The organism is Klebsiella michiganensis (assembly GCF_002925905.1).
Lineage (GTDB): Bacteria > Pseudomonadota > Gammaproteobacteria > Enterobacterales > Enterobacteriaceae > Klebsiella > Klebsiella michiganensis.
On record NZ_PRDB01000026.1, the window covers coordinates 1 to 49922 of the forward strand.

General features: G+C 54.5%; 46 protein-coding genes and 1 pseudogene. 17 read left to right on the forward strand and 30 right to left on the reverse strand.

Going from position 1 to position 49922, the window contains the following annotated elements:
• Positions 1-344 precede the first annotated feature (344 nt).
• The 11 genes from CDA56_RS28600 to CDA56_RS28650 all read right to left on the reverse strand — a co-directional run bounded on the left by CDA56_RS28600 (position 345) and on the right by CDA56_RS28650 (position 10977).
• Entirely contained in the window at positions 345-1637 is a 1293-nt protein-coding gene (locus CDA56_RS28600) for an HAD family hydrolase (protein WP_102803828.1), read from the reverse strand.
• A gap of 441 nt (positions 1638-2078) precedes the next feature.
• On the reverse strand, positions 2079-3491 hold the full coding sequence (locus CDA56_RS28605; protein ID WP_049083500.1) for an OprD family outer membrane porin: 1413 nt from the start codon (positions 3489-3491) through the stop codon (positions 2079-2081).
• Positions 3492-3541: 50 nt separating this feature from the next.
• Complete coding sequence (locus tag CDA56_RS28610) at positions 3542-4318, reverse strand: SIS domain-containing protein (protein WP_306010948.1); 777 nt, start codon at positions 4316-4318, stop codon at positions 3542-3544.
• Entirely contained in the window at positions 4297-5463 is a 1167-nt protein-coding gene (locus tag CDA56_RS28615; RefSeq protein ID WP_064405583.1) for a glycoside hydrolase family 88 protein, read from the reverse strand. Before CDA56_RS28615 ends, CDA56_RS28610 begins: the two co-directional genes overlap by 22 nt.
• A 9-nt stretch (positions 5464-5472) precedes the next feature.
• A complete protein-coding gene (locus tag CDA56_RS28620) occupies positions 5473-6177 on the reverse strand; it encodes a sugar isomerase domain-containing protein (RefSeq protein WP_014837994.1) in 705 nt (234 codons plus the stop codon).
• Between the two features lie 24 nt (positions 6178-6201).
• Positions 6202-6693, reverse strand: a complete 492-nt coding sequence (locus tag CDA56_RS28625; protein WP_014837995.1) for a PTS sugar transporter subunit IIB — start codon at positions 6691-6693, stop codon at positions 6202-6204.
• Between the two features lie 27 nt (positions 6694-6720).
• Positions 6721-7500: a PTS system mannose/fructose/sorbose family transporter subunit IID gene (locus CDA56_RS28630; protein WP_103815013.1), complete on the reverse strand. Its 780-nt coding sequence runs from the start codon at positions 7498-7500 to the stop codon at positions 6721-6723.
• Positions 7493-8275, reverse strand: coding sequence for a PTS mannose/fructose/sorbose/N-acetylgalactosamine transporter subunit IIC (locus CDA56_RS28635; protein WP_080528665.1), 783 nt, complete (start codon positions 8273-8275; stop codon positions 7493-7495). Before CDA56_RS28635 ends, CDA56_RS28630 begins: the two co-directional genes overlap by 8 nt.
• Positions 8276-8278: 3 nt before the next feature.
• On the reverse strand, positions 8279-8716 hold the full coding sequence (locus CDA56_RS28640) for a PTS sugar transporter subunit IIA (RefSeq protein WP_014228688.1): 438 nt from the start codon (positions 8714-8716) through the stop codon (positions 8279-8281).
• Positions 8713-9444, reverse strand: a complete 732-nt coding sequence (locus tag CDA56_RS28645; protein ID WP_014837997.1) for a GntR family transcriptional regulator — start codon at positions 9442-9444, stop codon at positions 8713-8715. The genes CDA56_RS28640 and CDA56_RS28645 overlap by 4 nt, the downstream gene beginning before the upstream one ends.
• 324 nt (positions 9445-9768) lie before the next feature.
• Positions 9769-10977, reverse strand: a complete 1209-nt coding sequence (locus CDA56_RS28650) for a pyridoxal phosphate-dependent aminotransferase (protein WP_014837999.1) — start codon at positions 10975-10977, stop codon at positions 9769-9771.
• 68 nt (positions 10978-11045) lie between these two features.
• Here CDA56_RS28650 and CDA56_RS28655 point away from each other — a divergent pair, with 68 nt between their 5' ends.
• On the forward strand, positions 11046-12143 hold the full coding sequence (locus CDA56_RS28655; RefSeq protein WP_103815015.1) for a glutamine amidotransferase-related protein: 1098 nt from the start codon (positions 11046-11048) through the stop codon (positions 12141-12143).
• Here CDA56_RS28655 and CDA56_RS28660 read toward each other — a convergent pair.
• The 7 genes from CDA56_RS28660 to CDA56_RS28690 are packed head-to-tail and all read right to left on the reverse strand — an operon-like array spanning position 12127 to position 18806.
• Positions 12127-13050, reverse strand: coding sequence for a dihydrodipicolinate synthase family protein (locus CDA56_RS28660; RefSeq protein ID WP_103815017.1), 924 nt, complete (start codon positions 13048-13050; stop codon positions 12127-12129). The genes CDA56_RS28655 and CDA56_RS28660 overlap by 17 nt on opposite strands.
• 10 nt (positions 13051-13060) lie before the next feature.
• Positions 13061-14230 carry a M24 family metallopeptidase gene (locus tag CDA56_RS28665; protein WP_014228693.1) on the reverse strand — a complete coding sequence of 390 codons (1170 nt, stop codon included), beginning with the start codon at positions 14228-14230 and terminating at the stop codon, positions 13061-13063.
• Positions 14217-15317, reverse strand: coding sequence for a mandelate racemase/muconate lactonizing enzyme family protein (locus CDA56_RS28670; protein ID WP_103815019.1), 1101 nt, complete (start codon positions 15315-15317; stop codon positions 14217-14219). Before CDA56_RS28670 ends, CDA56_RS28665 begins: the two co-directional genes overlap by 14 nt.
• Entirely contained in the window at positions 15314-16489 is a 1176-nt protein-coding gene (locus CDA56_RS28675) for a M20 family metallopeptidase (RefSeq protein ID WP_102803831.1), read from the reverse strand. The genes CDA56_RS28670 and CDA56_RS28675 overlap by 4 nt, the downstream gene beginning before the upstream one ends.
• Positions 16490-16502: 13 nt before the next feature.
• Positions 16503-17243, reverse strand: a complete 741-nt coding sequence (locus CDA56_RS28680; protein ID WP_004849580.1) for an amino acid ABC transporter ATP-binding protein — start codon at positions 17241-17243, stop codon at positions 16503-16505.
• Positions 17240-17965, reverse strand: coding sequence for an amino acid ABC transporter permease (locus CDA56_RS28685; protein WP_025106181.1), 726 nt, complete (start codon positions 17963-17965; stop codon positions 17240-17242). Before CDA56_RS28685 ends, CDA56_RS28680 begins: the two co-directional genes overlap by 4 nt.
• A gap of 28 nt (positions 17966-17993) precedes the next feature.
• Positions 17994-18806 carry an ABC transporter substrate-binding protein gene (locus CDA56_RS28690; RefSeq protein WP_025106182.1) on the reverse strand — a complete coding sequence of 271 codons (813 nt, stop codon included), beginning with the start codon at positions 18804-18806 and terminating at the stop codon, positions 17994-17996.
• 190 nt (positions 18807-18996) lie between these two features.
• On the opposite strand from CDA56_RS28690, the gene CDA56_RS28695 reads away from it, so the two are divergent.
• Entirely contained in the window at positions 18997-19893 is an 897-nt protein-coding gene (locus CDA56_RS28695; protein ID WP_014838004.1) for a GntR family transcriptional regulator, read from the forward strand.
• 51 nt (positions 19894-19944) lie between these two features.
• A complete protein-coding gene (locus CDA56_RS28700; RefSeq protein ID WP_025106183.1) occupies positions 19945-20730 on the forward strand; it encodes an SDR family oxidoreductase in 786 nt (261 codons plus the stop codon).
• 164 nt (positions 20731-20894) lie between these two features.
• On the opposite strand, the gene CDA56_RS28705 is transcribed toward CDA56_RS28700, so the two are convergent.
• Complete coding sequence (locus tag CDA56_RS28705; protein ID WP_103815022.1) at positions 20895-22331, reverse strand: DHA2 family efflux MFS transporter permease subunit; 1437 nt, start codon at positions 22329-22331, stop codon at positions 20895-20897.
• Positions 22332-22495: 164 nt separating this feature from the next.
• On the opposite strand from CDA56_RS28705, the gene CDA56_RS28710 reads away from it, so the two are divergent.
• A complete protein-coding gene (locus CDA56_RS28710) occupies positions 22496-23086 on the forward strand; it encodes a TetR/AcrR family transcriptional regulator C-terminal domain-containing protein (RefSeq protein ID WP_064358342.1) in 591 nt (196 codons plus the stop codon).
• A gap of 90 nt (positions 23087-23176) precedes the next feature.
• Positions 23177-23539, forward strand: coding sequence for a RamA family antibiotic efflux transcriptional regulator (locus tag CDA56_RS28715; RefSeq protein ID WP_014838008.1), 363 nt, complete (start codon positions 23177-23179; stop codon positions 23537-23539).
• 184 nt (positions 23540-23723) lie between these two features.
• Here CDA56_RS28715 and melA read toward each other — a convergent pair whose 3' ends face one another.
• The gene (melA, locus tag CDA56_RS28720) at positions 23724-25031 is read right to left on the reverse strand and encodes an alpha-glucosidase/alpha-galactosidase (protein ID WP_032749714.1); all 1308 of its coding nucleotides are present in this window, start codon (positions 25029-25031) and stop codon (positions 23724-23726) included.
• A 200-nt stretch (positions 25032-25231) separates the two neighbouring features.
• On the opposite strand from melA, the gene CDA56_RS28725 reads away from it, so the two are divergent.
• Positions 25232-26071, forward strand: coding sequence for an AraC family transcriptional regulator (locus tag CDA56_RS28725; RefSeq protein ID WP_103815050.1), 840 nt, complete (start codon positions 25232-25234; stop codon positions 26069-26071).
• A gap of 42 nt (positions 26072-26113) precedes the next feature.
• Here the strand turns inward: CDA56_RS28725 and CDA56_RS28730 are convergent, their stop codons facing one another.
• Positions 26114-26674, reverse strand: coding sequence for a TetR/AcrR family transcriptional regulator (locus CDA56_RS28730; protein ID WP_014228707.1), 561 nt, complete (start codon positions 26672-26674; stop codon positions 26114-26116).
• A 215-nt stretch (positions 26675-26889) separates the two neighbouring features.
• Between CDA56_RS28730 and CDA56_RS28735 the strand changes: the two genes are divergently transcribed.
• From CDA56_RS28735 to CDA56_RS28755, 5 genes are all read left to right on the forward strand, one after another.
• Positions 26890-27714, forward strand: coding sequence for an oxidoreductase (locus CDA56_RS28735; protein WP_014228708.1), 825 nt, complete (start codon positions 26890-26892; stop codon positions 27712-27714).
• Between the two features lie 166 nt (positions 27715-27880).
• Positions 27881-28888, forward strand: coding sequence for an NADP-dependent oxidoreductase (locus CDA56_RS28740; protein ID WP_014228709.1), 1008 nt, complete (start codon positions 27881-27883; stop codon positions 28886-28888).
• A gap of 378 nt (positions 28889-29266) precedes the next feature.
• Entirely contained in the window at positions 29267-29881 is a 615-nt protein-coding gene (locus tag CDA56_RS28745; protein WP_025106190.1) for a TetR/AcrR family transcriptional regulator, read from the forward strand.
• A 75-nt stretch (positions 29882-29956) separates the two neighbouring features.
• A complete protein-coding gene (locus tag CDA56_RS28750; RefSeq protein ID WP_025106191.1) occupies positions 29957-31066 on the forward strand; it encodes an efflux RND transporter periplasmic adaptor subunit in 1110 nt (369 codons plus the stop codon).
• Positions 31063-34143 carry an efflux RND transporter permease subunit gene (locus CDA56_RS28755; protein ID WP_103815024.1) on the forward strand — a complete coding sequence of 1027 codons (3081 nt, stop codon included), beginning with the start codon at positions 31063-31065 and terminating at the stop codon, positions 34141-34143. The genes CDA56_RS28750 and CDA56_RS28755 overlap by 4 nt, the downstream gene beginning before the upstream one ends.
• A 191-nt stretch (positions 34144-34334) precedes the next feature.
• On the opposite strand, the gene CDA56_RS28760 is transcribed toward CDA56_RS28755, so the two are convergent.
• Genes CDA56_RS28760 through CDA56_RS28775 form a run of 4 tightly spaced genes read right to left on the reverse strand, consistent with a single transcriptional unit; the run spans position 34335 to position 38033 of the window.
• Entirely contained in the window at positions 34335-34706 is a 372-nt protein-coding gene (locus CDA56_RS28760) for an aromatic amino acid transport family protein (RefSeq protein WP_227632979.1), read from the reverse strand.
• Positions 34707-34744: 38 nt separating this feature from the next.
• The gene (locus CDA56_RS28765; protein WP_103815026.1) at positions 34745-35974 is read right to left on the reverse strand and encodes an 8-amino-7-oxononanoate synthase family protein; all 1230 of its coding nucleotides are present in this window, start codon (positions 35972-35974) and stop codon (positions 34745-34747) included.
• A complete protein-coding gene (locus tag CDA56_RS28770) occupies positions 35947-37086 on the reverse strand; it encodes an MFS transporter (protein WP_064375160.1) in 1140 nt (379 codons plus the stop codon). The genes CDA56_RS28765 and CDA56_RS28770 overlap by 28 nt, the downstream gene beginning before the upstream one ends.
• A 44-nt stretch (positions 37087-37130) precedes the next feature.
• The gene (locus CDA56_RS28775) at positions 37131-38033 is read right to left on the reverse strand and encodes a DMT family transporter (protein ID WP_103815028.1); all 903 of its coding nucleotides are present in this window, start codon (positions 38031-38033) and stop codon (positions 37131-37133) included.
• A gap of 213 nt (positions 38034-38246) precedes the next feature.
• Between CDA56_RS28775 and CDA56_RS28780 the strand changes: the two genes are divergently transcribed.
• Positions 38247-39338 (forward strand): iron-containing redox enzyme family protein, encoded by a 1092-nt coding sequence (locus CDA56_RS28780; RefSeq protein ID WP_014228717.1) that lies wholly within the window; start codon positions 38247-38249, stop codon positions 39336-39338.
• Here the strand turns inward: CDA56_RS28780 and CDA56_RS28785 are convergent.
• The 3 genes from CDA56_RS28785 to CDA56_RS28795 form a co-directional block, all read right to left on the reverse strand.
• Positions 39318-39896, reverse strand: a complete 579-nt coding sequence (locus CDA56_RS28785; RefSeq protein ID WP_004849617.1) for a TetR/AcrR family transcriptional regulator — start codon at positions 39894-39896, stop codon at positions 39318-39320. The two genes, CDA56_RS28780 and CDA56_RS28785, sit on opposite strands and share 21 nt — an antisense overlap.
• A gap of 262 nt (positions 39897-40158) precedes the next feature.
• Positions 40159-40962, reverse strand: coding sequence for an amino acid ABC transporter permease (locus CDA56_RS31730; RefSeq protein WP_371858646.1), 804 nt, complete (start codon positions 40960-40962; stop codon positions 40159-40161).
• 13 nt (positions 40963-40975) lie between these two features.
• Positions 40976-41647, reverse strand: a complete 672-nt coding sequence (locus CDA56_RS28795; RefSeq protein WP_025106197.1) for an amino acid ABC transporter permease — start codon at positions 41645-41647, stop codon at positions 40976-40978.
• A 142-nt stretch (positions 41648-41789) separates the two neighbouring features.
• Between CDA56_RS28795 and CDA56_RS28800 the strand changes: the two are divergent.
• Positions 41790-43201, forward strand: a pseudogene (locus CDA56_RS28800) (MmgE/PrpD family protein).
• Positions 43202-43205: 4 nt separating this feature from the next.
• On the opposite strand, the gene CDA56_RS28805 reads toward CDA56_RS28800, so the two are convergent.
• On the reverse strand, positions 43206-44030 hold the full coding sequence (locus CDA56_RS28805) for a transporter substrate-binding domain-containing protein (RefSeq protein ID WP_024359628.1): 825 nt from the start codon (positions 44028-44030) through the stop codon (positions 43206-43208).
• Positions 44031-44430: 400 nt separating this feature from the next.
• Positions 44431-45357 (reverse strand): LysR family transcriptional regulator, encoded by a 927-nt coding sequence (locus CDA56_RS28810; RefSeq protein ID WP_004131117.1) that lies wholly within the window; start codon positions 45355-45357, stop codon positions 44431-44433.
• 158 nt (positions 45358-45515) lie between these two features.
• Between CDA56_RS28810 and CDA56_RS28815 the strand changes: the two genes are divergently transcribed.
• From CDA56_RS28815 to citC, 4 genes are all read left to right on the forward strand, one after another.
• Positions 45516-46604 carry a 4-oxalomesaconate tautomerase gene (locus CDA56_RS28815; protein WP_032749701.1) on the forward strand — a complete coding sequence of 363 codons (1089 nt, stop codon included), beginning with the start codon at positions 45516-45518 and terminating at the stop codon, positions 46602-46604.
• Positions 46605-46698: 94 nt separating this feature from the next.
• Positions 46699-47937 (forward strand): MFS transporter, encoded by a 1239-nt coding sequence (locus tag CDA56_RS28820; RefSeq protein WP_064377351.1) that lies wholly within the window; start codon positions 46699-46701, stop codon positions 47935-47937.
• A 79-nt stretch (positions 47938-48016) separates the two neighbouring features.
• Entirely contained in the window at positions 48017-48919 is a 903-nt protein-coding gene (locus tag CDA56_RS28825; protein ID WP_032749698.1) for a fumarylacetoacetate hydrolase family protein, read from the forward strand.
• Between the two features lie 21 nt (positions 48920-48940).
• Positions 48941-49922, forward strand: a 982-nt coding sequence (gene citC, locus CDA56_RS28830) for a [citrate (pro-3S)-lyase] ligase (protein WP_104011500.1), incomplete at its 3' end; no start/stop codon positions are given.

The window sequence follows — 49922 nt, forward strand, 5'->3', positions numbered from 1 at the left end:
TATACAACTAACGGAATTTTGGATGTGTTTAATAATCTGGATGAAAATGGTTATTCTTTGACATCAGGTTTTGATGGCAAAACAATGGATGTTGTATAGAGGACTTATGTCATAAATTGAATTTTGTTATTAAAGTTGCTGGATTTAATATGTTCATGCTTAAAAAGGAATGTTTGATTATACTGCGCAGTATTATGGTTTTTAATCCTTTAAAAATATCAACGTAAGGCGTTATTGTAAATAATGTACTATGACAAGGTCATGATGTTATATTTAAAGTAATTAATATCATTTCACTAGCAATGCCCCCGTTTCAAGTAAGAGGCATTGCTGTAAGTTGATAACTATGGTAAAGATACTTCGTTATTAGTGCCCATCAATATGCTACTTTGTGATGGTAAAAATTCCCCTTTATTTTCATCTCTTCCTTGTAATAATATTTTTGCATCATCTTTATTATAGTCACGAACGGCTTTAGCTGATAGCTCACCGATAATGGTGTCAGATGAGCGTAGCCGGTTAATAATAAGAACACACTTTGTGTCATTAAAGTCGGACATCATGTTTTGATCTCCTTCGCTATCGCCAGCAACTAATATTGGTCCTGTATTTTTGTAATGTTGTTGTATAAATTTCTTTATAGTTTCGGTTTTACCTTTACCTTGCGTCTGGGGATAGTATGGATCGAGGCTGTGAGTCAATCTACCTTCTTTATCATATAAGGGATGCATTGCATAGACATGAGACTCAGGAACAGAAAAACCATATTTTCCTGTAGTAACGATGCTTTTTATCACATCTAAAGCTGAAGCGGAAATGACATAAACATCAACACCTGCCTGCTGTAGGTTTTTATATAATGTCTGCATTTCTGGGATCAGCCTGAATCCGTTTTTCCATGTTACTGATACGATACCAGCTCGGCCTGCCATATCTGCCGGGCTTACCCATGTCACCTTTCCGATAGGCTGGTTATTTTGCCACTCAATAGTATCGTGCACTAAATCAGCTACTTCTTTTTTGGACATGCCAGAAAAAAGATACGTCACCCATGGATAAGATACCTCATGGTCGAATGACCCACCTATTGCATCATATAAATATCTCATTTTCACTATAAAATTCATATAATTGGAATTTTTTTTAATTTCATCAAGCGTTTTATTACCCGCAAATCCGCTGTAATTATTGTATAGCCATGTGTAGCTATCAATAATGTCTTGACCAATGAGGTTTATATTAACCGGTTGATGATTTTTATTATTATAATCCGAGTTAAAGTTTGAAGGCGGTATATCTTTGTAAATTATCTGTTTCAATATCTCAGGTTTCATCGAAAATTTAAGGTTTTCTAGTTGATAGATAAGCGTTGCCTCTTCGATATCCAGAAAAGCTGTTGTGTTGTCAAAATCAAAAACAGCATATAAAGAATGCGCAGGCTTCTGCTTTGCTTCTTGAATGAGCCTGTCAATTTTTCTTGAGTTGAACTCGTCCCAATTGCCGGTAACTATTTGCTTTTGTTGGGGAATTGTAGTTTCTAAATTTTGTGACACTTGATTTGTGTTACTGGCACTGGCCGTTGTTCCATATACTCCAAAAAATACGGATAGTAGTGCATATATTATTGTCATTTTCATGATTAATTCCTTTTTTAGGGTGCATTACCATCTGTAGCAAAAAGTAAAAGCTAGCTATATCAAAAATTGGCATCCTGATCATGAATGTGATGGTTATCATATTTTATGAATATATGAAAATGGTGAGGGAGTAAGCCAGAATTATCTACAGAGAAATGTTTAGTATGACAAGGTAGCAGGTCAAAAACAGTTCGAACTATCTCCGAGTGTTATTTTAATGTCACTTATCTATCTACGGCTAGTCCTGATGGTTCTTTTGCTTTCTTCGGCATCGTGCAATCCTGTCATACAAACCCCGAGCTATTTAATCGCTCGGGGTTTTTTCTTATGTGCCGCTATTCAGTATGCCATTCGGTTGAGTAACCCGCTCTGGCCGTTTGAAGCTGACAGGTGCGGTTCCCTTCGCAAAGTCCCCCTCATGCGCTGTTGAGGGGGGCGGGCTCAGAAGATATTGATGCTGTAGCCGACGATAAACTTCACGTCGTTACGATCGGTTTTATAGTTGCTGTCTGTCGCCCGGAAGAGCGCCGGGAGCAGGGTAAAGGAGAGGCCTTTCGCCATGCCGTCCGCCACCTGATAGCGAGCGGAAAGATCGAACGACACCATGCTCCCGTCGTACTTTCTCGTCGAACCGGTTTTACTGACATCGCTAACCACGTGCCAGCCGTAGGTTCCGGCACCGCCCAGGGTTAACTCCGGTAGATTAAGATCGGCAAAGTTATAACTCACGCCAAAACGAACCGCGCGGGCGCCGGAAACGTTAAAGTCTTCCAGCTGCGACAGCGTCGGCTGATAATCACGCTTATCGGAGTTCGCCCACGGGGTTAAGCGGAAGTTGTAATCTCCGGTGTTCGGGGCGTAGTTCTGACTATAGCCAAGGGACCACACGGTGTTGTCGTGGCTCAGGTTAAAACCAACCCCCACATAATATTCCGTTGCAGGATCTTTAATTTTCGACAGATCTTCAATGTAGCGCGCACCCTGGTAGAAGAGCTTACTCTGCAGGGAGACATCCTTTGTCAACGTATCGTGACGCTCTACCTGTGCCTGCCAGTTGCGACGGTAGCCTTTACCTTCGCCATAGCCCACGTCAAGCACGGTACTGCCAAAGTTATAGACTGCGCCCACCGTGTGAATGTAATCGATGATTGCACCGGCTTTAATGGTTTTGCCGTTGTCATCGAGTCCGGCGGCGTTGTTCTGGTGCCAGGCCGTGGTCATCGGTTTAAAATCACGGCTCCAGTCGTTCTTGAAGCGGTCGGCCCAGGCGTAGGTCAGCCTCAGTTTGTCAAGGGTCAGGGCACTGTCAAACCCGCGAAAAGCGTGAGGGTTGAGGCCCCAGCTGCTTTTTACGGTACCGGAGTTAATGGGGGTATAGCCCGCGGCCAGCTTGAAGTTGGTGCCTGCATCGCCAAGGTTGAGCTTGAGTGCGGCAACCGACACGCTCATGTAGGACTTCTCGCACGGGCTGAACTTGCCCGGCTCGCCGCAATCGTAGTCGTAGTAAAGGATCTCCGACTGACCGACGGTATGCCCGAGCTTAATGTTGGCGTTGCCCCAGAAATCAAAGCCAATAACGTCCTGGTAATAGCCTGAAATATAGCTAATTGCCACGTTACCGGTCTGGTTCTGGATCCCGGCTGGACCCAGTCCATATTTACCGGTCGCGGGGTCTTTTACAGCACGATGACGAATATATAGTGAGGTATTGAGATTTAATTTTCCTTCATCATAAAACGCTTTCTCAAACTGAGAAGGCGCTTCATAATCCGTTTCTTCTTCCGCAAAGGCATCTGCAGCAATAAAAAGAAACAGCGGTGTACACAGAGAAACTCTGAGTCTATGACTTGTCATTATTATATACCTTATAAAACCATGTATTATAGGGCGAGGGGATGTACTGCTTATTTAAAACTCGTGTTATTTATGAGCTCCGGGATTTGCGCACCGTATTTTTCGAGAAGATATTCATTATGTTTTGAGGAATTCGCAATGTTACCGCTCAAAAATACCGGCAGAGATTTATTTTCACTCCCCAGGTTCGCTATGATTTCCGCGAACAGGGTGTGCATAATAAATAGCCCGGTCATTGAGGAAACCGGCGCGAACGGCGTTGCATGCTCCGTAAGGGAAAGCACCGCATCACCGATGGGCACCTGGTTATCAATGGCGACATCCACGCAGTCCCGCAGCTTAAGGCCAGCCTTGTGCTTCGACGGTTGGGTCTCGGCATACAGAAAGCTGGTCAGCGCCAGGGTAAATGCCCCGTGCTGTTTTGCCCAGAGCGCTGCATCGACCGGAGCGGGGTTAATCCCGGAAGTTGAGATAACAATCAGCGCATCTTTACTGGTGATCGAGAATCTCTCCAGGTGCTCAGCAATATAGTCATTCTGTTTTTCATAATATGATGAGGCCGCCGCCCCCTGATGTAACATTAAAGGTTCGATAAATATTGGCCGAACCGGGGCGATTCCTCCGGCACGATAAAATACATCTTCAGCGAAAATATGTGAGTGGCCGCAGCCGAAAATATAAATTACACCTCCCTGGTTAATGATTTTTGCCAGTTCCACGGCGGTGGAAGTGATTTTATGGCTTTGCTGTTGAGTAATGTCGTTAAGTTTTTTCTGGACGATATCTAAATAGCTCTGAATCATTGTCATAACCAGTATCCTGACCATTGTGGTTGGTAGACTCGGTATAACGCTTCCATATAGAAGTAATCTCCCCAGAGATTACATTCATCGATGCCTTTACCGAGGGCATAGGCGTAAACACCATGTTTAAGTAAGCCTTCGCAGACATCATCATCGCGGGCAGACGCGCCGCGCATTAATGCCAGCAGACACTGACGCGCCAGTTTCTGGTAACCGGCATCCGGAAAGTGCTTATGCGCTTCCAGCAGGCCGCAGACCGCAATCGCCAGCGCGGAGCTGTCTTTCGGGGCGTCCGGATCTGCAGCCAGCAGCAGATCCCAGGCGGGAACGCCGTCCTCCGGCAGGTAGCGGAAGAAATACTCGCAGGCCTGCTGCCACCGTTCGTAGTGGTCGGTTTCGCCGGTAGCCGACCAGTGAAGCGGGATGCCGAGAATGGCCCACGCCTGGCCGCGGGCCCAGCAGGAGTTATCGCTGTAGCCCTGAAAGGTTTTCCCGTGCGAAGGCGCACCGCTTGTCTGGTCAAAATAGAAGGTATGGAAAGTGGAGCCGTCTTCGCGAAAAATGTTGTTGATGACCGCCGCATAGTGGCGTTCAGCCACTTCCCGATAACGTGATTCACCGCTGATCTTTGCCGCCACGTGGAGCAGGGGAAGGTTAATCAATGAATCGATAATAAGCCGGTACTCCTGCGGGTCGTTAAGCGTCCCCCAGGCCTGGATAAAACCGGCGCTGGGGTGAAAACGGTTTACCAGCAGATCGGCCGCCGCCAGAATAAGCGGGGTTAGCGCTTCGCGCTCCGTCAGTTTCCAGTACGCGACTGCCGACAGGCTATAAAGGAAGCCGATATCGTGGTGATCGAGGACGTGGTGCGCCGCCAGGCGGGCTTTAAAACTCGCCACGTTGCGTTCAACGCCGTCCAGGTAGGCGCGATCGCCGCTGAACTCCCAGGCCATTGCCTGCATCCCGGTCCAGAATCCGTTGGTCCAGTCGTTATTCTCTTTCAGAACGTAGCGATTATGGATCGTGCAGGCTGAGGGGAATTTCTCGCCGTACAGACCCATGTTACGCGCGATGCGTCGCGCGCACGCCGTCAGCTCATCCCGACAGGCGTCGGGCGTGAGGGCAGGAAAGGGCAGCGGTGTGAGGCGATTCGACAGACTCTCTTTCATGATTTTTCCCTACAGCGTGAATACGCGCTCTTTGTACTGACTCATCAGCATGTCGTTGTATTCTTTACCGCCGGGCAGATTGATGCTGCGCATCACCGGCGGCGCGATACCTTGTTCCAGCAGCATCTCGATGCAGCGGATCACCACGTTATTGATGATGAAGGCCGCAGACAGCGAGGACACCGGACCGGTCATGATGTTGCCGTTATCCATACTTAGCGTGCAGTCACCGGACGGGCAGCCGTTATCGAGAATGACATCGGCATAGTCGCGAATGCTCTCGCTCGTTGGCGTCGACTCACCGGCGTAGCGGGTGATAACCACCAGCTTCAGCCCCCTCTCTTTGACATTGCGTGCCAGCTCAACGTGCAGCGGTTTAGTGCCGGAGTTGGAGATAATCACAAAGCAGTCTGACTCGCGCAGATCGAGCAGCCCGGAGAAGATGTCGCCAATCCCTTTCAGCGAATCAAACCAGCCGGTTGGCCCATAGAACTGGTCAATGGCTTTGGTATTGACCAGGCCGCCCGCACGACCGGCCAGCTCAACCGCCGCGGCAAACGAGTGGCCGGAGCCAAAGCCGTGAATAATGCCGTTGGCTTTGACGCACTCGGCAAACAGCGCCGCCGCCTGCTCAACTTCAGCGCTCTGAGTAAGAAACACCTGATTCAGCGTCGCTAAAACATGCTGATAATACTGCTGCTGATGTGGTGACATCCCTTATCCCTTATCCCTTATCCCTTATCCCTTATCGGCTTTTAAAAACGTGGTGATACAGGCGTTCGGCTCTTCCGGCGTCATCTGCGCCGTCACCGCCACACCTTTTTCCAGCAGCGCGTTGATGGCCGCGATCTCAGCATCGTTGACGCTGACCGAGCGTTTGATCTGGCGGCGATCGTCTTTGTTGGACATATTGCCGATATTGAGCTGGGGGAGGGCAATTCCGGCGTTCATCAGCTTCAGCGCCAGCTCCGGGGTCTTCAGCAGGATCAGTACGCGCTGACCGTCGTAGTTGCCGGCGAGGATATTGGCGCTGGCTTTCTCAAAAGAGAGAATAGAGGTGTTGCAGCCTTCCGGGGCTGCACTGCGCAGCAGCATTTTCTCTACATCGTTTGCAGCTACGGCGTCGTCAATCACCATAATACGGTTGGCGTTGAAGTGGCTTACCCAGCGGGTGGCCACCTGGCCGTGGATCAGCCGGTCATCGACACGAATATGCACAATACCTTTCATGATAAGTTCCTTAAATCAATGTGTTACTTAACCGAGAATATTCAGGTTGTAGCCGATAATACCTAAAGCAATCAGGACAAAAATGACCCGAGTCGAGTTCATCTTTTTGAGCCCCAGCAGCCACCAGGTGAACCCCACAACCAGCAGCGGAATAAGCCCGGGCATAATCTGGTCGGCAATGCTCTGCAGCTTGAGCGACACCTCGCCGTAGCTGAATTCGAAATTAAGATTCGCCTTCACCACCGAGGGGATAAGCGCCCCGATAACCGTCAGCCCGAGAATATTGGCTGCGCGGGTAATTTTGTTGAGGTTATTGGTCAAAGACCCCAGCAGGTTGACCCCTTCCTGATACCCTTTGCTGATGCTAAAGCGCATAAACAGCATGCGAACCAGGGCGAACAGTAGCCAGAGAACAAGCCCCACCGGGTTGCCCTGCAGCGCGAGGTACGAAGCGACAGAACCGATAATGGTGGTCGGAATAACAAAGAACAGCGTATCTCCGATGCCCGCCAGCGGCCCCATCAGACCGGTTTTTATCCCGGCAACCGCATCTTTGCCCGCAAGCCCGGTCTGCTCTTCCAGGGCGATGTTCACCCCGAGGATCCCCGGCGCCATGGTGTTGTTGGTGTTAAAGAACTGGCTGTGTACCTTCGCCGCGTCCTTCTGCTCTTCGGGTTTTGCGTACTTTTTCTCAAGGAACGGATAGATGCTGTACAGATAGCCCAGACCCTGCATTTTTTCGTAGTTCCAGCCTGACTGACCGAACAGGAACCAGCGCCAGAACACGCGTTTTAGTACTTTATTCATCGCCCATTGCTCCATTTGCCGGGGATTTGGTAGTTTGCGTTACCTGTTTTTCTGAGTTGAAGACGTAAAGCGCAATTGCCAGACCCAGCAGCGCGGCGCCCAGCACCGGCACTTTCAGATAGGCCGCCAGGAAAAAGCCCAGAATCAGAAACGAGATGTTCTTCTTAATCGGTAAATAGCGCAGCAGGATGGAGATACCCAGCGCAGGCAGTAGGCCACCGGCGACTTTAAGACCGTTCATGATGGACGCGGGGATCCAGGTCACGACGTCATTAACAAAGGTTGCCCCGAGGATCAGCGCCAACAGCACCGGCAGCATACGCGAGAGCGAAATAGGCACCTGGCCCAGCAGGTTCATCCTGGCCGCCGCCTTCACCTGACCCTCTTCAATCAGCCTGTCGGCCTTATGATGGATAAAGGTGTTGCTGAAGCGGGCGAGGATATCCAGCTGTACCATTAAGAGACCAATCGGCACCGCAATGGTGGCGCCAAACGCCGCGCCCTGGCCGCTGATGATCGCGAAAGTGGTACCCAGCACCGCACCGGTCATGTAGTCCGGGATCGACGCGCCGCCGAAGTTGCCCACGCCCAGTACCAGCAGGTTCAGGGTGCCGCCGACGATAAGCCCGGTGGTCATATCGCCCATAATGAGACCGGCAAAGAAGCCCGCCATGCTCGGTTTCACTAACCCAAGCGTCGTGTTGTTGCCGTCGTATATCGCCAGCCCTGAATAAAGCGTCAGTAACGCTATCTGCCAGACCGCAATGTGCTCCATTTTTTACTCGTCTCCGTCGTCTGTGTGGGCGGCAAGCGCCGCCTGCTGTAAATGGTAAATACCGTCACGCGCCGTAGTTATTATTTCATTCAGCGAGGCTGGCGAGTGACTTTCATCAATTGCCATGGCCATTTCCAGAATTAAGTTTAAATTCATCCCAGAGAGCAGGGTGATATTATTCCATAGGTTGTTAGTGACAATAATCTCCATTGCGGAGTTATACGGCGAACCACTTTTTAAATCAGAGAGGATAATAATTTTGGATTTTGCTGCGCTAAGGATGGTGATTTTATCGAGAAGTTCCTGTTTAAATACTGCTATCCCTTTCTCACCATCCAGTTCAACTACATGAAGGTTTGGCTGCGCTCCGAGTATTAATTCTGTGGCCTGTCTGGCACCGCTGGCGAAACCCCCATGAGAGATTAATAATAATTGGTTCATCCTGCCCCCTTATCTGGCGTTCTTATTTCAATATAAAATGATTCTAACCGTTTCCAGGTCTCAATATATTCAATCACCTGACCTTGCTCGTCGTGGGTGTAGCGTTTCATCATGATAACGGGCTGGTGAGCCGTGAGCTCAAGGTGCTGCAGGACTTCTGGCGCAGCATCGGTCAGGGCGCAGATGGTCTGCCGATAGGGCATGGTGTACATATCAAGACCATTGTTAACCTTAAAAGCCTCATAAATAGAGCTGAGTGCCGAATTCTTAATCGTCAATTGACTGGCGAAGTAGCGGGCCGGAATATGCGAAATCTGTAATGCATAAGGTTTGTTATTATCAAACTTTAAGCGCGCAATACGATAATATCTTTCATCATCATTTAACCCGAGTTTTTCTTTAATACACGGATCGTTTTCCAGTTCACAGGCGATAACTTTAACCGACTGCATACCTTTTAAATCGTTATCTGATTCTGAGAAAATAATGTTCTCATTACGTTTGGCTTTCGAAACAAAAGTGCCTTTACCCTGATAGCGAATCAGGTAGCCTTCATTGACCATTTCGTGAATAGCGCGAATAACCGTGGCGGAACTGACGGAGTAACGCTCTTTTAATTCCGACTCACTGTAGAATTTTTCCCCGGGTTTAAAAGTACCGTTTCTTATTTCATCTAACAGTGCTGCCTTTATCACCTGGTATTTCGTTGACTGTGCCGTTGCTTTCATTGTTTCGCCAGTTTCTGTTTACATTTATTTTATTTCGTAGGCTTACGATACCCGTACCCGATTGTCCGATCAACCTCTCAACTCAACTTAACCGGTTAACCTGTTAAGTTATTTCCTGGACTGTGATGCATTTCGCAATTTCGCCCCGACGGAGGGGGCAGGGGCGAGGAATTTTTGCCGCAGCGGCCGGGCGTGAACGCAAACTGATTGCCGCGCTATTGCGCTGGCGAACTGAGAAAACGGAGCGCCCGCATTCAACAACCCCGGCCAGTACATCGCGCGGGGTTTTCTTTTTACAGGGCGCCATTGTGGTGCTTGCGTGCCCTAACGCAGCTGCGCGCAGGCTTCGGCAATCCGCTGACAGGCCTGCGTCAGCAGCCCATCTTCCACCGCGTAGGCAATACGTAAATACCCCGGCATGCCGAACGCGGACCCGTGTAACACGGCCACCTGAGTGTGTTCTAACAGCCAGTTCGCCAGTCCGCTGTCGTCGCGGAGAGTTTCGCCGGTGGGCGTCACTCGCCCAATGAGCCGCTGGCAGTTGGCAAACACATAGAATGCGCCCTGGGGAATGCCAGCGCTCAGGCCCTCGGTGGCGGCAATCATCCCCAGCACCTGCTGACGGCGCTTATCCAGCGTGTGCAGCCAGCCGTCTAAGAAGTCCGCCGAATGGTTAAGGGCAGCGACCGCCGCAGCCTGCGAAATCGCGCTGGGGTTGGAGGTGCTTTGTGATTGCAGGATCTGCATGGCGGCAATGAGCCACTGCGGCCCGCCCGCATAGCCCAGACGCCAGCCGGTCATGGCGTGGCTTTTGGACACGCCGTTCACCGTCAGCGTACGCGAAACCAGCTGCGGCGCGGCCTGAGCAAACGTGGTGAACGGGGTATTGTCGTAACGCAGCGGCTCGTAAATGTCGTCGGCCATCACCAGCACCTGCGGGTAGTCCGCCAGCACGTCTGCCAGCGCGCGCAGCTCCCGTTCGCTGTAAATCGCCCCGGTCGGGTTGCCCGGCGAATTGAGGATCAACCAGCGCGTTGACGGGGTGAGGGCGGCGGCCAGTTGTTCCGGCGTCAGCTTCCAGCCGTGTTGTTCATCGCAGGGCACAATCACCGGTTCGCCGTCGGCCAGAGAGACCATATCCGGGTAAGAGACCCAGTAGGGCGCGGGAATAATCACCTGCTGCCCGGCGTCCAGGGTTGCCAGAAAGGCGTTGAAAATAAGCTGTTTGGCGCCGCTCCCGGCGATGATCTCTTCCGGACGGTAGCGCAGCTGATTGTCGCGAGCGAACTTGGCGGCAATGGCCGCCTTGAGCGCTGCGGTGCCGGAAACGGCGGTATACTTAGTCTGGTGATGCACGATAGCTTCAATGCCCGCATAGCTAATATGGGGTGGGGTAGCAAAATCCAGTTCCCCTTCGCCCAGGTTGATAACCTGCTTGCCTGCGGCTTCCAGTACCCGTACCTGGTCAGAAATGGCCGCGGTCGGAGAAGGCCGTACGGATTGCATACGACGGGCGATTTGACTGTTATTCATAAATCCTCTTTTGTATCTAATGATTCAATTAATACAATTAGGTACCCAACATCAGCAGGAAACTCGCCGTGTCACCGATCTTTATTCTCGATAACAGCTCCGCGCCCGCCCGCTACGGTATCACCGCCAGCCTGTGGGCCAATCGTCTTGGGTTGCCCCTCTGGAGCCTTCGCCCCGACTTCGCCGGGGATGTACCCGATAGCCACCAGCACGTCATTCGTGCAGGGTACTGCGTGACCAGCGGCCTCTGGCGCAGCGATACGCTGCGTGAAGAGGTGCGCGATATCGCCCGCCTGCCGTCATCAGACGCCGTCATTGTGCTGGCGTCCTCGCAGGCGCCGCTTATCGCCGACCTGCAGGGCCAGCGGCTTTACAGCGACGACAGCCGCCACCGCCTGACGCTCAGCGATGGGCAACACACGCTGTTAGATCTCACCGCCGACCGCTATGGCCGCTGGGATAGCGGCGTGTCGTCGTCTGCCGGCGGGTCCTTGCGCATCGCGCTGATTGGCCGCGAGGCGGACCACCGTCTGGTCTATCCCGCCACGCTCGGCTCGCTGGGCGATGCCGCGGCGTCGCTGGGGCTGAACCTGGAGGTCCATTTCTTTGCGCCGGTCAGCCTGTCCACGGGATTACACGAGCTTCAGGCCTTCCAGGGCGTGGTGCTGCCTGGCGGTTCCTCGATGGCGGCGGTCAACGGACAAATCCGCGTGGCGGAAGAGACCCTGGCCCGCGGGCAGCCAACGCTGGGGCTGTGCCTGGGAATGCAGAGCATGATGACCGCAGCCGTGCGCCGTAGCCCGGGTTTCGAATCGGCCATACCCGCGGAAGTCGCCCCCGATGAAGCCCTGCACAGCTTTGTTCCCTTTGCCGATGGCCGTCATCGCTGCGGCGTATTCCCTTTTTCCTCCGGGCTTATCCCCGGCGATATCCGCGAAATGCACTACAACCATCGCTACTGCTTTAACCCCGAGTTATTGCCGGCGCTGTCTCCCGGCGGGGTCAGCGTGAGCGCGCAAAGCGACGGTATCGTGGAAGCCGTTTCCCAGCCTGAGCTGCCGTTCTGGCACGGGGTTCAGGGGCATCCGGAACTGATGTCCCGCCCGGATGCGCCCCATCCGCTGTTCGTCGCGTTCCTACAGGCGGCGCTTAACGCGCCAGCGTAACCCCGCTGCGAGGGTCGCTGGCAAGCTCCTGCATTACGCGGGTCAGCTCTGCCAGCGCCGCGTCGCCGATCGGTTTTAACGGTGCGCGTACGGTGCCGCCGTTAAAGCCGCGCAGCGCCATCGCCGCTTTCACCAACTGCGGCTGACCGTGTTTGCGCGCCAGCGCTCGATACGCGTACCACAGCTGATGCAAATCGCGGGCGGTGGCGGCGTCGCCCCGTTCTACGGCGCGGAAGGTATTGACGATCAGCTCCGGCAGCGCGCCGCTGTTGGTCGTGCTGATGCCGTCAAACCCGGCCATCATCGGCCCGAGGAAAGCCAGATCGGAGGCACAGAACAAACGCAGCCGCCCGCGCAGGCGGTTGGCAATCTGATCGATGGCGGTTGGGTTGAGATCGCCCTGTTTGATGCCGACCACGTTCGGGATCTCTGCCAGCCGTTCCAGCAGCGCCGGGGAGAGGGTGATGCCGATGCCCGGCGCGTTGTACACCAGAATGCCGGTTTTGGATAACGGCGCCATCTCATTGAAGTAGCTGACGATCTGTTCGTCAGTGATTTCGCTAACAAAGGGGGCGGTGACCATCGGCAGCCCGCCCAGCTCGCTTGCCAGCCGGGTCAGCTCGCGGGCGTCGCGCGGGTCGGAACTGGCGCTGCACAGCATCACCGCCACGCGGTCGTCCACGCAGCCCATCACCTCATGAAACAGCTCTCGGCGTTCTTCGACGGTCATTACCGGAAACTCACCGTAGGTGCCGCCAATCAGCAGGCCGTCATAGCCCAGATCAATCACGCGTTCGATATTTTCACGCAGCGCCGGGAAGTCGATCGCGCCGCTGGCGGTGAACGGGGTGACGGTGATGTTGAAAATGCCGCGCAGACGTTCACGGCACTCGTTGATATCTTTCATCTTTCTTTCCTTACAGCAGCGTTAATGGGCGGGCCAGGGAACCCAGCTGGCGATATCCGGTTTCAGTCACCACCACGGTTTCGCTGACGCCGACGGTGAATTGACCGTAGATACGCAGGGCCGGCGGGATGTGGAAGGTCATGCCAGGCTGCAGCTCGGTGGTGACGCCGCTGTACAGGCTGAGAATGCCGCCTTCGCCCCAGTCCGGCGCGAAGGCGATACCGATGGAGTAACCTGTGCGTTTTTTGAAGTTTTCGGTGAATCCCGCGCGGTCGATCACCTTCTGGCAGGCCAGGTGCGGCGCTTCGCAGGTGGCGCCCGGACGAATGGCGTCGAGGGCGGCCTGCAGGGCTTCCTGACAAACTTTTTCCATTTCGATGGCGATAGCGGGCGGACGGCCCAGCCAGGCGGAGCGCATCATCGCGGCGTGGTAGCGATCGTGGGCGGCGGACATCTCCAGAAAGACCGGATCGTTATCCTGCATCACCCGACGTCGCCAGGTGCCGTGCGGCACGCCGCTGCGTGGGCCGGTAGAAACCAGCGGTTCCATGCCGACATACTCGGAACCGGCGGCAATAGCGGCCCCCATCATCGCGGAGACCAGCGCGTTTTCGTCCGCGCCGCTGCCAATCGCCGCCATCCCGGCGCGCATGCCCGCATCCACATAGCGCGCCGCGAGGGCGATTTTTTCCACCTCCGCCGCCGATTTCACCGCGCGCAGCGGTTCGATGACGCCCGCGGTATCGGCGATGGTGCCGAGCTTCGCCTGCAGGGCTTCATAGACGGCAATCGGCAGGAACCAGCCGCGTTTGTCCAGCCCAATGCGTTTGTTGAGCCAGCCGCGCTGTTGCAGCATGCCTACCAGGAAATCCACCGGGTTATCGCCATCCTGGTAGATGGCGGCGTCTGAAATAAAGGTGTTGGCGATAAAGTTAAAGTATTCGAGCTGGCGAATCACAAAGACCGGATCCCCTTCTACCGGCAGCAGCAGCGCCTGAAAGGTGTAATAGCCCGGCGTTTGCTGACCGGTAAGCCAGAAAATGTTTTCCGGGCCGGTCACGATCATCACGTCCACGCCCGCGCGGCTTAAGCGTTCGCGGGTACGCTGAATGCGCTGCGCATATTCGTCGGCGCGAAAGGCGGACTCGCTGCCCTGAATCACATTGTTAACATCTTGCATCATTAAACTCCTGGAGTAAGTTGGCCCGCGCGGCATCGAACTGCACGCCCAGACCGGGAGAGTCGTTAACGGCGACCATGCCATTGCGGTATTCCAGCCCGCTGACGGGATCGTCGGTTAATCCATCGGCGCCATACAGTTCGGCGAATGCCGGTTGCACCACGCGGCACAGCTGGAGCGCGGCGGCGGTGGCGGCATGGCCTTCATTCATCTGGCCAATCATGAACGGCACGTCGGCGAGTCGCAGACGGACGGCGGCGGCAAGCGTCGGAGTAAGCCCCCCCAGTTTCACCAGCTTGAGATGCCCCCACAGCGCACCTTTGGCGGCGATAAGCCGGGTGATGGCCGACTCGCTGTTGAGGCTTTCGTCGAGCATGATCGGGATGCCGTAGCCGTACAGTTCAGCAAGCTGGCTATCGTTTGCCGGGCTTAACGGCTGTTCGATATAGCTGAGATTCAGCTCGCGCAGATAAGGGAACGCCGCGTGAGCCTGCGCCAGCGACCACTGGCCATTCACGTCAATCGCCAGCGAAATCTGCTGACCAAACCGCAGCGTCAGCTTTTGCAGGCGGGCCAGGTCGGTGGCGAAATCCGCTATCCCCGTGCGTAACTTCAGCTGGGTAAAACCGCGATCGACATAGCGCTGCGCCTGCGCCAGCATCTCTGCTTCGCTGCCCCAGAACAGCGTCTGATTGGTGTGCCAGGCGGGCAGGCCAGCTGGCGCCCCCAGCCAGGCGGCGACGCTGACCCCGTTCTGACGCGCCATTAAATCGTGCAACGCCATATCCAGCGCCATGCGCGACGGCGGCAGCAGCGTGCGGTCCCCCTCGTGCAGCGCGGCAAGTTGCGCCGCGGGCTCCTGGCGCCAGTCCCAACCGTTGAGGCGCTGAAGCAGGTTGTTCAGCACCTGCTCTTCGCGGTAGCCGTGCAGGTAGCGAATGTTGAGACGCACTTCGCCAATCCCCGTCACGCCACGGTCCTCCAGGCGCAACCAGAGGGTGTCGAGCGCCGTCACCGGGCCGGAGGCGGCGGTATGCAGCGTCACGCCGGCGTAATGCAGGTCTCCCCGAAAGAGCTGCGCTTTCATAAATCGGACGCCGGCGGCAGCATGGCGAGCGCAATATCGAGATAGATATCTGCCGCGGCGATAAATTCATCGACGGGGACGAATTCATCGGGCTTGTGGGCCACGGCCAGCGAGCCGGGGCCAATCACCACGCCCTTTGCGCCCAGCGAACGGAAATGCACCAGGTCGCAGCCGCCCTGAAAACCAAACGGGCCGGGCTCGCTCTGTCCGTGACGGCGGCAGGCGGCAAGGCTTTGCTCGACAATGGCTTCGCTGCTGTCGGTTTGCGTCGCGCCGCCGGTGGTGGGCTGCCAGGCGATAATTTCCGCTTCCACGTTTGCCTGCGCGTACGCGTGGTCGAGCAGCTGTTGCAGTTCGGCTTTAACAACCTCTTCGTCTTCCCCCGGTACCATGCGGCGATCGAGCAGCAGCTCGCAGCTGTCTGGCACCACGTTGTCCGCATGGCCGCCGTGGATGCGGGTCACCGTCAGGCTGGCGTTGCCGACCAGATCGTGGCAGCGGCAACGCACCTGCTGGTGGTGGGCCTCTTCGATCAGCCCTAAAAGGCGCGCGGACTGGTAAATGGCGTTAACCCCCAGCTCCGGCGTGCCGGAGTGCGCGGTGACGCCTTTTACCCGCACGCGAGGACGCAAGCTGCCTTTGTGAGCCGAGAAGGTCGCATTCGATGTCGGCTCGCCAATCACCGCGAAATCAATCGCCGGCGGGGTGTCGCGTACGTAGAATTTCGCCCCTTCGCTGGCGACCTCTTCATCGGCGGTGAACACGCCCATCAAGGTGCCGGACCAGCGCTGACGGTTGGCGGCCAGCAGACGCAGGGCTTCAACCATCGCCACCAGCGGGCCTTTGGCATCGCAGGCGCCGCGCCCGTACAGGCGGCCATCGCGTTCGCTGAGGGTGAAGGGATCGCTCGCCCAGCCGCTGCCCGCCGGAACGGTGTCAATATGGGTGTTGAAGGCGAAGCACGGTCCCGGTCCATTGTGCAGGACGGCGATAACGTTGGTCCGCCCCGGCGCGTATTCGCTAAAGGAGAGATCGAACCCGGCGGTCAGCAGCCAGCCTTCCAGACATTCGGCGGCTTCACGCTCATGGCCCGGTGGATTTTCCGTATTGATGGCAACCAGCGTCGCTAAATCCTTTTTCATTCGTGCGCTGTCAACCTGGTAACTGGACATAGGAACTCCGTGATTAATGTAATATTTGCGTCAGGAAGCGCTGCGCGCGCTCGCTGACGTGGCCGGCGAAGAAATCACCGGTGCTGGCGCGATCGATAATTTCGCCGTCTTCCATAAAAAGAATGTTGTTGGCGGCCCGCCGGGCGAAGCCCATCTCGTGGGTCACCACCATGCTGGTCATCCCTTCCGCGCTGAGCTCTGCCATCACTTCCAGCACTTCGCGGATCATCTCCGGGTCGAGAGCTGAGGTGGGTTCGTCATAGAGCATCAGCTCGGGCTTCATCGCCAGGGCACGGGCAATCGCCACGCGCTGCTGCTGGCCGCCGGAGAGCTCGTCCGGAAAGTGGTCCGCGCGTTCGTTGATGCGCACCTTCGCCAGCAGGTTGTCCGCCAGCGTGCGGGCATCAATGCGGTTCATCCCCAGCACCGTCATTGGGGCCAGCATGATGTTTTCCGCCGCCGTCAGGTGCGAGAACAGCTCGTAGTTCTGGAACACCATGCCAATACGCTGACGCAGTTTGTGCACCGGCACTTCGCCCCGGCTGATGTGCTGGCTGGCGAAAAAGACGTCGCCGCTGTCGGCAGGTGAGAGCATATTGACGCAGCGTAGCAGGGTGGATTTTCCCGAGCCCGATGGCCCAATCAGCACCACGGTTTCCCCGCGCTGCACCTCAAGTGAGCAGTTCTTGAGCACGGTCTGGCGACCAAAAGTCTTATCAATGCCGATCATCTCCAGCAGCGGTTTCTCGCTCATGGTTCCTCCCGGGCGATTTTCGGTAATTTAAACAGGCGGGTCAGTCGCTTCTGGCTCTTGCTGCGCCGCTGTTTGGGATCCAGTACGCTTTCAAGCCACGACTGGAAGATCATGAACAGGCTGGTGAGCAGCAGGTAATAGAGACCGGCGGCGCAAAGCGCTTCGAAGTAGCGGAAGCTGGCGCTGGCGGTCTGGTTGGCGACCAGCAGCAGCTCCTGAACGGCGATAACCGACACCAGCGCGCTCGATTTCAGCATGCTGATCATCTGGTTACCCATCGGCGGCAGAACGATGCGTGCGGCCTGAGGCAGCACGATTTTTCGCATGATCTGCCCGTGGGTCATCCCGAGCGCCATGCCGGCGGTGCGCTGGCCGCTTTTTACGGCCTGCAGGCCAGAGCGCAGAATTTCCGCCATGTAGGCGCCTTCATTAAGCGAAAGCGCCAGCACTGCACAGGTAAACGCGGAGAAGCGTAAGCCGAAGCCTGGCAGCACGTTGTAGACAAAGATTATCTGGAACAGCACTGGCGTCCCGCGAAACAGCCACAGGTAGAAAAAGGCCAGCCCTCTCCCGGCGCGAAACGGCGCTTCCTGCAACAGCGCCAACACCAGGCCCAGCACCACGCCACACAACAGTGAGCAGAGGGTAATCAGTAGCGTCATCCACGCACCCTGAACAAACTCGGGTGAGAGGAAGTACTGCCACATTAGTTCGATCGACATAGCTTTCTCCGGTTAATGGCAAAACGGTTTAGAAAAGGGCAACGGAGTCAGGGAAGTTCCACTTCTCAATCAATTGCTTATAGGTGCCATTTTTGACGAGACCCTGGAGACCTTTCTCCAGCAGGGCCCGGGTTTCGGTGTCGCCTTTACGCACGGCAAACGCGATATGGGTATCCGCTTCGAATTCGTCACCAACCGCGGCAAACATGCCCGCTTTTTCGGTTAACAGGGCGACGGTCCCCGGCGTGGAGAGGAACTCGGCATCGGCGCGGCCCTGGGCGACGGCGACGGCGGAGTCGGTGGCGGCGGGGAAGGTCATGACGTTAATGGCCGGTTTTTTGGCGTCCAGGCAGCGCTGGTTGTCTGCCCGGGCCTGGCTCTCTTCGATCCCGCCGAGCGTCACGGCGATGTTTTTGCCGCAGAGGCTCAGGTCGCGTCCGGTGATTTTTGCCGGGTTACCTTTGCTCACCACCACGCGGCTGCCGATTTTCAGATATGGCACGAAGTCGACCTGCGCGGCACGGGTCGGGTTGACGTACATGGCGGAGTTGATGATATCGAGACGTTTCCCCTGCAGCGCTGGGATAAGCCCTTTGAACTCCATCGGCATCGGCGCAGGCGCCAGTTGGATCTCTTTGCTTAGCGCGTTAATCAGGTCGATATCGAAGCCGGTGAGCTTGCCCTCTTTCACGAACTCAAAAGGCATAAACGTCGCCGCCGTGCCGTAGGTCAGCTTGCCCGGGGCGATGGTTTCCACCGCAGCATGGCTTACCAGCGGAAGTGCGGTCAGTGCGAACATCAAGGTACGCACGCGGCGAAACAGTAAAGAATTGCTGGACATAGTCGTCTCCTGGTTAAGATTTAAATTGAATTTATTGAGTCAATAAATACAATCAAGCGTGTGAAAAAATGTCTCATCCTGGTGCGTATTGCACGCTAATCGTGCAGTCCTTGCTTTGTTTTGCTGCGTTTTGTTGCCCGTGATATTGTATATATCGATCACAACAATGCATTTCAGGGAACCGTTCTCCATGCAGCCTGACTCCACTGCGAGCAGTCGCCGGATTGCCCGGCAAATACTCGACCTGATATCCGAAGCAAAATTCGATCCAGGTCATCATTTACGGGAGCAACATCTTGCCGATGCGCTGGGCGTGTCGCGTACGCCGGTGCGCGCCGGGCTAAAAGAGTTGACCCGAATGGGGGCGGTTGAAGCGCGTCCGAATCAGGGCTTTTTCCTGCTTAAACGCAGCAATGAGCTGGAGCTGCTGGAGATTGAGCAGTCCAAGAGCAATGACCAGAAGCTGTACGAGCAGCTGGTACACGATCGTATTGCGGGTGCGCTGCCGGAATCGTTTACCCAGACCGAAATCAGCCAGCGCTATGATGTCGATCGCGGCGTGCTGACCCGTACGCTGGTCAAGCTATCGGAGGACGGCCTGATTGCCCGTAACGCGGGGCACGGCTGGCGCTTCCTGCAAACCCTCAACTCCGATGTCGCCCTGCGCAACAGCTACGGTTTTCGCCTGATGATTGAACCGACGGCGCTGCTGACGCCCGGCCTGCATGTGGACAGACAGATGCTTAAACGCCTGCGCGCCCGGCATCTGCGGCTCATCACCCACCCGGACATTACGCAGGTGCCGGCAAAAGAGATTTTCGAAACCGACGCTGAGTTTCACGAGCTGCTGGCAGAAGCCAGCGGCAACCTGTTCGTGTTACAGGCCATTCAGCAACAAAACCGGCTGCGCCGTCTGCTGGAGTTTGGCAGCTATCACAATAAGCGCCGCGTAAAAGCGTGGTGTGAAGAGCATGTTGCCATCATAGATGCTCTGCGAGAGAACAAGCCGGAACTGGCGGCAGAGTTGATGAGAACGCATCTGCAATACGCCTTTGACCAGGTCAATGTTAAAAACGCCCGCGCATAACTGGCATCGCTCTTGCACATATTGCTTCTGAAAATACAATCAGGAGCACTTATGGATTTTCAGATACAACAACGTGTGGCGCTGGTCTGCGGTGCCGGCAGTGGTCTGGGACAGGCTATTGCCCTGTCGCTGGCGCAGGAAGGGGTGAAGGTGGCGGTCACCGGCCGCAGCGCGGAAAAACTGGCGCAAACGGTGGAACGTATCACCTTATTGGGCGGTACTGCCCGCGCCTGGCGGTTGGATCTCGCCGCCCCGGAGCAGTTTGATCGAGTGATTGCCGATATCCGCGAGCGGTGGGGCGATATCGATATTCTGGTTAACAACTCCGGTGGTCCGCCGCCCGCACCGGCGCAGGGGACGGATGGCGCAGTCTGGCAACAGCAGTTTTCAGTCATGGTCGCCTCGTTGATTCAGCTCACCGATAAACTCCTGCCCGGCATGCGCAGCCGCGGCTGGGGACGCATTATTACCACCACTTCATCCGGCGTGATAACCCCCATTCCCGGACTCGCCCTGTCGAACGCGCTGCGCATGAGCCTGCTCGGCTGGTCGAAAACCCTCGCCAGCGAAGTGGCTGGCGACGGCGTGACGGTGAATGTGATGGTGCCAGGGCGCATCGCGACCGACCGCGTCAGTCAGCTGGATGCTCTCAAGGCGCAACGGGAAAACAGCAGTGCGGAAGCGGTCGCCGAAAAGAGTCGTCAGAGCATTCCGGCCGGGCGCTATGGCGAACCGCAGGAGTACGGCGCCGTCGCTGCGTTTCTGGCAAGCCAGCCTGCCAGCTACATTACCGGCGCGGTGATTCGGGTTGATGGGGGATTGATCGGCGCGATTTAGCCAGCGAGAGTGCGCCATGCCAGCCGGTTCGCATCGGGCTGGCATGACTGCCTATCAGCCGCTCCGAATTGTTTATTTTGCAGGCAACGAAATCCATTACTGCAAATTTAACCAGCAGGCATTGGGATCGGGTCTGACAGCGATTCATTTTCTGTATAACGGGTTTATTCTTCCGGCGTTGTTAAAGTGGAATGGTTCACCATAAATAATGCGCAAAGCGCGAGCAGTACGGCCCCGCCGGTAAGTAGCCACCCGGCGTGGTGAAACGCGGCTAAGCTCCCCCGGGTATGGGCAAATCTGACGTAGCAGGCGGTCACCAGCGCCGCGCCCGCCATCGCCCCAACGCGCTGGAAGATATTCAGAACAGGTGCGGCATCAGCGACGTGACGGCTGCCAGCCATAGCCAGGCCCGCAGCCATCGCGGGCACCGTTGCCAGGGCTAAACCGAACCCTCTGATCGCTATTGCGCCCCCCACAAGCGTATAGCGACTTCCCGCATCAATCATTGCCAGTGGCAATGTGGCAAATGCCGCGAGCAAACCGCCAATGATAAGCACCGTTCGTGGCCCCAGCTTGTCAGCGAAGTAGCCGGCCACCGGAAATCCTATCGCCGAGCCGATTAACTGAGGGGTGAGAAGCAGGCCCACTTCAGCAAGCGTTACATGGCAAACGTCGCGGAAATATAAAGGAAGCAGGAACTGACCGCCAAAATTCACCGCGCCGCCGATAGCCATCAATACGGCAGATAAAGTGAAACCCCGATGCTTGAAAAGCTCGAGATGCAGTAAGGGGGACTCAATGCGCAAAGAGCGATAAATAAACAAGCAGGTGAACAGGGCGCCCACGCTGAGCATGATGACGTTCCAGCCATATTTACCACTATTCAGGCTGAGCTCTTTCATGCCTTCCATCAGCATCGGCAGGCTGCAGAAGACCAGCGCCAGTCCCAGCCAGTCCAGGGAGAGGGGCCTGTCAGTTTTTATTGTTGGACGGGGAAGCAGCTTCCATCCGGCAAGACAGGCGCACAGACAGAACGGCACCGTGATCCAAAATAATCCTCGCCATCCGCAGATTTCAAGCAGGACCGCGCCCAGCGATGTTCCCAACAAAGGAGCAATGACGATCGCCACGCCAATCGTGCCAATCACCCGCCCCAGACGTTCGCGTCCGACGACCAGACCAAGGATCGTTTGCCCTGCCGGTACGAGTAATCCCCCTGCCAGGCCTTGCATAACTCTTGCGGCAAGCAGCAGCTCAAAACGCGGGGAAAGGGCGCAAACTGCCGAAAAAATCGCAAATAAAATAAGGCCATAGAGCCAAAGCTGCGTAGCGCCAAACCGCCTGGCCGCCCATGCGCTAAGCGGAACGCCTGCCGCAAGGGCCATAAGATACGCCGTTGCTATCCATTGTATTGCCGTGTCCGTCACGCCAAGGCCGGCGGCCATCGCGGGCAGCGCCGCGCTCAGCATCGTTGATGAGAGCATCGTTGCAAACGCCCCCAGGGTAATGATGGCCGCCTGCATCCACAGCGTCGGAGGTATGGCGTTTATCGGTCGTGGATGGGTCGTTTCCTTGACCCGCTTGTCTTGATTGATATTCATAAAAAGCCCTCTAAGGACGATGAGCGAAGAAATCTATCATTGATCAATAAACCTATCAATGATAGATTTATTTGCATTAAAGATTCCGTCAGGCGCTGAGTTCAGACAAAATGGCGCTTCACAGACCACTGGCCGGTTTGATGCATCAATAAAGGGGGAATATCATGGCGAAAATCCAGCGAGATCAGGTGATTGAGGCAGCATTAGCATTATTAGATGAGGTCGGCCTGGAAGCGATTACGACCCGTAAGCTGGCACAAAAACTGGGGGTGGAATCAGCGACGTTGTACTGGCATTTCAAGAACAAGGCCAGTTTACTTGAAGAAATGGCTTCCGCGGTTTTAGCCAAACACCATTCCCTGCCTGTCCCCGAAGACATTGCTGAATGGGCAAACTGGCTGGCGGAAAACGCCCGTAGTTTCCGGCGCGCTCTGCTCGCCCATCGGGACGGCGCCCTGTTACATGCCGGGACATCACCGGCCCGGGTGGGAGGGGATACGTTTCGTCCCAAGGTGGCGTATCTTGCGCGCGTCGGTTTCACTGAGGCCGACGCCGCAATGATATTACTCACTCTGAGTGAATACACCCTGGGATGCGTATTAGAGGAGCAGTCCCGCTCGGGCGGTGATGGTAAGCAAATTTTATCAAAGACATCGCCAGGAAGTCCCTCTATCGAATCGCTGGTTTATCCCCATCCGGATACTGCGTTCGAATTCGGTCTGTCGTTGATAATGAAAGGGTTATTAGTGCCCTGAGCTTCACGCTGTGCCGGTGACAACATGATGTGCATACCTTACGCAAAAACTATCTTGATAAAACCGGCAGCATTCAGAAGGGGAGGCGACATGTTTATTTCCGAAACAGTGATAGCCGTCATCATTGACTGGATCGACAATAACTTACATAAACCACTGCGTATAGAACAGATAGCCCGTTATTCAGGGTATTCCAAATGGTACCTGCAGCGTTTGTTCTTGCAATATAGAGGCGAGAGCCTCGGGCGCTATATCCGTAATAAAAAACTGGACTCAGCGGCCCGCGATTTACGCGAGACCGATGAGAATATTTACAGTATTGGTTTGCGCTACGGCTATGGCTCGCAGCAAACATTCACCCGATTATTTACGCGTCATTTTCATTTGCCGCCCGGTGAATATCGCAAGAAAAACAAAACAGCCTGTTACGTACCGGGTAAGGCTGAATCTTAATCTCCTTTCCGATAGCCCTGGCAAAGCCGCCGCAGAAAAATCGATGCGAAGAGATTTATCAAAAAATAGAAAAACAGACAGCGCCGAAAAGACAAAACCTCCTGTTCTTTGAGTAAACATGGGGAACGGCGCGGAAAACGCCGCGCCTGGTGAGTTATCAGGAGGTTGCTGGTCAGCAGAGCGATTAATGGTAGGCGGGAAGCCAGCTGCCGTGTGCTTCAATAAGTTCGTCGCACAGTTTGCGGATGTCATCGATCGACAGCTCTGCGGAAGTATGCGGGTCGAGCAGGGCGGCATGGTAGATGGCTTCGCGTTTGCGCGTCACCGCCGCTTCGATGGTCAACAGCTGAGTATTGATGTTGGTCCGGTTCAGCGCTGCCAGCTGCTCCGGCAAATTGCCGACGTAGCACGGCGTGACGCCCTGGCCATCGACCAGGCAAGGGACTTCGACGCAGGCCTCGGAAGGTAAGTTGGTAATCAAACCGGTGTTGAGCACGTTACCGCCAATTTTGTAAGGCCGATCGGTTTCCATCGCTTCGATGATGTAAGACGCGTATTCATGGGTACGGCTGTGGGTCAGGCTGGTGTCATGGGTCAGCGCCAGTTTCTGCTGCTGCCATTGGTCAATCTGTTCAATACACCGGCGCGGATATTCATCCAGCGGGATATTGAAGCGTTCAATCAGCTCCGGGTAGCTGCGTTTGATCCAGTAAGGCATGTATTCGGCGTTGTGCTCTGACGATTCGGTGACGTAATAGCCGAAAGTTTTCATGATTTCATGGCGCACCATATCATCATGCTTGCCCTGCAGGGCGCTGGCCCGGCGCTTGATTTCCGGGTACAAATCCTCGCCGTGACGGCGAATGTCCAGCAGCCAGGCCATGTGATTAATACCCGCGATATGAAATTGCACGTCGTCGGTTGGCATATCCACGCTTTTCAACAGCGTTTCAGCACACACCTGAACGCTGTGGCACAGTCCTACCGTTTTTACTTCCGTATGGCGCAGCATGGCGCCGGTTATCGTGGCCATCGGATTGGTGTAGTTCAGCAGCCAGGCGTCCGGGCACACGGCTTCAATATCCCGTGCGAAATCAAACAGCACGGGTAGGGTGCGCAGCGCGCGGAAGATACCGCCAATGCCCAGGGTATCGGCAATAGTTTGCTGAAGACCATATTTTTTCGCGATCGTGAAATCGGTGATGGTACACGGATCGTAGCCGCCAACCTGAATAGCATTCACCACGTAATTGGCGTTTTTCAACGCCGCGCGGCGGTTCTCAACGCCAAGGTAGGCGGCGATCTTCGCTCTGCCCGCATTGGTATTGCGGTTGATATTATTCAACATGGCGAGGGATTCATTGAGACGGGCGCTGTCGATGTCGTACAGCGCAATCTCCACCTCTTTCAACGCCGGCGTCGTCATAATGTCGCCGAGTACGTTCCTGGCGAAAATGGTGCTGCCTGCGCCCATAAATGTCACTTTAATCATGGTATTTCTCCGTTCCTGCTGTTTTCACCAGGCAGAATGTACGCTGCGGCATGAACAGGAAATATGGCTAAATGTGATATTGGTATGGCGAAAAATGATGTCGCTATGAAAGTGTGAGCCAGCTCCGAATCTGGCTGAAACGCGGTGACTTTACTGCAGGCATCTCTGATAACGTGGGTGAAAAAGAGAGAGCGCGACTGATGCACAAGACTTTTACCCTTAATCATACCGACAATATCGAATTGAATTTGTACCAGTACGGCGAGGAGAATTGTCATAAGGGACATCGCTTTGGCCCCGCAGTCCGCCAGCATTACCTATTTCATTATGTGATAAGTGGAACCGGCACATTTTACAGTGAGTTTGGCGCTTTTCCTGTCGGCGCCGGGGAGGGGTTTCTGATCCATCCCCATGAGGTGACAACCTACTGCGCTGATAATAGGGATCCGTGGCATTATATGTGGCTTGAGGTCGATGGGCTGATTGCCGCCAGAATTTTCGAGGCGTGTCATCTTAGCCGGCAATCTCCGGTTTATCGACCCAACCTGAATAAAGACGACTCCAGCGCCTCTGGCTACCTGCGGCAAATTGTCGAACATGGCGATGAGCATCCGCTGAAGGTGCAGGGATTGTGCTATCTCTTCTTTTCTTCGCTAATCAGCAATACGCCCGGCGAAAAGGCTTCCCTCCCTGATGACAAAACCCGGCATCTGCAAAGGGCGATCAAAAAAATTGAAAATCGCTACCACGAACATCTGACGGTTGATAGCCTGGCCGCCTATTGCAATATCAATCGCAGCTACCTCTGCCGATTGTTCAAAGGCGCCTACGGTATCGGCCCCAGGGAATACTTGCTTAATTTTCGTATGAACATCGCAGTAAGCCTGCTGAAAAACAGCGCTACGGCGATTAAAGTCGTGGGCATTTCCGTAGGCTATGAAAATCAGCTGCATTTTTCTAAAGCCTTCAGGAAGCTGTACGGCGTATCTCCGGCTAAATGGCGGCAAAAATACCTTTCTGAACAGCAGGCGCTGAGATGACGTTCAGCGCTTATTCTCATCGGCGGTGACTCTGCGCGATCGCTATTTTGCGGGCGTATCCTGATTGAGAATGCGCGATCGACAAACATCCAGAATTTCATCTGCCAGAGAGGAGCTATCAGGACAGGCGCGGGAAAGGACCAGCGCGCCGACAAGATGCGCAATCGTATCGATCAGGTCGGCACGCGTAAGGCCTTCCGCGGCTTTCTCATTTGCTAAGGTGGCCAGCTGAGCTTCAATGCCAGCCGCAAAGGTTGCCTTAATGGCTTCAGATTGACGCGCGGCGTCACTACCCAGAGCCGACATCACACACCCCTTTGCCATGTCATCACGATGTTGGCGGGAGAGGTAATACTCCACAAACGTTTTCCGGCTCACATCGGCCGTACGTTCTGCCGAACGCGTAAAGCCGCAATGCATCGCCTCCGATAATAAATCGGCCTTGGAACCAAAGTGTTTGTAAAACCCTCCGTGGGTTAAGCCAGCCGCTGACATCAGCTCCGCTACGCCTACGCCGTCGTAACCGCGCTCACGAAAAAGTTCTGAAGCCGTTTCAACGATTCGCATCCTGTTTTCGCGAACCTGCTCTTTTGACACTTTCATGGCTTACCCCCCTCAAAACAAAGGCTAAGTATACATTGATGATGATCATAATCAAACCAGTTGACTTTATAGATGATGATCATCATCATTAATCCTGCGCCTTTACCCGCTACCCAGCAGAGGAAGAAACATGACGAATTCCCCCTTATTTCACCCCTACGAACCTGGACGATAACGCTTGCTAACCTGAACAACATCTTGAGAGCGTACTCAGAATGAACAATAAACGTGTGGCTCTGGTGACAGGCGCTTCTTCAGGCATCGGCGAAGCGACGGCTCATCAACTTTTAGCGGCGGGTTATAAGGTTTATGGCACCAGCCGGCGTGGCTCTCAGGCGGGTACACACCGCTTTCCGCTGCTGACGCTTGATGTGACTGACGATGCTTCGGTCGGGGCCGCTATTGACGATCTGCTGCGCCTGGAGGGGCGGATCGATATTCTGGTCAATAATGCGGGCTTTGGGGTCGCGCCAGCCGCCGCGGAAGAAAGCTCTATTGAACAGGCCTGGAGCATTTTCGATACCAACTTTTTGGGCATCGTCAGGCTGACGCGGGCTGTGCTCCCTCATATGCGCCGTCAGGGCAGCGGGCGCATCATCAATATCGGTTCGATTCTCGGGGTCGTGCCGTTGCCGTATGTCGCGCTTTATGCGGCCAGCAAGCATGCGGTCGAAGGGTACACGGGAGCACTCGACCATGAACTGCGCACCCAGGGCATCAGGGTTTCCGTGATCGAACCTGCCTACATAAAAACGCAGTTTGAAGCCAATAACAGAGAAGCGGATGCAAAGCTGGAAGAGTATGACCTTATCCGGGCTAAGCTGACGAAAGTGGTCAGTAAGGCAATGGCCGAAGCGGAAAGTCCGGAGGTTGTGGCTAAGGTGGTGGTTAAAGCGGCCCAGGCTCTACGGCCCAAGATCCGCTACACGGCAGGATCGCTGGCCGGTAAATTGAATTTCATTCTCCGATTCGCGCCTGCAAAAATCCTGGATAAGGTCGTGCGCAACAGCCTTCAGCTTGATGCGAGAGAGTCATCATGACATTTTCGCGACTGGCCGCGTCAGGCATCGTCGAGCGGCGTGAAGGATATGCTAACGGGCAAATTCTGTTTGCCGTATTTATCGAGCCGTTACTGGGAACCGCTTTTTTACTCGGCAATAGCGGCGCCAGAAAACATATCAGGACAAATACCAGGAAACCAGCACCATGAAAGCCTTCACGTTTAAACGCTACGGTAAATCCCCGGCGCTGGGATTTGATGACGTCGATTATCCCACCCCCGCGGCTGATGAACTTCTGGTTAAAGTTTACGCCGTTGGCCTGAATCCCATTGATAACGTGATTCCTGGCGGCCTGTTCAAACCGATTTTGTCTTTTAAACTTCCCGCAACGCTGGGCAGCGACTTGTCCGGGGTGGTTGTGGCAACGGGAAGCCGCGTGACGCGTTTTAAGCCAGGCGATGAAATCTTCGCCAGTATTTTCGACAGGGGAACCGGTTCTCTTGCCGAATTTGCGCGAGTACCTGAAAATCTCGCTGCCATGAAACCCGCAAACCTGGATTTCGAACAGGCAGCGTCGCTCCCGATGGTGAGTCTCACCGCCTGGCAGGCGCTGACAGAGAGAGCCGGACTGCAGCCAGGGCAGAAGGTGTTCATCCCGGCGGGGTCCGGAGGAATAGGCAGTTTCGCGATCCAGCTGGCAAAGCATCTTGGCGCAAAGGTGGGAACGACCACAAGTTCAGGCAACCTTGCGTGGGTGAGTCGTCTTGGCGCAGATGAGGTGGTTGACTACAAAAAGCAGACGTTTGAAAACGTGCTGAGCGGCTACGATATTGTACTCGGCACTCTCCGGGGAGATTCGATTGAAAAAGCCGTTAAAATACTCAAGCCTGGTGGCAAGATTGTTTCCCTCACCGGACCATTGGATGCCGCGTTCGCCCGTGACCGGGGGTTAAATTTCTTTTTGCGTTTTATCTTTGCGCTGATGAGCCGAAAGATCCTGCGTCTTACACGAGTGCGGGGTCTTAGCTATTCGTTTTTATTTGTCCGCCCCGATGGCGAGCAGCTCGCGCAAATTAGCCAACTCATCGAATCCGGGCAGATCGGGCCTGCGATCGACAAGGTGTTTCCCTTTGCCGAAACAAAGGAGGCGCTGGACTATCTTGCCCGGGGCCATGCTAAGGGAAAGGTGGTCGTTAGGGTGTCTGGGTCATAACCGCAGCGGTTTTCCGCTTCAACAAAAACACTTTCGTTTAAATCCGTCGTCCTTACTCTCCATCGGGAGCGCCCTGAGGACGGCCTTAGCCTGCTGAGAAAAGCGGGCGTCACGCCGTAGCGTTCACTTCCATCATTGAGATAAGCTGTCATAGGTGAGCCGATGCTTTTGTTGGCAAAGGATTTTGTCTGATACAATTTTGCTCGGGGAGCATCCGAATCTGGCCCAACAGCGTATGTCGCCTGACGCGGACGCTCCGGGCAGGTGCCGTCACCTGTGAGGATGATATTGCGCGATCCTGAAACAAGTCGAAATCGTGACTTAATTCTAAAATGGTCACTTGTTGTCAATCAAGGCGCATCACGCTAAGCTGAAAAAATGACTAAGAATATGAACGTCCCACCATCACGCGGCCCGCTCGATCACAGCGTCCGGGAGCAAATCGTCGACGCTGCCTTTGAGCATTTCGGGCATTACGGCTATGAAAAAACCACCGTGGCGGAGCTGGCTAAATCTATCGGTTTTTCAAAATCTTATATCTATAAGTTTTTCGAATCCAAACAGGCTATCGGCGAAGTGATCTGCGCTAACCGCCTGGAAATGATCATGGCCGCGGTACTCTCAGCGGTGGCTGACGCGCCGTCAGCCAGCGAAAAATTACGCCGCCTCTTCCGGGCGCTCACCGAAGCGGGGAGCGAACTCTTTTTTCACGATCGTAAACTCTACGATATTGCCGCCGTCGCCTCGCGGGAGAAGTGGCCTTCAACAGAAAGGTATGCGGAACGGCTGTTAAAGCTGATTGAGAGCATTCTTGTCGAAGGCAGGCAGGCCGGGGAGTTCGAAAGGAAAACCCCCCTTGATGAAGCCACTTATGCGATTTATATGGTGATGTGCCCCTTCATCAATCCTGTTCAACTGCAGTTTAATCTCGAAACGGCCCCAACGGCGGCGGTTCTTCTCTCGTCGCTGATTTTAAGAAGCCTGGCCCCCTGATTTGTGACCATTGACTTTATTGGTCACTAGTCTGAGAATGCGGAAACCATCCTGTTATTTGATTAAGGGTTTCCCATGCTCAGGCTTCATTCAGCCCGCTTTGCCGCTTGTCTTCTGCCGTTGGCCCTCGTGGCCTGCGGTGATAACGCCTCGAGTGACGATCCGCGCACCCAGCCGCCGCTCGTCAGATCCGCATCCGTAGAACTCGCGCACGATACCTCTCGCACCTATACCGGCGTGGTGGTGGCAAGAACGCAAAGCGATCTTGGTTTTAGAGTGCAGGGTAAGATCCTTGAACGCTTTGTTGATACTGGCCAGACCGTTAAGCGCGGTCAGCCGCTGATGCGGCTGGATCCCGCCGACCTGAAGCTGCAGGCCGTGGCTCAGCAACAGGCCGTTGACGCCGCCAGGGCGCGGGCGCGAAAAGCCATCAGCGATGAGGCGCGCTACCGTGGCCTCGTTGGCGCTGGTGCAGTCTCCGCCTCGGAGTATGACCAGATCAAAGCGGCGGCAGATTCCGCGAAAGCGGATCTCAGCGCAGCCCAGGCGCAGGCAAACGTGGCGCAAAATGCCACGGGCTATGCCGTGCTGCTGGCCGACTCTGACGGCGTGGTGATGGAGACGCTTGCCGAACCCGGTCAGGTCGTCAGTGCCGGGCAGGCGGTGATCCGGCTGGCCAGAGCGGGGCAGCGAGAGGCGCTGGTACAGCTGCCGGAGACGCTGCGCCCTGCCATCGGCAGCGAAGCGCTGGCGACGCGCTATGGCGACGAAACGCAGCCCGTCGCCGCAAAACTGCGCCTGCTTTCCGATGCCGCCGATGCCACCACCCGTACCTTTGAGGCGCGGTACGTGCTGGAAGGCCCGCTAGCCAACGCGCCGCTGGGGGCGACCGTAACGCTGCACATCAAAAAACAGAGTGGGGAAAGCCAGGTCATGCAGGTGCCGCTGGCCGCGCTTTATGATGCGGGCAAGGGACCGGGCGTCTGGCGGATCTCCGCGCAGCCAGCCAGGGTCGCATGGCAGCCCGTCAAGGTGCTGAGCGTGGGCGAGGAGGAGGCGCAGGTAACGGGCGAGGTGAAGCCCGGTGAGAAGATCGTTGCGCTAGGGGCGCATCTTCTGCACGAGGGTGAGGCTGTCCGCCTGGCCGGGCAACCGGATACGGCCCGGACGGGGGATAAACCATGAGCCAGGGCCGCTTTAACCTGTCAGCGCTTGCGGTGCGCGAGCGCTCGGTCACGCTGTTTTTGATTATTCTGGTGACCATCGCCGGTATTTACGCCTTTTTTGGCCTCGGGCGAGCGGAGGATCCCCCCTTTACGGTTAAGCAAATGACGGTTATCACCGTCTGGCCCGGCGCGACCGCGCAGGAGATACAGGATCAGGTGGCTGAGCCGCTGGAAAAACGCCTGCAGGAGCTCAAATGGTATGACCGCACGGAAACCTATACCCGGCCCGGCATGGCCTTTATCACGCTCTCACTCCAGGACAATACGCCGCCATCACAGGTGCAGGAAGAGTTCTACCAGGCGCGGAAGAAGCTTGGCGATGAAAGCAGAAACCTCCCCGCCGGCGTGACGGGGCCGATGATAAATGATGAATTTGCCGACGTCACTTTCGCCCTGTTTGCGCTGAAAGCGAAAGGAGAACCGCAGCGCCTGCTGGTCCGCGATGCCGAAACGTTACGCCAGCAGCTCCTGCACGTCCCGGGGGTCAAGAAAGTCAATATTATCGGCGAACAGGCCGAACGGATTTATATCTCCTTCTCCCATGAGCGTCTGGCTACCATGGGGCTCTCGCCGCAGGATATTTTCAATGCGCTGAATAACCAGAACGCATTAACCGCGGCAGGTTCAATTGAAACGCGCGGCGCGCAGATCTTTATTCGCCTCGATGGCGCTTTCGATGAATTGCAGAAGATCCGCGATACGCCATTTATTGCTCAGGGTAAAACGCTCAAGCTGTCCGATGTGGCAACGGTAGAACGCGGTTATGAAGACCCGCCCACTTTGCAGATTCGTAACCAACATGAACCGGCGCTGCTGCTGGGGATCGTGATGCGTGAAGGCTGGAATGGGCTGGCGTTGGGTAAAGCGCTGGATGCCGAAACGGCAAAAATCAATGCCAGTATGCCGCTGGGGATGACCCTGACGAAAGTCACCGATCAGTCCGTGAATATCAGCGCCGCAGTCGATGAGTTTATGATCAAATTCTTCGTCGCCCTGCTCGTGGTGATGGTGGTCTGTTTTGTCAGCATGGGGTGGCGCGTGGGGGTCGTGGTCGCGGCGGCGGTTCCCCTGACGCTGGCGGTTGTTTTTGTGGTGATGGAGGCCGCCGGTATCAACTTTGACCGCGTGACGCTGGGCTCCCTGATTCTTGCCCTGGGCTTACTGGTTGACGACGCGATAATCGCCATCGAAATGATGGTGGTGAAAATGGAGGAGGGCTACGACAGAATCAAAGCCTCCGCCTACGCCTGGAGCCATACCGCCGCGCCCATGCTGGCCGGTACCCTGGTCACGGCTATCGGCTTTATGCCGAATGGTTTCGCCCAGTCCACCGCCGGGGAATACACCAGCAATATGTTCTGGATTGTTGGCCTCGCCCTGATTGCCTCATGGCTGGTCGCCGTTGTTTTCACCCCTTATCTGGGGGTGAAAATGCTGCCGGATATCGCAAAGGTAGAAGGGGGGCATACCGCCATCTATGACACGCCGCGCTATAACCGCTTTCGCCGCCTGCTGACCCGCGTTATCGCCAGGAAATGGCTGGTGGCCGGTTCCGTCATCGCGCTTTTCGCGCTGGCGGTCATGGGGATGGGGCTGGTGAAAAAACAGTTTTTCCCCACCTCTGACCGCCCGGAAGTGCTCGTTGAAGTGCAGATGCCCTATGGTACCTCGATTGAGCAGACCAGCGCGGCAACGGCCAAAATAGAGGACTGGTTGGAAAAACAGCCGGAAGCCAGGATAGTTACCGCCTACATTGGCCAGGGTTCACCGCGTTTTTACCTGGCGATGGCCCCCGAACTCCCCGACCCGTCGTTTGCCAAAATAGTGATATTGACGGACAGCCAGGCATCACGCGATGCGCTCAAATTGCGGCTGCGGCAAGCCGTGGCCAGCGGACTGGCGCCTGAAGCACGCGTTCGCGTGACGCAGCTGGTGTTTGGCCCGTATTCCCCTTTCCCGGTCGCCTGGCGAGTGATGGGGCCGGATACCGATACACTGCGCGACATCGCGGACCGGGTTAAGGGCGTGCTGCAGGCAAGCCCGATGATGAGGACCGTCAACACCGACTGGGGATCGCGCGTGCCGACACTGCATTTCACCCTCGATCAGGACCGTCTACAGGCAACCGGCTTAACGTCCAATGCCGTTGCTCAGCAGCTCCAGTTCCTGCTATCGGGCATTCCCATCACCGCCGTGCGGGAAGATATTCGCTCGGTGCAGGTGACGGGGCGCGCCGCGGGGGATATACGTCTGGATCCGGCCAAAATTGAAGGGTTTAGCCTGGTCGGCAATGCGGGCCAGCGCATCCCGCTCGCGCAAATCGGGAAGGTGGAGGTCAGAATGGAAGATCCTTTACTGCGTCGCCGCGACAGAACGCCCACAATTACCGTGCGGGGGGATATTGCCGACAATCTTCAGCCTCCGGACGTTTCCGCCTCCATCATGAAACAGCTGCAGCCGATTGTGGACTCGCTTCCGCCCGGGTACCGTATCGAAATGGCGGGTTCAATTGAGGAATCGGCTAAAGCCACCCGGGCGATGGCGCCGCTGTTCCCCATCATGATCGCCCTGACGCTGCTGATCATCATTGTGCAGGTGCGCTCAATGTCGGCCATGGTTATGGTATTTCTAACCGCTCCGCTCGGGCTTGTCGGCGTGGTTCCCGCGCTGCTGCTTTTCAATCAGCCATTTGGTATCAACGCCCTCGTCGGGCTGATCGCGCTTTCGGGCATTCTGATGCGTAATACGCTGATTCTTATCGGGCAGATTCACCATAATGAGAAAGAAGGTCTCGATCCGTACCATGCGGTCATCGAAGCGACGGTGCAGAGAGCCAGGCCCGTCTTACTGACGGCCATGGCCGCCGTTCTGGCGTTCATTCCTCTGACCCATTCGGTGTTCTGGGGGACGCTCGCCTATACCCTGATTGGCGGGACGTTGGGGGGAACCGTCATGACGCTGGTGTTCTTGCCCGCCATGTATGCGATCTGGTTCAGGATCCGTCCTGAAGCCCGGCGCCATGCTGAACAACATTAAGGCGCTCGCCTGCCTGCTCAACGAGCGCCTGGCGTGACCGTCCGAAAGCAGAGAAAAGCGCCGCAGTCCGCGGCGCTTTTCATCACGCCTGAATATAGCGATGAATATTGGGTCCCATGGTGTATTGTTCGGCTGTCAGATTGGTAAAACCGGGAGTTTTTGAATATTCGGGTTATCCCGGTTCTTTTTTATTAAAGAAAAGCGTAAATCATCCGTAGCCAGAGTATGGCTCCAACGGCAATAATCATTTTCAGGATGAAGTTACTTGCCGGGAAAAAATATACCGCCGGCAGTGCGGAACGCCTGGCCTTAATGAGTAAATAAGGCGGCAATAATATACTCCACAGCACCAGCGAGATGCCGGCAAAGGCCAGGGCAGACAAAAATCCTTGCGGGGCAAAAATACAGGCCAGCGCGGCAGGAAAATAGGTCAAAAATATGGCCAGCGGGCGTGAGCCCCCGCGGTTAATTTTGTTCAGCATATCCTCGAGATAATCACTCAAACCGATTGAGGCTGACATTAGAGAGGCTAAAACGGCAATACATCCAAAAGAGACCAGCATCCGTAGGCGGCCTGCCGAAGCAGGCCGGCAGCAGCTATTTATTTCGTGGCTTCAGCCAATGATTCTCTGAAGTTTTTATGGAAGTCGTCGATTTGCCCGCTCTCGTGGAGCGCCGACAATGCGCAGCGCAGAATGGCGTGTCCTTCTTCAACGGTTGGATACATCGCCACGGTCGTCGCGAAGCCGCGATCGTGCAGTTTTTTGCACATCGTGATGGCGAGATCTTCGTTACCAATCAGGATCCCCCGAATCGGCATCGTCGTACCCCGGTTAACGATGTCGATCTTACCGAAAACTTCATCAAAATAGCGAATGACGTTCTGAAGCTTCTCCTGGCGGGCAGCGACGGTGCCGTCCAGGTGAAGATCGGCGGCGGCTACGCAGGCGGCAATTCCAGGCAATGAAGGCGGCCCACCAAAGGCGTAGGTTGTGCCGTAGGTCTTAATAAAGTTGATGGTCTCAGCGTCGCGACAGGCGATAAATCCACCATGTGAGCCAAAGGCTTTAGACAGCGAGCCGGCGATAATAATACGCTCGTCAAGCCGATGGCCGAGGCATGACATAACGTATCCGGAACCGTACTCTCCGTAGATAGAGGTGCCGTGCGCATCGTCTATATACGCGTAGCCGTCATACTGATGCGCCATGCGGACAATATGCGCGACGGGGGCGACGCCGCCCATTGAGCCTACGCTGTCTGATACCGAGATCGGCGTTAATCCCTGGCTGGCCGCATAGCGAAAAGCCTCTTCAATCCGCGCCTTATCCTGAAAATCAATTCTGACGACTTCCCCAAACTGCTGTAAAAGTCCGCGGTTGATCTGCAATGTCGCGTGCGCGGTCTTCTCCATAATAAAATAGGGTTTTTTGCTGAACGTAAAATGCGGCAGCGTCCCGGATGCCAGCAGCGGCAGCACCGCGATATGGCAAGGGGTCACGGCGTTAAACGTCAGAGTATGAGCCCCATGCATGATGTCGTTCAGTCGTGCTTCCAGCTGCGGGAACAGATCGACTTTTACCCGCGTTCTGGCGACAGAAACCTGCACGCCAAAACGCTCAATGGCGTCGACAACCGCTTTTTTCAGCGCCGGGTGAGTCTCTAGCCCAAGATAAGAGCATGAGACAAATTCCACCATTTTTCTGCCATCGTCGAGGGTAATGACCTTGCCGTCCCTTTTTACCGCGACCAGTTCATTAATATGTTCAGAGAATACCCGGGTCTGATATTTTAGCGACCTGTCTATTTTCCTTTTTTGCCAGTTTTCCATTGCGTTACCTTCATTGTCGTGACTACCAGAAGAGACAGAATTGCCAGCGTTAACGTGCTTGCACCGAGGGTTCTGTCAAACCCCATACCGGTATCCGTTAGTTTTACGGCGAAATAGCTGATGGCGCCGGCGCTCACCGTTTGAATAAATCCGGTGACGGACGCCGCAATACCTGTTTTGCTGCCTTTGATTTGCAGCGCGATAAAATTCGCGCTCGGGTAATAGGCGCCAAGGGTGAGGTTAAAAATCATCGAGCCGGCGATGCATAATAGTAGTGAGTGGCTGCCGATAATAAATGGGGTAACCGCTAGCGCATTCAGGATAAATAAAATCCACGGGTTAATTATTCGCTCAAATTTTGCGATCTGATTGCCAATAATAAAAAATAATACGGAAGCAGAAAAGAGCAGCGAGTAGTGCATGGTGCTTAGCCCCAGCTGCTGCATAAAAATGGCCGGCGACAGCGAGATATAGCAAAACAGCGAACTCAGAATCAGCGAAACCAGCAGCGTTCCCTGAATAAATGCCGGGGTGATAAACCCGGAAGAGGAGGGCGCCGCGGCCGCATCATGCTGCTTAAGGCGACGCGGAGAGAGCACAAGGGTGACGACGCTAAACAGGGCCATAACCAGGAATATCGAATTCCAGCTCAGATAGCCGAGGAGTGCGGCGCCGGCCAGCGGCGCAATAAGAGGAACCACCGCGCTGGCGGAAGAAATATCGGAAAGCGCGCGCTTGAGCGTTAGCGGGGAGAACGTCTCTTTAGCGATAGCTTTAGACAGGACCGGCCCGGCGCCGGCGCCCAGGGCCTGTAACGCCCTGCCGGCCAACAGCATCATTAAACTATCGGACATAAAACAGAGGAGGCTGCCCGCGAGGAAAAGCAAAAAGCTGGCCGTCAGTACGCGTAATTTACCCAGCTTTTCGCCAAGAAATCCTGATAATAACTGGCTCGCCGCGTATATCACCAGAAAACCACTAATGGTTAACTGAATAGCCGAATAATCGGTAGTAAACGCTTTTTGTAATAGGGGCAGCGCGGGCACGATCATATCTGTCGCCAGCGCGGAAACCGATGCGGCGAGAATAAGGTATAAGTATATCCTGAGCATGTTAAACTCTTCGGTGAATATGGGTTAAAACGTTAGATTATTATTTATGAATACGCCGCTGCTTTTTTAGCGACTGAGCAAATCGCGATTCCGGTCAAAATTAATAGCGAGCTCAGTAAATGATAGAGATGCGGCTGGGTATGTAAAAACACAATGCTTAATATGCCGCCGGAAAGCGGAATAATATGGGTATAAATCTCACCGCGAGTCGCGCCAATAGCCGCGATGCCTTTATTCCAGAACAGGTAGGCCAGCCACGAGGGGAAAATCACCAGATACGCCAGTCCAGTAAGGAAAGCGATATCGTGGTAGGCGGCGAATGAGGTGGCGGGGTGCAGCCACAGCCAGAAAATCACCACCGGAAGCAGAATAAGGGCGCCAAGAAGCGAACTGACGGCGACGAAAGCATTGGCGGGGATACGACGATCTTTGTTACGCAACAGCGAGCAGTATACTGCCCAGCTTAGCGCCGAGCCCATTGCCCACAGATCGCCCTGGCTAAACCCTTTTAGCCCCTCTGCGTTGCTCAGGTTGCCATGCAGCAGGAGCAGCAGCACCCCTGCGGTACTAAAGATCACGCCCCACCAGTTCCGCGCCGATACCCGGTCATGGAAAATCAGGCGATTAATCATCAGCACCATACAGGGGGTCGCAGACATGTAAATCGCTGCGTTCAGCGCAGACGTCGACTGCAGACCAATATAGAGGGTTAAGGGAAAGCTCACCTGTCCACACAGCGTTAGAACCAGCAGCGTTGCGCCATTCTGGCGGAACAACGGCCGACTGTCGCGGATTTGCCGCTGATACAGCAATACCAGCAGTAGTGCGGTCAACGCCCATCTCGCTTCGGTCATGAGAATCGGATCCGCGCCCTGAACGAGAATATGCCCTACGACATAATTCCCTCCCCAAAACAGGGCCGCCAGCGTGAGTAACAGGTAAGGCATGCTCATTCCTTGCATCGCTTAGAACTGTACTAAATGGTAACTTTATTTTTTTTAATATATCAATTAAATTTTATGGTTATTGGAGGATTTTATTATTTTTTTATTTTAAATCATGCGTTTAAAAATTAGTTACCTGTGTGCAAAAAATCTGATTGCAGCATATTTGTCTGTACGATAACGTATACATACCATGCATTATACAGGGATAAATCAATGCGTAAGACAGAAAATGGTTTCACCGGGAACGAACAACATTCCGCAATGGCCAGGCTCTCTCTGGATGACATGATTGACCAGCTTCTTCACAGCAACGCGCTTTCACTGAAACTGACGGCCAATCCGCTACTGGCGGACAGAGCCTGGTACCTGACCGAAAATACCTGTACTAAGGCTTTTACCGCCAACGATCCGCAAGCGAAAAAACGTGCCCACAGCGCGCTGTTTAAACTCTACCAGGCGTGGCTGGCGGAGCCGCTATCGGCGGCGGCAAAAAACCAGTTTCATCCATTACTCTGCGGGATCAGAAGCTACATCGAATCAGAATGGCTCCGGGTGGAAAAAAAACGTTTCAGTTTCCCGATACCCGCGCTTGACGCCGGGAATATCGTTGAGGAACTCCGTCATTTATGTCAGAAACATCCGGCTTCGCACCATCCCCTCTTTGATTTCCTCTCCTCTTCCGCCTCTGCTACGCAAATAGACTATTTCTTCAAAAGCGATAGCGCGCTCAATTTGCTGTTTTTCGATCTGGTCGCGATGGGGCTGGTCGGCTCTCTGCCAGAAACGCGTGCAGAAATTGCCCAGAACCTTTGGGATGAAATAGGCCAGGGCAGCCAGGAGTTTACGCACGTTAATTTGTATAAGGATTTGCTGAAGCGCAGAGATATTGCGCTACCTGAAAACCATTTCGCCCATCTGTATGACTGGCAGGGGCTCGCCGGGTATAACGCGTTCATGCTGGGCGGCGTTAACCGTCAGCATTACTACAAATCGCTCGGCGTGATGGCGATGACGGAACTGCTGGACCCGCCGCAGTACCAGAAGCTCGTGACCGGGTGCCGTCGCATTGGCCTTACGGATCGCGACGTGCATTATTACGCGGAACATATCGAGGTTGATATCGGTCACGCCGATGGGTGGCTGAATAACGTTATCGTTCCGATCGGCAATAAAAACCCGGCTGCGCTGGAGGAGGTCTACGTTGGCGCAGCGCTGCGTCTTCAGACCTGCTGCGATTACTACGATTGTCTGCTGGAGGCGTTACGTACCGTTGTTGAACGCGAGTCAGAGGGTGCCGCCCTCTGAATAAATAAGCGCTTTTGCCGCGCTCCAGGCCGTTATTCCGGGAGGGATCTCCCGGCATTCCGAGGACTCCGCCTGCTGAGCGGCAATGGCGCCGTCAATCAGCATGAGCATCATCATCGCCACCCGTTCCGCAGGTTCCGGTTTTAACAGCAGGGTAAGAATGTCGCGGAAAAACTGGTAGAGGCGCGATTTAAACCGTGAGCATGTCGCCCGGATAGCGGAAGACGAGGTTCCATATTCAAACAGGGCGCGGGTGAACATGCAGCCGTGGAAATCCTCACAGGTGAACCAGTTATTGTAATATTCGAAGACGGCAAACAGCTTCTCGCGGCCCGAAGGTTTATCGGCGGTAATCTCCTGCAGCGCCTGCATAAACTCACTCTCTTTCTGCTGTAAAATATCAAGAATGAGCGCCTCTTTATCCGCATAGTAGCGGTAGAAGGTCATTTTGGAGATGCCTGCATTCTCCGATATCCGGTCAATACTCGGCGACTGATACCCCTCTTTGTTAAACAGAGACATTGACTGGCGGATAATTTCCGCTTGTTTTGGCTTCATACTGTTTCCCGTGGAATGAAGTAATACAGAGGGTTTCTGGTAGCGAGCAGTCATTCATTTGATATGGCGGGCGGCACGCTGCAACGACGTATGCGCAATGTCATCCCGATGGCCGATATCCCAGCCCCTGCGGTGAGCGGCATCAGTGAACGCGTTGACCCATAAAAATTGTTGTCGATTCTTACATCCGGCTGCAAAAAAAGCAAAAATCCCTCAGGCGATCTTTGCGCTACGCGAATCAGGGCTGCGCTGGGCCGTCACGTTATGCCCTTAGCCCTCCACGCTGCGCGCGGGGAGGATAAAGAGAGGCCCGGGAGAAGTCAGCATCCCCCCGAACAGGGGGTGATGTTTTTGTGATGCACATCATAAAATAACGCCTGGTTATTGTGATGTTATTTGCAGTCAATGGATTTGCATTTGAATCAACCCGCGCTATCTCTGCGGGTTTTTTTTCGTCCGGCGATGGTCGGCGGGCGGCGACTCCGCCTGCTGTAAATAGTCCTGATACCAGCCGGTGATACGTCGGGTCACCGGATTTTCGTTGAGGTCGAAGCGCCTGCCGTCGAGCCTGTTTACCGGGGTAATACCTGCCAGCGTTCCGGTGACAAAAGCTTCGTCCGCAGTGAAGGCTTCGGCAAGAGTAAAGGATCATACGCCGCAGCATCACGCCCGGCGGCATGCCTAAGGCTTTGGCCCCTTCCCACTGCCCGCGTTCGATGGACTGTAGCCCGGCGCGAAAAATCTCGGTGCTGTAGGCGGCGGTGTACAGGGTTAACGCCAGCGCGGCGGCGCCAAAAGTGGAAAACTGAATGCCCACCAGCACCGGAAAGGCATAGTAGAACCAGATGAGCTGGATAAGCACCGGCGTATTGCGGAACACCTCGACAAAGGCGCTGGTAAGGGGATAAAAATAGCGCGGCCCGCGGGCACGGACGACGCCAACGGCAAGCCCGATCAGCGTGCCGACAATTCCCGCCAGCAGCCATAGCTCCAGCGTAACGCCCAGTCCCTTCAGCAGTACCGGCAAGTTTTGCCAGACAAGGGAAAAGTCCCACTGATAATGCATGGTTGTTCTCTCGTTAACGTGAGTCGGAGACGGCAAGGCGTCGTTCAAGCAGCTGGCTGCCCTGGCTGATAATCAGCAGCAGGGTGAAGTACATCACCGCAATAAGCGAATACACTTCCAGGGGCCGGTAAGTCTGACTGTTGATTTGCATCGCCTGATACAGCAGCTCGCTGTACGCCAGAGACGAAGCAAGGGCGGTGGATTTGAGCAGTTCGAAAGAACGCTCAAGGAAAGGAGGAATCATTCTGCGCAGCGCCTGAGGGAAAATGACCCGGCGGAGCGCGGTGGCGCGCGACATGCCCAACGCCTTCGCGCCTTCCCATTGTCCGGCGCCGATCGACTGGATGCCGCCGCGGTAAACTTCGGCATAAAACGCGGCCGACTGGGCGGAGAGCGCCAGTACCGCGGCAGCAAACGGCGAGAGCGTCAGCGGGCTGACGACTGGCAGAGCGTAGTAGATCCAGAAGAAGTGGACGATAGCGGGAGTATTACGATAAAAGCCGATCAGTATCAGCGCCGGAAGACGGAAGAACGTTAGCGGCGAGGCCTTCATCAACGCCAGCGCAATGCCGGCCAGCATGCCGAATAAAATACTGGTGACGCCGATCTGAATGGTACCCCACAGCCCCTCCAGCAACAGCATGCGATATGGCCAGATGGCGGCAAAATCCCATTGATACGACATAGTTCTGGAACCCCTGAAAAACGCAAAACGATGGTGATGGTTTTAGAACGACATCATCTTAGCAGTAGCGAAATGTGATAATTAAATAATAAAAACCATTGCTATTATCTCTTTTGGTTATAAATATTTACGCGAGAAAGCAATGCCAAACTCTGATTCCTTAACCGCTACGCTGGCGCGTTTTGCCGGCGAACTCACCCCGTCTGCGATACCGGCGTCGGTGAAAGCCAGGATCGCTCTGCATTTTATTGATAGCCTGGGCTGCGGCGTTGCCGGCTGCGAAGACAGCGTGCTGCGGAAAAGCGCGCGGGTTATTCGTAGCCAGTACGCGACCGGCAAAAGCGCGGTGCTCGACGGTGGAACTCCGCTCTCCGCCAGCGGCGCCGCGTTCCTCAACGCCGCTGCGATAAACGCGCTGGATTATGACGATGGTTTTGAAGTCGCCGGGCGGGGGATGGGGCATCCCGGCGCCACGCTGGTGGCCGGGGCGCTGGCCGCGGTGGGCCAGGGCGGGCCGGTCAGCGGCGGGGCGTTGCTGACCTCTCTGGTGGTGGCCTGGGAAATCAACAGCCGCGTGATTATCTCTCAGCAGCCGAGTCCTGAACGGTTTCAACAAGTGTACGGCGTGTGCCAGCACGAATCGCTGGGGGCGGCGGTGGCGTATGGTTTACTGCGCGGCTGCGATGCCGCGGGGCTGGAAAATAGCCTGGGACTGGCCGCCTCGTTAACCCCTTTGCCCACGTTGCATAAATACAACTGGCAGGCGCGTCCACTGGTTTCGTTTAAGGATTACAACGCGCCGGCGGCAGAGGCCGGCGTACGCGCGGTGGAGCTACACCTCTCGCGGGGATAGTGGGGCCGCGCGAGATACTCGATGGTGAACAGGGATTCTGGCGGATGTCAGGCTCCGACCGCTTTCAGCCAGAACGGCTGACGGAGCATCTGGCGACGCACTGGCAGCTCAGGCACGCCAGTTTCAAAGACTATCCGGTATGTCGCTGGATGCATACGGCGCTGGCGTCGTTTGAGCGTCTGCTGGACCGTATTCCGTCGCCAGAGTCGATTGAGCGGATTCGCGTTTACGGTAGTTTTACCCTGGCGCGTTTTTTCGCCGACGCGCGTCCCGTCAGCAATACCGATGCGCAGTTCAGTCTGCCGCTGGCGATAGCCTGCCTGGCGTTTAAAATCGCGCGTCATCAGTGGAGCAGCGATCGGACGCGCGGCGCGGCGCCACTCCTTGCCTTCGCTGACCGGGTTGAAATCATCGCCGATGAGACCTTTGAACAGCTGATGCTGCAGCATCGCCGTCCCGCCGCGCGCGTGGACATTGTGGTAAAGGGAAGGACGATCGCCGGAGAGCGTATCGACTTCCCGCCGGGGTGTGCAGAAAATCCGCTGCCGGAACAGCGGATCGTGGATAAATGCGTGGCCAACCTATCATCACGCCTCAGCGCGCCGCGGGCAGCGCGGCTGATTGACGCTCTGCTGGATATGGAACGCTGCGCGGACATTGGCGCGGCAATCTCGCCGCTTCTGTCCGCGCCAGGAGAGTAGTCGCTTATTTCCACTCTTCTTTAATCACCGAGGGCACTTTGCTGATATCCACACCGCGTAGCTTAAGGGCGTCTTCATAAAACTGTTTGCTCTGTCCCGACTGGTAAATTTTGGCAAACTCTTCATTCAGAAAGTTGCGGAAGCGGGGATCGCTCTCTTTGCGCAGCGCGCCGCCGGTGCTGATGGCAATAATCGGTTTTGGCAGAATCAGGTTGCCTTTGTGCACTTTTGCCTGCTGCAGAGCCAGCGCCGGGTGGACGTACGAGAGGGCGTCGACGCGTCCGGCGTAGAAGGCTGCGACGCCTTCATCCATATTGGTAAAGCGCACCAGCTGCACTTTGGGTAATTTTTTGGTCAGTATCAGGTCCGGGCTGCTGCCGAGCGTGACGCCAATCTTAATATCCGGGCGATTGAGATCTTCCCAGCTCTCGGCCTTCACGCCGTCGCGGATCAGGACCCCCTGCGCATACCAGAGGAAAGGCTGGTCGGAAAAGTCGGCGGCTTTGCGGCGTTCATCGGTGGGGTCCAGCACCAGCATGGTATCAATCTGCCCGGCCTGCAGCGCGGCGACCGCATTTCCCCAGGTGGTCTCCACCGGCACCAGTTTTACGCCTAAATCTTTTGCCAGTACTTTACCCACGTTATAGCCAATGCCGTTCCACTGACCGGTGGCTGGATCTTTGAAATACCACGGTTCTCCCTGCGCGACGCCGATGCGCAGTTCGCCCGATTGCTTAATATGATCCCAGGTGGACTCTTCGGCATGGCTGAAAAAAGGCGCGGCGGCGATCGCCAGCGACAACAGCAATTTATGAATTTTTGTTGGCATATTTTTACCCTGATGAGAAAGTCATTTCTGAAAAACAACGTATTACGCGAACACGATAACGGAGTTTGTTATCAGTGCATTATTATTTTTTGGTTTAACTCATGCCCGAATGTTATTTGCTGATACCTAACCGGTTTCGCTTAAATTACGGCGCGTTGCACATATTATTCATAACTTAATGCGCTATTGTTCTAAGGTGCTTTATTTCCGTCGCCGAATATAAAAATTCCGATCTGGTGGGAGTCATAGTTTGCCGGGACGTTAAAAATATCACTTCTGACAGCCAGGCTTATAAAAGAGCGACAATAATTGCCAGACGAGCGCGTCCCCGGCCTGAAAATGATATCGCCGCGTCCCTCACGCAGCGTCAGGCGCTAGAGTGCCGAAGATAAAAGCGGCTCTACCGGGTAAATTTCCCTATCCACGGGCTGCTTGTATCCTGTGACCAGAGTTGTAATAGCATCTCCCTGAACTTTTCCGCTGCAGGGCTCAGCGCCGTTTCTCTGCGCAGCACGAGACCGAGCGTGCGGCGAATAACCGGCTCAACGAGCGGACGGCTGACAAGAATGTGATGCTCATCGGTCGGCATGGCCAGACTGGGAACCACCGCCACGCCAAGCCCTGCCTCTACCATACCCAGCGACGTCGACAGATGCCTGACTTCATAGAACCAGTTGGGCTTCCAGTCCATATTCTCCAGCGCTTGATCGATCAGCGAGCGGTTACCGCTTGAACGTCTAACGCCAATAAGCCTGAAGTTGGCCAGGTCTTCCCACAAGATCAGCGATTTCTGCGCCAGTTCGTGGTCCCGTCGGCAGGCTAATACGAAAGGTTCATTGACCAGCGGCGAGAAATCGATATTGGGATGTGTGATGTTTATCATGTTTATGCCGAAATCTGCGTCACCGTTTAAGACGGCTTCAAGACAATCGCTGGCGCTATGCTCGAGGATGCGGATACGGATATTGGGGTAGTGATTGTTATAGTCCCTGATGACCGAAGGGAGGAAATAGAACGCCGCGGTGGGGAGGCAGGACAGGGTGACAACGCCGCTTTGATGGGTGGCCATTTCTTTAATACTCAGGATCGAGCTTTCATAAAAATCTATTAAATTCTTTGCCTTAGGTAAAAACTCTCTGCCTACAGCCGTGAGTTTAATGTTTCTGGTTGTCCGTTCAAATAGCGTAGCTCCCAGCTGCTCTTCAAGTTTTTTAATCCGGCGGGTTAACGCCGGTTGAGATGTGTGAAGAAAATGTGATGCTCTTGTGAAACATCCAATTTCTGCAATTTTAACAAACGCTTGTATACCTTGAAGATCGTGCAGCATGAGATTTCACTCCAGACTTTATCGCGATGCAAACACACTAACCTAACCGCTATTTATACGCAAAACGTATTAATGGTTGGTTTTATTGGCATTAGCATTATGTATTCGTCTGTGGAATCCTGACATTGCTCTTATCAATGCGTGAAACGAGAAACATAATGTTAAAGATTCCTTGTGTACTGATGCGTGGCGGTACTTCGAAAGGCCCGGTGCTTCTGGCCAGTGATTTACCGACAAAAATTGAAGAACGCGATGCTGTGCTGCTGGGCTTAATGGGCGCGGGTCACGAACTTGAAATTGATGGTATTGGCGGCGGCAGCCCCCAAACCAGTAAAGTCGCGATTGTTAGCCCCTCGGACAGTCCGGATGCTGACGTCGACTATTTATTTGTTCAGGTGATGGTCAACGAGCGCCGCGTCGATACCACGCCTAACTGCGGTAATATGCTCTGTGCCGTAGGGCCCTTCGCGATTGAAAAAGGCCTGGTTAAGGCGCAAAGTCCGGTGACGACAGTGCGAATCCGCAACCTGAATACCGGTACGCTGGTTGATGCGGAAGTACAAACGCCGAATTTTTATGTCAACTATGAAGGCGATACGCACATTGATGGCGTTCCCGGCTGCGCTGCGCCGATTGGCCTGACTTTCCTTAACTCCGCCGGATGCAAGACGGGAAAGCTGCTGCCAACCGGTAACGTCGTCGATGTGATTGATAATGTGGAAGTCACCTGCATTGATATGGCGATGCCGATGGTGCTGATTAGGGCAGAGCGGATGGGCAAAACGGGAGACGAATCACCGGCCGACCTCGATGCCGATCGCGCGTTTATGAATAAGCTGGAAACGATCCGGCGCAAGGCAGGAGCGAAAATGGGGCTGGGCGATGTCGCCGATAAAGTGATCCCTAAACCGGTTCTGCTGAGCGCGCCCGGCGCAGGCGGGACCATCAGAGTTCGTTATTTTATGCCTCATACCTGCCATAAATCACTGGCTATTACGGGCTCTATCGGCATATCCACGGCCACGATAATTGAAGGATCGGTGGCCCATCACATTGTGGCCGACCAGCCGAGGACGCCGTATACCAATATTATTAATATTGAACATCCGAGCGGAAAAATTTCCGTATCTTTACTCAAAGAGGGAGATGATATTGAGAAAACGCGTGCCGCAGTGATTAGAACCTCCCGTAAATTATTTGAAGGCACGGTTTGCGTCCCGGAATATGTTTTAGCGGAGGAATTATAAATATTTTATATCATTAATGCGGTGCAATACTGATGTCCTCTCGCGTGTAGTTGCTACATAACTCTGTACCTAAAAAAATAATGTCGAGGATTTTATGGCTATAACCCATACGAAAGATAATCAGCTTAATTCTGCTCCCGTCAAGGTCAGTAATTATATTCGGATCATCCTGGCCCTGGCGCTATCCGGCCTTGCAGAATTAGCCTCACTCTTTTTTATTCAACCTCTGTTACCCGTTCTCGCCGTCGAATATGATGTGCCGGTGAGTCAGGTGAGTATCATTCTCTCCGCAGAAACGGCGCTTCTGGCTATCGGATTATTATTCACCGGGACGCTGTCCGATCATTACGGCAGGAAAAAATTAATTATCGTTTCGCTGCTACTTGGCGGACTGCTGACGATGCTCTGTCCTCTGGTCGAATCATGGGCGATGCTGGTGGCCCTGCGTGCGGTTATTGGCCTGGCGCTCAGCGGTATCGCTGCTGCCGCAACCGCCTATATCAGCGAGGAGGTCGCGCCGGTGGTGGCGGGGGTGGTCACCGGATACTTCGTTTTTGGTAACTCGATGGGAGGGATGTCCGGGCGTATTGTGGCCAGCCAGCTGATCGACCATATCTCAATAAATACCATTTTCTATGGTTTTGCGATCAGCCTGATTTTGGTGGCTTTGCTGGTTAACTTTTTACTCCCGGCGTCTCAGAACTTTAAGCCAACGCAAAACCTCAACGTTCTTCGCGTGGTGAAAGGCGCGGCATCTCACTTTAAAAATAAAAAGCTGGCGTTAGCCTTCGTGATTAGCTTCATCATCTTTGGGGTATTCACCTCTCTCTATAACTACCTGGCTTTCTTCCTGAAAGGCGAACCCTTTCATATTTCTCCGGCGAATGCGGGCCTGCTCTCCTTTAGCTTTGCCTTAAGCTTTTTTACCGCCCCTCAGGCGGGACGACTTTCCGCAAAATACGGCAGTATGAGAGTCCTGCGCGCGCTGTTTGTGATGATGGCGCTGGGAATGCTGCTGACTTTAACGTCTAACGTCGTCACCTTTATTATCGGCGCGGTCATTTTTACCGGTTGTTTCTTTGGTTGCCACTCCATTGGCTTAAGCTGGGTAAGTAAAAATGCAACGCATGCACGTGGCCAGGCCGTCGCGCTGTATCTGTTCTTCTACTACATGGGCGGCTCAGTGATTGGTTTCGTGAACGGCTTTGTTTTCCACTCTATGGGCTGGCAGGGGATGACGGGATTCATTATTGCGCTACTGGCCGTGGGGGCGGTGGTTGCAACGTATTTGTCTTCCAGCGAAACAAAAGTCATGGTTCCGGTTGAGTCTTAAACCCTTCGTGGCGAAGTGAATGACTCACGTCATCTCCAGTGGCGTGAGTAAAGAAATTCAATGTTAGTAAGGTGTCATCATGAAATTAGCAAGCTATGTTCATCATGGTCGTAAGAGTTATGGAATATTGACGGATACAGGCATTATTGACCTGGGTGGCAAGATTGGTCATCAATATCGTACGCTGAAGGACTTACTGCAGTGGGGCGCTATTGAGATCGCCGGCCAATATGTTAATTATCCGGTCGATGTCATGATGGCTGATATTACTTTTTTACCGGTCATTGAAAATCCAGGGAAAATTTTCTGCGTCGGTATGAACTATGCGGAAAAAAGAAAAGAGTTTTCTGAAACCAGCGATGCGCCGACCCTCTTTATTCGTTTTCCTGACTCGCAAACCGGTCATGCAACGCCGATATTAAAACCCGCGCTATCCAATGAATTTGATTATGAAGGTGAGCTGGCCGTTATTATTGGCAAACCGGGTATGAATATCGATACTGACGCTGCCCTGAGCCATGTTGCAGGCTATAGCTGCTATATGGATGGATCGGTGCGCGACTGGCAGCATGCCTGGTTTACCGCCGGGAAAAACTGGCGGCAGACCGGCGCGTTTGGTCCCTGCCTGACAACCGTTGATGAAATACCCGATCCCCACCGCTTGTCTATTCAAACCTATTTGAACGGCATTATGGTTCAGAATGATTCGACGAGCAGTATGATCCATAAAGTTGCCGATCTGATTAGCTATATCAGTACTTTTACGGCGCTCAGCGCCGGCGATGTCATTATTACCGGCTCCCCAGGCGGCGTCGGTAAAAAAAGAACGCCCCCACTCTTTATGCACGAAGGCGATCGGGTCGAGGTGGTAATTGAAAATATTGGGCATCTCATGAATACGATTGTCGAATCAAAACCGCAGCACGAATTGCAGATGTCGTCGTCTCCGCGGGCTCAGACAAGATTATTTGACGCTCATTAAGGTATGGGCAGGAGAAACAAGATGTACACCGACCAAACGCTAGAATTCGAGAAAGTGGAAACTAGCAACGGTACCTTCAGAGACGAAATTATTCTCTTTCTGAAGAACAATGGATTAGGCATCGACGGCGACATTGAGCAATTTGTTGTCGCGCGCTGCCAGCGGCAGCTGGTTGCCTGCGCCGGGCTTGCGGGGAATACGTTAAAATGCATTGCGGTTGCCAGAGAGTGGCGCGGGACAGCGTTAGGCCTGAAAATCATTCATGAAGCGGAGCTGCAGGCTGTTCAGAACGGCGAACATCAGCTTTTTCTCCTGACGTGTCCGGATAATGTGCGGTCGTTCCAGGGATGCGGATTTTATCCTTTGGTCACCCTCGATAACAGGGCGACGCTGATGGAGAATTCGCCGGTTGGCATCCATCGCTACTGCCGCCAACTGCGGGGCCAGCATTTGGTGACGGCCGGAAATATCGGCGGGATTGTGATGAATGCAAATCCCTTTACGTTAGGGCACCAGTATCTGATTGAGCAGGCTGCAAAAGCGTGCGACTGGCTGCATGTCTTTGTCGTTGAGGAAGATCTGTCCACGTTTTCCTTTCGGCAACGGTTTGCCATGGTTCAGGAGGGGTCACGGCATCTGCCTAATATTACGGTCCATCCTGGCTCAAAATATATTATTTCTCGAGGAACATTCCCCGGTTACTTTCTCAAAGAAAAACAAATTATTAACGAGGTGTATGCCGCAATCGATTTGCTTATGTTCCGCCGTTACATTGCACCGGCTTTAAATATTAATCAGCGCTTTGTTGGTACTGAACCCTTCTGTAAGGTGACCGCGCAATATAATGACGCAATGCATCACTGGCTGGAGGATGAGATGACAATACCTGCCGCCAGTATCAAGGTGAATGAGATTCAGCGGATGACCGATATGAATAATTTTCCCATCTCCGCCTCTGCGGTCAGGAAATTGTTAAGTCACGAAGATATGCACACCGTTAAAA

What these genes read in the sequence shown, in the direction of transcription:
- CDA56_RS28680 (WP_004849580.1), bottom strand. Translation starts at nt 17,243, where the DNA reads ATGAGCGAGAAACCGCTGCTGGAGATGATCGGCATTGATAAGACTTTT.
- CDA56_RS28730 (WP_014228707.1), bottom strand. Translation starts at nt 26,674, where the DNA reads ATGAAAGTGTCAAAAGAGCAGGTTCGCGAAAACAGGATGCGAATCGTT.
- CDA56_RS28635 (WP_080528665.1), bottom strand. Translation starts at nt 8,275, where the DNA reads ATGGAGCACATTGCGGTCTGGCAGATAGCGTTACTGACGCTTTATTCA.
- CDA56_RS28815 (WP_032749701.1), top strand. Translation starts at nt 45,516, where the DNA reads ATGTTAAAGATTCCTTGTGTACTGATGCGTGGCGGTACTTCGAAAGGC.
- CDA56_RS28615 (WP_064405583.1), bottom strand. Translation starts at nt 5,463, where the DNA reads ATGAAAGAGAGTCTGTCGAATCGCCTCACACCGCTGCCCTTTCCTGCC.
- CDA56_RS28670 (WP_103815019.1), bottom strand. Translation starts at nt 15,317, where the DNA reads ATGAAAGCGCAGCTCTTTCGGGGAGACCTGCATTACGCCGGCGTGACG.
- CDA56_RS28780 (WP_014228717.1), top strand. Translation starts at nt 38,247, where the DNA reads ATGCGTAAGACAGAAAATGGTTTCACCGGGAACGAACAACATTCCGCA.
- CDA56_RS31730 (WP_371858646.1), bottom strand. Translation starts at nt 40,962, where the DNA reads ATGCATTATCAGTGGGACTTTTCCCTTGTCTGGCAAAACTTGCCGGTA.
- CDA56_RS28685 (WP_025106181.1), bottom strand. Translation starts at nt 17,965, where the DNA reads ATGTCGATCGAACTAATGTGGCAGTACTTCCTCTCACCCGAGTTTGTT.
- CDA56_RS28620 (WP_014837994.1), bottom strand. Translation starts at nt 6,177, where the DNA reads ATGTCACCACATCAGCAGCAGTATTATCAGCATGTTTTAGCGACGCTG.
- CDA56_RS28825 (WP_032749698.1), top strand. Translation starts at nt 48,017, where the DNA reads ATGAAATTAGCAAGCTATGTTCATCATGGTCGTAAGAGTTATGGAATA.
- CDA56_RS28770 (WP_064375160.1), bottom strand. Translation starts at nt 37,086, where the DNA reads ATGCTCAGGATATACTTATACCTTATTCTCGCCGCATCGGTTTCCGCG.
- CDA56_RS28745 (WP_025106190.1), top strand. Translation starts at nt 29,267, where the DNA reads ATGACTAAGAATATGAACGTCCCACCATCACGCGGCCCGCTCGATCAC.
- CDA56_RS28690 (WP_025106182.1), bottom strand. Translation starts at nt 18,806, where the DNA reads ATGTCCAGCAATTCTTTACTGTTTCGCCGCGTGCGTACCTTGATGTTC.
- CDA56_RS28795 (WP_025106197.1), bottom strand. Translation starts at nt 41,647, where the DNA reads ATGTCGTATCAATGGGATTTTGCCGCCATCTGGCCATATCGCATGCTG.
- CDA56_RS28740 (WP_014228709.1), top strand. Translation starts at nt 27,881, where the DNA reads ATGAAAGCCTTCACGTTTAAACGCTACGGTAAATCCCCGGCGCTGGGA.
- CDA56_RS28660 (WP_103815017.1), bottom strand. Translation starts at nt 13,050, where the DNA reads ATGAAAGATATCAACGAGTGCCGTGAACGTCTGCGCGGCATTTTCAAC.
- CDA56_RS28640 (WP_014228688.1), bottom strand. Translation starts at nt 8,716, where the DNA reads ATGAACCAATTATTATTAATCTCTCATGGGGGTTTCGCCAGCGGTGCC.
- CDA56_RS28820 (WP_064377351.1), top strand. Translation starts at nt 46,699, where the DNA reads ATGGCTATAACCCATACGAAAGATAATCAGCTTAATTCTGCTCCCGTC.
- CDA56_RS28695 (WP_014838004.1), top strand. Translation starts at nt 18,997, where the DNA reads ATGCAGCCTGACTCCACTGCGAGCAGTCGCCGGATTGCCCGGCAAATA.
- CDA56_RS28705 (WP_103815022.1), bottom strand. Translation starts at nt 22,331, where the DNA reads ATGAATATCAATCAAGACAAGCGGGTCAAGGAAACGACCCATCCACGA.
- CDA56_RS28775 (WP_103815028.1), bottom strand. Translation starts at nt 38,033, where the DNA reads ATGCCTTACCTGTTACTCACGCTGGCGGCCCTGTTTTGGGGAGGGAAT.
- CDA56_RS28760 (WP_227632979.1), bottom strand. Translation starts at nt 34,706, where the DNA reads ATGCTGGTCTCTTTTGGATGTATTGCCGTTTTAGCCTCTCTAATGTCA.
- CDA56_RS28735 (WP_014228708.1), top strand. Translation starts at nt 26,890, where the DNA reads ATGAACAATAAACGTGTGGCTCTGGTGACAGGCGCTTCTTCAGGCATC.
- CDA56_RS28650 (WP_014837999.1), bottom strand. Translation starts at nt 10,977, where the DNA reads ATGAATAACAGTCAAATCGCCCGTCGTATGCAATCCGTACGGCCTTCT.
- CDA56_RS28625 (WP_014837995.1), bottom strand. Translation starts at nt 6,693, where the DNA reads ATGAAAGGTATTGTGCATATTCGTGTCGATGACCGGCTGATCCACGGC.
- CDA56_RS28600 (WP_102803828.1), bottom strand. Translation starts at nt 1,637, where the DNA reads ATGAAAATGACAATAATATATGCACTACTATCCGTATTTTTTGGAGTA.
- CDA56_RS28665 (WP_014228693.1), bottom strand. Translation starts at nt 14,230, where the DNA reads ATGCAAGATGTTAACAATGTGATTCAGGGCAGCGAGTCCGCCTTTCGC.
- CDA56_RS28785 (WP_004849617.1), bottom strand. Translation starts at nt 39,896, where the DNA reads ATGAAGCCAAAACAAGCGGAAATTATCCGCCAGTCAATGTCTCTGTTT.
- CDA56_RS28750 (WP_025106191.1), top strand. Translation starts at nt 29,957, where the DNA reads ATGCTCAGGCTTCATTCAGCCCGCTTTGCCGCTTGTCTTCTGCCGTTG.
- CDA56_RS28725 (WP_103815050.1), top strand. Translation starts at nt 25,232, where the DNA reads ATGCACAAGACTTTTACCCTTAATCATACCGACAATATCGAATTGAAT.
- CDA56_RS28755 (WP_103815024.1), top strand. Translation starts at nt 31,063, where the DNA reads ATGAGCCAGGGCCGCTTTAACCTGTCAGCGCTTGCGGTGCGCGAGCGC.
- melA (WP_032749714.1), bottom strand. Translation starts at nt 25,031, where the DNA reads ATGATTAAAGTGACATTTATGGGCGCAGGCAGCACCATTTTCGCCAGG.
- CDA56_RS28805 (WP_024359628.1), bottom strand. Translation starts at nt 44,030, where the DNA reads ATGCCAACAAAAATTCATAAATTGCTGTTGTCGCTGGCGATCGCCGCC.
- CDA56_RS28605 (WP_049083500.1), bottom strand. Translation starts at nt 3,491, where the DNA reads ATGACAAGTCATAGACTCAGAGTTTCTCTGTGTACACCGCTGTTTCTT.
- CDA56_RS28810 (WP_004131117.1), bottom strand. Translation starts at nt 45,357, where the DNA reads ATGCTGCACGATCTTCAAGGTATACAAGCGTTTGTTAAAATTGCAGAA.
- CDA56_RS28610 (WP_306010948.1), bottom strand. Translation starts at nt 4,318, where the DNA reads ATGGTCAGGATACTGGTTATGACAATGATTCAGAGCTATTTAGATATC.
- CDA56_RS28710 (WP_064358342.1), top strand. Translation starts at nt 22,496, where the DNA reads ATGGCGAAAATCCAGCGAGATCAGGTGATTGAGGCAGCATTAGCATTA.
- CDA56_RS28700 (WP_025106183.1), top strand. Translation starts at nt 19,945, where the DNA reads ATGGATTTTCAGATACAACAACGTGTGGCGCTGGTCTGCGGTGCCGGC.
- CDA56_RS28765 (WP_103815026.1), bottom strand. Translation starts at nt 35,974, where the DNA reads ATGGAAAACTGGCAAAAAAGGAAAATAGACAGGTCGCTAAAATATCAG.
- CDA56_RS28645 (WP_014837997.1), bottom strand. Translation starts at nt 9,444, where the DNA reads ATGAAAGCAACGGCACAGTCAACGAAATACCAGGTGATAAAGGCAGCA.
- CDA56_RS28715 (WP_014838008.1), top strand. Translation starts at nt 23,177, where the DNA reads ATGTTTATTTCCGAAACAGTGATAGCCGTCATCATTGACTGGATCGAC.
- CDA56_RS28675 (WP_102803831.1), bottom strand. Translation starts at nt 16,489, where the DNA reads ATGTCCAGTTACCAGGTTGACAGCGCACGAATGAAAAAGGATTTAGCG.
- CDA56_RS28630 (WP_103815013.1), bottom strand. Translation starts at nt 7,500, where the DNA reads ATGAATAAAGTACTAAAACGCGTGTTCTGGCGCTGGTTCCTGTTCGGT.